Origin of the sequence: Chitinophaga sp. 30R24 (genome assembly GCF_049056765.1) — a bacterium.
Classification (GTDB): Bacteria; Bacteroidota; Bacteroidia; order Chitinophagales; family Chitinophagaceae; genus Chitinophaga.
Genome location: NZ_JBJGXX010000006.1, coordinates 1 through 57,671, shown reverse-complemented (window position 1 = coordinate 57,671; position 57,671 = coordinate 1). Strand labels below are relative to the sequence as shown.

The 57,671-nt window shown below is 40.9% G+C and carries 37 protein-coding genes and 1 CRISPR repeat array (1 of these 38 running past the window's edge); of the genes, 19 read left to right on the top strand and 18 right to left on the bottom strand.

Annotation, left to right across the window (positions count from 1 at the left end; genetic code table 11):
- The 3 genes from ACDQ55_RS14560 to ACDQ55_RS14550 form a co-directional block, all read left to right on the top strand.
- Positions 1-23, top strand: the 3' portion of a protein-coding gene (locus ACDQ55_RS14560) for a hypothetical protein (protein WP_420982134.1). Its footprint begins 166 nt before the window's first position; only the last 23 of its 189 coding nucleotides appear in the window; its start codon lies beyond the left edge, outside the window; its stop codon occupies positions 21-23.
- The gene (locus ACDQ55_RS14555; protein ID WP_420982256.1) at positions 20-775 is read left to right on the top strand and encodes an IS3 family transposase; all 756 of its coding nucleotides are present in this window, start codon (positions 20-22) and stop codon (positions 773-775) included. Before ACDQ55_RS14560 ends, ACDQ55_RS14555 begins: the two co-directional genes overlap by 4 nt.
- A gap of 344 nt (positions 776-1,119) precedes the next feature.
- Entirely contained in the window at positions 1,120-1,461 is a 342-nt protein-coding gene (locus tag ACDQ55_RS14550) for a helix-turn-helix domain-containing protein (protein WP_420982133.1), read from the top strand.
- 150 nt (positions 1,462-1,611) lie between these two features.
- Here ACDQ55_RS14550 and ACDQ55_RS14545 read toward each other — a convergent pair whose 3' ends face one another.
- The 12 genes from ACDQ55_RS14545 to ACDQ55_RS14490 form a co-directional block, all read right to left on the bottom strand.
- On the bottom strand, positions 1,612-1,980 hold the full coding sequence (locus ACDQ55_RS14545; RefSeq protein WP_420982132.1) for a hypothetical protein: 369 nt from the start codon (positions 1,978-1,980) through the stop codon (positions 1,612-1,614).
- A 2-nt stretch (positions 1,981-1,982) separates the two neighbouring features.
- Positions 1,983-4,754: a hypothetical protein gene (locus ACDQ55_RS14540; protein ID WP_420982131.1), complete on the bottom strand. Its 2,772-nt coding sequence runs from the start codon at positions 4,752-4,754 to the stop codon at positions 1,983-1,985.
- Between the two features lie 17 nt (positions 4,755-4,771).
- Positions 4,772-4,957 carry a hypothetical protein gene (locus tag ACDQ55_RS14535; protein WP_420982130.1) on the bottom strand — a complete coding sequence of 62 codons (186 nt, stop codon included), beginning with the start codon at positions 4,955-4,957 and terminating at the stop codon, positions 4,772-4,774.
- 395 nt (positions 4,958-5,352) lie between these two features.
- The gene (locus ACDQ55_RS14530; RefSeq protein WP_420982129.1) at positions 5,353-5,955 is read right to left on the bottom strand and encodes a hypothetical protein; all 603 of its coding nucleotides are present in this window, start codon (positions 5,953-5,955) and stop codon (positions 5,353-5,355) included.
- Positions 5,956-5,981: 26 nt separating this feature from the next.
- Positions 5,982-7,595 (bottom strand): M15 family metallopeptidase, encoded by a 1,614-nt coding sequence (locus ACDQ55_RS14525; RefSeq protein ID WP_420982128.1) that lies wholly within the window; start codon positions 7,593-7,595, stop codon positions 5,982-5,984.
- Positions 7,596-7,755: 160 nt separating this feature from the next.
- Complete coding sequence (locus ACDQ55_RS14520; RefSeq protein WP_420982127.1) at positions 7,756-8,016, bottom strand: hypothetical protein; 261 nt, start codon at positions 8,014-8,016, stop codon at positions 7,756-7,758.
- A gap of 15 nt (positions 8,017-8,031) precedes the next feature.
- On the bottom strand, positions 8,032-16,764 hold the full coding sequence (locus ACDQ55_RS14515) for a type II toxin-antitoxin system death-on-curing family toxin (protein WP_420982126.1): 8,733 nt from the start codon (positions 16,762-16,764) through the stop codon (positions 8,032-8,034).
- Positions 16,765-16,770: 6 nt separating this feature from the next.
- Positions 16,771-17,502 carry a hypothetical protein gene (locus tag ACDQ55_RS14510; RefSeq protein WP_420982125.1) on the bottom strand — a complete coding sequence of 244 codons (732 nt, stop codon included), beginning with the start codon at positions 17,500-17,502 and terminating at the stop codon, positions 16,771-16,773.
- Positions 17,503-17,504: 2 nt separating this feature from the next.
- Complete coding sequence (locus tag ACDQ55_RS14505) at positions 17,505-18,734, bottom strand: hypothetical protein (protein WP_420982124.1); 1,230 nt, start codon at positions 18,732-18,734, stop codon at positions 17,505-17,507.
- Between the two features lie 14 nt (positions 18,735-18,748).
- Positions 18,749-25,297 (bottom strand): DUF5977 domain-containing protein, encoded by a 6,549-nt coding sequence (locus ACDQ55_RS14500; RefSeq protein ID WP_420982123.1) that lies wholly within the window; start codon positions 25,295-25,297, stop codon positions 18,749-18,751.
- A gap of 40 nt (positions 25,298-25,337) precedes the next feature.
- Complete coding sequence (locus tag ACDQ55_RS14495; RefSeq protein ID WP_420982122.1) at positions 25,338-26,441, bottom strand: hypothetical protein; 1,104 nt, start codon at positions 26,439-26,441, stop codon at positions 25,338-25,340.
- 4 nt (positions 26,442-26,445) lie between these two features.
- Positions 26,446-28,599 (bottom strand): hypothetical protein, encoded by a 2,154-nt coding sequence (locus ACDQ55_RS14490; RefSeq protein ID WP_420982121.1) that lies wholly within the window; start codon positions 28,597-28,599, stop codon positions 26,446-26,448.
- A 672-nt stretch (positions 28,600-29,271) separates the two neighbouring features.
- On the opposite strand from ACDQ55_RS14490, the gene ACDQ55_RS14485 reads away from it, so the two are divergent.
- The 8 genes from ACDQ55_RS14485 to cas4 are packed head-to-tail and all read left to right on the top strand — an operon-like array spanning position 29,272 to position 38,077.
- Positions 29,272-31,209, top strand: a complete 1,938-nt coding sequence (locus tag ACDQ55_RS14485) for a TM1802 family CRISPR-associated protein (RefSeq protein WP_420982120.1) — start codon at positions 29,272-29,274, stop codon at positions 31,207-31,209.
- 1 nt (position 31,210) lies between these two features.
- Positions 31,211-32,191 (top strand): CRISPR-associated protein, encoded by a 981-nt coding sequence (locus ACDQ55_RS14480; protein WP_420982119.1) that lies wholly within the window; start codon positions 31,211-31,213, stop codon positions 32,189-32,191.
- Positions 32,192-32,197: 6 nt separating this feature from the next.
- Complete coding sequence (gene cas5, locus ACDQ55_RS14475; RefSeq protein ID WP_420982118.1) at positions 32,198-33,007, top strand: CRISPR-associated protein Cas5; 810 nt, start codon at positions 32,198-32,200, stop codon at positions 33,005-33,007.
- On the top strand, positions 33,000-35,426 hold the full coding sequence (gene cas3 / locus ACDQ55_RS14470; protein ID WP_420982117.1) for a CRISPR-associated helicase Cas3': 2,427 nt from the start codon (positions 33,000-33,002) through the stop codon (positions 35,424-35,426). The genes cas5 and cas3 overlap by 8 nt, the downstream gene beginning before the upstream one ends.
- 3 nt (positions 35,427-35,429) lie before the next feature.
- Positions 35,430-36,095 carry a CRISPR-associated endonuclease Cas6 gene (locus ACDQ55_RS14465; RefSeq protein WP_420982116.1) on the top strand — a complete coding sequence of 222 codons (666 nt, stop codon included), beginning with the start codon at positions 35,430-35,432 and terminating at the stop codon, positions 36,093-36,095.
- Between the two features lie 38 nt (positions 36,096-36,133).
- On the top strand, positions 36,134-37,150 hold the full coding sequence (cas1, locus tag ACDQ55_RS14460; protein WP_420982115.1) for a CRISPR-associated endonuclease Cas1: 1,017 nt from the start codon (positions 36,134-36,136) through the stop codon (positions 37,148-37,150).
- 36 nt (positions 37,151-37,186) lie between these two features.
- Positions 37,187-37,477, top strand: a complete 291-nt coding sequence (cas2, locus tag ACDQ55_RS14455; RefSeq protein ID WP_420982114.1) for a CRISPR-associated endonuclease Cas2 — start codon at positions 37,187-37,189, stop codon at positions 37,475-37,477.
- Between the two features lie 27 nt (positions 37,478-37,504).
- Positions 37,505-38,077, top strand: a complete 573-nt coding sequence (gene cas4 / locus ACDQ55_RS14450; RefSeq protein WP_420982113.1) for a CRISPR-associated protein Cas4 — start codon at positions 37,505-37,507, stop codon at positions 38,075-38,077.
- Between the two features lie 195 nt (positions 38,078-38,272).
- A CRISPR array of direct repeats spans positions 38,273-41,026; the repeat unit is 37 nt; unit sequence CTTCTGATATGATTTCCAAAATAAGATGGATTGAAAC.
- 104 nt (positions 41,027-41,130) lie between these two features.
- Here the strand turns inward: cas4 and ACDQ55_RS14445 are convergent.
- The 3 genes from ACDQ55_RS14445 to ACDQ55_RS14435 all read right to left on the bottom strand — a co-directional run bounded on the left by ACDQ55_RS14445 (position 41,131) and on the right by ACDQ55_RS14435 (position 43,706).
- Complete coding sequence (locus ACDQ55_RS14445) at positions 41,131-41,280, bottom strand: hypothetical protein (RefSeq protein ID WP_420982112.1); 150 nt, start codon at positions 41,278-41,280, stop codon at positions 41,131-41,133.
- A gap of 232 nt (positions 41,281-41,512) precedes the next feature.
- The gene (locus ACDQ55_RS14440) at positions 41,513-43,192 is read right to left on the bottom strand and encodes a M64 family metallopeptidase (RefSeq protein ID WP_420982111.1); all 1,680 of its coding nucleotides are present in this window, start codon (positions 43,190-43,192) and stop codon (positions 41,513-41,515) included.
- Complete coding sequence (locus ACDQ55_RS14435) at positions 43,179-43,706, bottom strand: hypothetical protein (protein ID WP_420982110.1); 528 nt, start codon at positions 43,704-43,706, stop codon at positions 43,179-43,181. The genes ACDQ55_RS14440 and ACDQ55_RS14435 overlap by 14 nt, the downstream gene beginning before the upstream one ends.
- 226 nt (positions 43,707-43,932) lie before the next feature.
- Here ACDQ55_RS14435 and ACDQ55_RS14430 point away from each other — a divergent pair, with 226 nt between their 5' ends.
- The gene (locus ACDQ55_RS14430; protein WP_420982255.1) at positions 43,933-44,127 is read left to right on the top strand and encodes a lantibiotic dehydratase C-terminal domain-containing protein; all 195 of its coding nucleotides are present in this window, start codon (positions 43,933-43,935) and stop codon (positions 44,125-44,127) included.
- Positions 44,128-44,877: 750 nt separating this feature from the next.
- Here the strand turns inward: ACDQ55_RS14430 and ACDQ55_RS14425 are convergent.
- A complete protein-coding gene (locus ACDQ55_RS14425) occupies positions 44,878-45,228 on the bottom strand; it encodes a LytR/AlgR family response regulator transcription factor (RefSeq protein ID WP_420982109.1) in 351 nt (116 codons plus the stop codon).
- A 960-nt stretch (positions 45,229-46,188) separates the two neighbouring features.
- On the opposite strand from ACDQ55_RS14425, the gene ACDQ55_RS14420 reads away from it, so the two are divergent.
- The 7 genes from ACDQ55_RS14420 to lepB all read left to right on the top strand — a co-directional run bounded on the left by ACDQ55_RS14420 (position 46,189) and on the right by lepB (position 55,895).
- A complete protein-coding gene (locus ACDQ55_RS14420; RefSeq protein ID WP_420982108.1) occupies positions 46,189-46,527 on the top strand; it encodes a hypothetical protein in 339 nt (112 codons plus the stop codon).
- A gap of 206 nt (positions 46,528-46,733) precedes the next feature.
- Positions 46,734-47,984: a 6-bladed beta-propeller gene (locus ACDQ55_RS14415; RefSeq protein ID WP_420982107.1), complete on the top strand. Its 1,251-nt coding sequence runs from the start codon at positions 46,734-46,736 to the stop codon at positions 47,982-47,984.
- 15 nt (positions 47,985-47,999) lie between these two features.
- Positions 48,000-48,659: a hypothetical protein gene (locus ACDQ55_RS14410; RefSeq protein WP_420982106.1), complete on the top strand. Its 660-nt coding sequence runs from the start codon at positions 48,000-48,002 to the stop codon at positions 48,657-48,659.
- 4 nt (positions 48,660-48,663) lie between these two features.
- Positions 48,664-50,526 (top strand): O-antigen ligase family protein, encoded by a 1,863-nt coding sequence (locus ACDQ55_RS14405; RefSeq protein ID WP_420982105.1) that lies wholly within the window; start codon positions 48,664-48,666, stop codon positions 50,524-50,526.
- Between the two features lie 28 nt (positions 50,527-50,554).
- Positions 50,555-51,832, top strand: a complete 1,278-nt coding sequence (locus ACDQ55_RS14400; RefSeq protein ID WP_420982104.1) for a 6-bladed beta-propeller — start codon at positions 50,555-50,557, stop codon at positions 51,830-51,832.
- A gap of 91 nt (positions 51,833-51,923) precedes the next feature.
- Positions 51,924-54,749 carry an outer membrane beta-barrel protein gene (locus ACDQ55_RS14395; RefSeq protein ID WP_420982103.1) on the top strand — a complete coding sequence of 942 codons (2,826 nt, stop codon included), beginning with the start codon at positions 51,924-51,926 and terminating at the stop codon, positions 54,747-54,749.
- 18 nt (positions 54,750-54,767) lie between these two features.
- Entirely contained in the window at positions 54,768-55,895 is a 1,128-nt protein-coding gene (lepB, locus tag ACDQ55_RS14390) for a signal peptidase I (RefSeq protein WP_420982102.1), read from the top strand.
- 125 nt (positions 55,896-56,020) lie between these two features.
- Here the strand turns inward: lepB and ACDQ55_RS14385 are convergent, their stop codons facing one another.
- Both ACDQ55_RS14385 and ACDQ55_RS14380 read right to left on the bottom strand, forming a co-directional pair.
- Positions 56,021-56,743, bottom strand: a complete 723-nt coding sequence (locus ACDQ55_RS14385; protein ID WP_420982101.1) for a GLPGLI family protein — start codon at positions 56,741-56,743, stop codon at positions 56,021-56,023.
- 18 nt (positions 56,744-56,761) lie between these two features.
- Positions 56,762-57,544: an outer membrane beta-barrel protein gene (locus ACDQ55_RS14380; RefSeq protein WP_420982100.1), complete on the bottom strand. Its 783-nt coding sequence runs from the start codon at positions 57,542-57,544 to the stop codon at positions 56,762-56,764.
- Between the last annotated feature and the right edge of the window lie 127 nt (positions 57,545-57,671).

Genomic DNA, 57,671 nt, shown 5'->3' with positions numbered 1-57,671 from the left:
AAAAGTACAATACCAAACCATAGCACTCATCAAGGGACAATATTCCCGCATAAGCCTGGCCCGGTTATGCGGCTGGTTTGGTATTACCCGTCAGGCCCATTACCAGGAAGGTTACAGACAAATAGAGGTTGGTATAGAAGAAAGCCTGGTATTAAAAGAAGTAAATGCCATACGCACACTACATCCAAAGCTTGGGGTACGCAAACTATATGGCAAAATAGAGGCTTTTTTGATAGCACATCAAATTAAGATGGGCAGAGATGCCATGTTCGATCTGTTGTCCAAAAACAATTTATTGGTCCGGCGTAGAAAAAGAAAAGTAGCTACAACCATGTCTCAGCATTGGTTTAGAAAATATTCTAACCTGATAATAAATATAGTGCCAACGCGGCCCAATCAAATATGGGTAAGTGATATGACCTATTGGAAAATTAACGGAGACAAACATCTCTACAAAAGTTTTGTTACAGATGCTTATTCCAAGATGATTGTAGGATACCATGTTGCTGATAATCTGGAAGCAGTAGGATGCTTGCAGGCATTGCAAATGGCAGTGAAATCTCTGAAACAAACTTTTGGCAATCGTTTACCACTTTGCCATCACAGTGATAGGGGTATACAATACTGCAGTAACCAATATGTAAAGCTATTACAAGATAATAATATTGATATCAGTATGACTGAATCCGGTGATCCCAGGGATAATGCTATTGCAGAAAGAGTGAATAGAATCCTTAAAAATAAATACCTGAGTGCATATGAAGCAGTTGTGTGAGCGAAGCCAGGACTTTATTACATGATGTAGTAGAGCTATATAATAATGACCGCCCACATATGAGTATCAGCAATATGTCTCCGGCTTTTGTTCATCATAATCAGATTCAGACAGCCAGATTATGGAAAAACTATTACTCTAAAAGCATCATTGTAAAACAAGAACAGGACTAAAACTAAAATGCAAACCAATTTTAGAATTTATTTTTAAAATCTGTAAACTTATTTTAGGACAAGACATTATTGATACATATATCCGCGACGCTAAAGCCCGCAGTGCATATGCGCATTGATAAGAACAAAAGCAGCCCAAATTGGCAGCTTTTGTTCTTATCAATGTGTCATATGAAGCAGGTTACTTTCGGCAAAAGGCTTACTGAAGTGAGAAAGGACAAAAAAATGTCCCAAGAGGAGATTGCTAAAAAAGTAGGGGTACATGGCGCCGTAATTGGCAGATATGAACGCGATGAAGTAAAACCTTCTATTGAGATGGCCGCCCAGATTGCAACAGCACTGGAAGTATCTCTTGATTACCTGGTAGGCAATACTGACCTTCTACTTGACCAAACAATCCTGGATAGGATTATGGATGTACAAAAATTAAATGACCAGGATAAAGCTGATGCTTTTAAACTCCTCGACATGTTTATTCGTGATGCTAAAGCAAGGCATACTTATCATGAATGATGTGGCCCGATCTGCGACCGGGCCACATCATTCATACAAAATATTTTTATATTCTCAAAAAAGGTATTAACAGTGTCCTTTACTGTTAATTTTCATAAAGACATGGAATGGTTGGACTGGCTATTAAAATCAGCCACCCACTTATTTAATTTAACTATCTATTTTAAACACTACTTCATCATTTTCAAGTAAAACAAGTGTTTCAACTTTACAAACCATAGTAATAAATCTTGCTAACCATAATGATAAATCATGCATTTGTCCATTCATAAACTCACCAATTCTTAACTCCGTCCTCAGTTCTAACTCATAAGCATATCGAGGCTCCTTATCACTACTATTAAGCCATATTTCAATTCCAAGCGTTTGACACATACCAGTAAAATCATAAGGAGGGTCTTCCCTATTTTCTATAGTAATATCAATATGTAACTTCTTATTTAATTTTTCTGCTAGAGAATGAATATCACCCTCATAATTTAAATATACTTTTGCTTCGGCTCCAAATATCTTTTGCATTGCTATTTCTCCTGCGGTTTAAATTTAATTGAAAACCCTTTCTTATCAGGCTTTAATCCTTCAAATCCTGGGGTCTGACCTAAAAGTTCTCTGAAATTAGTATTTGCTTTTAAAGTTTTTCCGTTTTGTTGATGCAATAGATCACTTTGAATCCAATAATCAATGTCAAATTGACTCAGATTGACGGGCTGACCATAAGTTGGTTTATTAGGGTTCCCCACTTTACCTGTTTTAAATGATCCTGTATAGCCAGCTTTTAGGTTTGGATCAATCTTTTTATACTCAGGTAACAAATGCTCCTCTGCTAACTTCTCAAACTTGGCTTGAAGAGCCGCATGCTCTGGTGATATGGGATGTTCCGGCATTACACCACCAGCCCCCTTTTTTCCACCTGGCTTTTCTCCAGAAGTAGTTAATACTATTCCCAGCTCTGCAGTTTCTAATAAAACCTGTGATACACTATTATTCTTTGAATTGAATCTATTTGCTACGTAATTATCAATGGAATTTACTCCTATCGCATCTAAAACAAAGAAAGAGAAATCTTTCATTGCAGCGCCGCTTGGATTTTGAAACCAATAATCTGCACTGGCAGTGTTAATGATTCCTTTGGTTTCACGCGGCATAATAGGCAACGTTCCGGTATCTCCCAATGGATCAGTTATCAAAATAGGGTTATTCGAAAACGCAGCGTATTGGCTTATATCCACTAATGGTTTTGGATCTAAATTCCATCTTCTTCCTATCCTCGGATCATACTCCCAGAACTCAGCAGTATAACTATTCCCTTCTCCTTTGATCTCATCGCTTTTCTCTTGCCCGTTAAACCCATACCTATACCCCCCAACTCCTCCGGAGGCACCATTCACATTCCCTCCACCAGCATAAGTATCATCGGCAATGTAAACACTGAAATTATCATCATCCCCGGAGGTAAAACCGGTAAGCAGCTCTATGCTGCGGGTAGCTACATAGTCTGATGGCTGGTTATCACTACGGTTATTCAGCGACAGATCGATCGGTAAGGTATAACCATTGATATCATCTGTGCCGGAAGACCAACCCCTACCAAGGGCATGACCACTGCGACCAGGCATCAACATACCGAAGGGGTAGTAATCCTGTACAGAGGTAAGGACGGGGTCGAAGTAACTGATGGTACTACCGTTCAGGGATATAGGACGCTTGCGGTCCGAAACACTAGCCAGTACGTTGCCCAGGTGATTACCTAATTCAAAGACCTTGTATCCCCGTTTAAAGATAGTATTTAATCCCGTACCGTTTGCTAAGGCTACCGTTTCTGGGGCTACGATATGTTCCACATTCACCTGGCGGTTTAAAAGACCTAAACGGCTGCTGCCATACAGGTGGGTTTCCGTCAGCGTGAGGTCTCCGTTGTTAACGGACGAATCCCCCTTCGTATAGATGCCCATTACGTTACCGGTTGCATCGCGGATATACCAGGTTTCGACGTTTTTTACCTTCTTGCTGATACGGTTACCTGCTACGTCATAGGTGTAGGTGATATCCGTACCATCGGCTTTGTGGATCTGCTGGATCTTTCCGTATACCGTCCAGCTTATGCTGCTCACGCCGGCCGCTTTGTCGGCAGTAAGATTGCCAATGGCATCATAGGTGTAATTATGTATTGCCTGATTATCGATATCTGTAGGATAATTACCCCCAGCTACTCCATCTTCGATGTAGTCCAGCTGGTTAGTACCTGCTTTATAGGCATAGCTCAGGCTGTCCATTGCCAAAGGCTTGCCGGCAAAGGTGTGGTTACCGTTACGGATGTAGGTTTTGATATTACCATTGGCATCATAGGTAACAGACTCCCCGAAGTCTGGCAGTACCGCTGGCTGCCAGCGGTTGGCCCCTGCATTAAAGCCGCTGGCGGCCCTCATGCTGCTCAGGCGGTTGAGTACATCATAACGGTAAGCATAGAGCAGCGGCTCGCCCAACGTAGGTAAGCTAACGCTCATAGCACCAATATTACCGTTAAATAACGGTGCAAATAGTCCAGGGGTAGTACTTACCTCACTGGCCATGGCGCCAGCAGTATGGCTTACCGGGCGGTAATCACGGTCACCGGAGTAATGCAGGGTATAGCCAAAGGCATCACGCGCCACCAGGCTGCCGGCGCCACCATCACCGCCGATATCGTATACCGGGGAAAGATTGGTACTGTTCACACCTTTCAGCCAACCCTGCAGCGTATAGGCGTAATCGATACCCTGTACCTGCTGCTGGCCTAAAATGCTCTTTGCCGGCAGGCCGTGTTGATAATACTGGTAAAACGCATCATTTTCCCAGTAGATGCTGTCTGTACTGGTGAGTACATTGGTGATGCGGTTTTCCGCATCACAGCTATAGCGGTGATAGAAAGCATCTGGCATACCAGGCTGATAAGCCACCTGGTTTACTTTGCCTGACACCAGGTCGTAGTGATAAACCAGTTTCTTAAACCGGTTCTGCGCATTGCCCATCGCACCCAGGCGGTAGTCTTGCAGGAGCGTATCCACGTTACCGTGAATATCATAGCTGTAATAAGTAGCGCTGGCATGATTGAGCGCAGCCAGGTCTGCTGCTGTATTATAAACGGCGCTCCACGATACCCGGTTACGCAGGTTCCGGGCTTCCAGCAGTGGTGCTACAGGCGTATAGGGTAGATCGTAAGTCGTTTTCGTAATCTGGGTACGACTGTCTGCAGCGGCGGTAAGCCACCCTTCCAACTGCGTATTATCCCGGCTGATGGCACTCGTTATTGGCATGGCGGATACCAGCTGGCCTACTTCGGTAATCCTTCCCAGGTAGTCGTAACGCGATCGGTGGGTACCAGTACATTATCTTTACGGGTAAAAAATTGCCGCTCGTCAAAATCTGCTGACGTTAAGCCGGCAGCTGGGCGGTAGAAGAAAATAACCTGCAACAGTGCATAGGTGCCTTTCGTGAGATCTTTAAACTCAAAAGGCAACTGCTCCCCATCGATCAGGTATTTTTATGCGTTTTGGGTAAGGTCAACTTTTTTCAGAACGGTTCAGAGAAAGGGCTGGAAATAGTAATTTAATTGAAGAAGTTAGAGATGTGAAATTCTTCTTGTTTAGATTTAGTTAAATTATATGCTTGAAGAAAAAGCAAGCCCCAACCTTTCAACTTGATCCAAATGAACTCGACTAAAGGCAAAACCTGCGACTATGTAGTGCTCCCAAGAAGTATCTAACTTTTTGGGAGCACTACATTTCTAATGGTCATGGTCCTAAATCAGTTTTTAACTATTTTTGATAAAAGGGTGAGAATTTAATTATTAATTTGACTCCCAGATTTTAAGTTTACACACTTTTTGTAATAGTCTCCTAGCATTTACTTAGCCTACCATTCACCACTGTTGTAAGAAATAACTTTTAAAGCAGAAAGCTCTACTCTATCACCACAAGAAATTTTCTTTGGTTTATCAACAATTCTGTGAATGATTTTATTAAATTCAATATAGTAATAAATATTTGACCTTATAACATTTTCATTTTCATCAAAGCAATTGAAACTATCTTGAATTAATAGTGGATTTTTAAACCGGTCATAATACCAATAAATATTATGCTCAGAATCACCCGTTTGAGAAATGAAACTCTTGTTGACAACATACATTCCATTTTTTAATTCATACTTATATAGCACATATTCAATATTGCTATTTGCTCTTTCTAAAATGTTATCTAAACTATCCTTACTTACCAAATAATTGCCATTTCCCTTATCAATATAAGCTTTGAAAGTATACTCGTCATTTTCAAGAAGTTTATCTGCAAGAATTCTTAGACTATCAAGATGTTTTATATCTTTTTCTTTAAAACCTCCTGAGGAAGAACAAGAGACAACTAAAGAGAGTGAAAGTATAAAACATACGAAGAAGTATAAACGTAATCTATTTTGGTTAAATACATTATTAGCAGAAATTGTAAATAAAATATCCATTATAATCCAATTTTAATAATTCAATTTTAATAATTATTCAGCCATTTTCCTATTTTATTAGCGCCACTTCCAATCGGAGAATTATCTTCTAACCAATTTCCAATTCTACCAATAATACTAGGAGCCTGAGATTTAATACTTAATGAAGTGGGATATAGCACTTGCTTTTGCGCTTCAACACTATTACGTTCTCCAACAGACCTATCTTTAGTTATACCAATTTTAGGCTGATAATCTACCTCTCTTTTGATTAAAGATTCATCAATATCCATTTGATTCTCTCCATCAATTTGTCTTTGGTTTTCGCTTATCATTTTAGTTTTATTAATGCTGTTTCTTAAATCAAAATGAATAGGATCATAATTGTTATTAAAATAACCACCCCAAGTCCAACCCTCACCAATTAAATGTTCAACTATATCATCATTCTTCCTAGGATCAACCGTAACATTTCCTTCAAAGGAATTACTTTTATAAACTGCAAAATCAAATGCCGCTCCCGCATTATGAATACTGCTCCCTGGCTTCGCAGGTTTAACTCCTTTTTTAACTCCAGATAAGTTGGCCTGTCTTCTCGTTGTTCTAAACGCACTATTTATTTGAATATGAATTCCATTATTTTCAGCATAATTTAATAATTCTTGTACCTTTCCTATAACGCTATGATCTATGTATACTGATGACCTCCCGTGAATATATTTACTATTACTAATGTTAAACTTAATAATAGAATCACCCAATACATCATTATAATAATTAGGATTATTTCTCAAAACAGTGTAGTCGCTGATAGAAATTTGAGGTTTGGGATCCAGATTCCATCTTCTCCCAATCCTCGGATCATACTCCCAGAACTGAGCTGTATAACTATTTCCCTCTCCCTTAATTTCATCTGATTTCTCTTGCCCGTTAAACCCATACCTATACCCCCCAACTCCTCCGGAGGCACCATTCACATTCCCTCCACCAGCATAAGTATCATCGGCAATGTAAACACTGAAATTATCATCATCCCCGGAGGTAAAACCGGTAAGCAGCTCTATGCTGCGGGTAGCTACATAGTCTGATGGCTGGTTATCACTACGGTTATTCAGCGACAGATCTATCGGCAAGGTATAACCATTGATATCATCTGTGCCGGAAGACCAACCCGTACCAAGGGCATGACCACTGCGACCAGGCATCAACATACCGAAGGGGTAGTAATCCTGTACGGAGGTAAGGACGGGGTCGAAGTAACTGATGGTACTACCGTTCAGGGATATAGGACGCTTGCGGTCCGAAACACTAGCCAGTACGTTGCCCAGGTGATTACCCAATTCAAAGACCTTGTATCCCCGTTTAAAGATAGTATTTAATCCCGTACCGTTTGCTAAGGCTACCGTTTCTGGGGCTACGATATGTTCAACATTCACCTGGCGGTTTAAAAGACCTAAACGGCTGCTGCCATACAGGTGGGTTTCCGTCAGCGTGAGGTCTCCGTTGTTAACGGACGAATCTCCCTTCGTATAGATGCCCATTACGTTACCGGTAGCATCGCGGATATACCAGGTTTCGACGTTTTTTACCTTCTTGCTGATACGAGATGCCCTGGATACGACTGTTGTCTTTTTACTCGGTGAGGCTAACGATACCAACATTCTTAAAGATCCAAAGATGATGAAGCGGCTTAATGAGATTAACGAACTGCCTGATAAAGATAAAGAGTGCGTTTACTCCCTCCTGGATGCTTTCATCGCTAAATCTAAATTACAAGCAATATTAAAATAATAATGCCCGGTCTGCGACCGGGCATTATCGTTAAACTCCTTCTCTAACTTCAATATATTTAAGCAGGACTTTAAACAAAGCTTCTTTTAATGTTGATTCATCAGCTCTAATCATCTCTGCCTTGATTGTAGAAAAAGTAATAAAAACTGTATATTGTTTATCTTTTCTATCTCCATCAAACTTAATAACTCCAACATCTCCATTCTCTTTAATTTTTTCAAAACAGTAAATAAAATCTTCAATAGAGATATTATTAAATAATCTACTTACAATACTTGTAATTGTCTGCATAATTAATCTATAATTTTACCTTGCAATAGCTCTTGCTATATCTTCTACCTCATGCATAGCACCAGTAGCAACTTCTGTCGCAACAGTCATTAATTCATTATAACTAAGTGTTTTAATTCCATTATGCTCTGCAAAATATTGCCAAGCCATAACAGCTGTTCTCTTATTCCCATCCTGGAACATATGTCCATGCGATATTGATCTAAAAATTGCAGCACCTTGTTCTGCAATAGTTGAATAATATTGCGCAGTAAAAATAGCTGATGAAGGACTACCATTCAGAAGCACTCCTCCGCCATTAGTTGTTTTATTAAAACCAACTATTTTATCAGCAAAAGAAGCCATATCAAATTCCTCTTTGACTATTGTTGCTTCTGCTGATACTGTTTTTAATAAAGGTCCTTTGCCGAAAATATAAGGGCTAACCTTTACTAAACCAGCTCCACTACTAAAAATTATACCCAAAGCACCATCCACAAAATTACCTGTAGCATCCGCTGTTGACTTCTTCAATCCCGCTGTCTGTAGACCCAAACTTATACCTTGCTGCGTATAGGTCGGAGCTTCCTGTCCGGTAATTAATTCTGTTAATCCGTGTGAGGTAACATCTGCACCATGCACAACTGCCAATCCTCCAAGAACTGCTCCTCCTACAGTCCAACTGGTAGCTATACCTCCTGCCGCACCAACACCCATTTCTATCACTCCCCCTACAGTTTTCAATCCTCCCATAATTCGGGTTCCTGTACTGGACGTATCTCCCAAAGGATCTCCAAAAGCAATAGGACTATTATTAAAAGCAGAGTAATGACTTATCCCAACAGTCGATTTCGGGTCTAAATTCCATCTTCTACCTATCCTCGGATCATACTCCCAGAACTGAGCTGTATAGGCATTTCCCTCTCCCTGTATTTCGTTGTCCTTCTCTTGCCCATTAAACCCATACCTATACCCCCCAACTCCTCCGGAGGCACCATTTACATTCCCTCCACCGGCATAAGTATCATCGGCAATGTAAACACTGAAATTATCATCGTCCCCGGAGGTAAAACCGGTAAGCAGCTCTATGCTGCGGGTAGCTACATAGTCTAATGGCTGGTTATCACTGCGGTTATTCAGCGACAGATCTATCGGCAAGGTATAACCATTGATATCATCTGTGCCGGAAGACCAACCCGTACCAAGGGCATGACCACTGCGACCAGGCATCAGCATACCGAAGGGGTAGTAATCCTGTACGGAGGTAAGGACGGGGTCGAAGTAACTGATGGTACTACCGTTCAGGGATATAGGACGCTTGCGGTCCGAAACGGTAGCCAGTACGTTGCCCAGGTGATTACCCAATTCAAAGACCTTGTATCCCCGTTTAAAGATAGTATTTAATCCCGTACCGTTTGCTAAGGCTACCGTTTCTGGGGCTACAATATGTTCCACATTCACCTGGCGGTTTAAAAGACCTAAACGGCTGCTGCCATACAGGTGGGTTTCCGTCAGCGTGAGGTCTCCGTTGTTAACGGACGAATCTCCCTTCGTATAGATGCCCATCACATTGCCGGTTGCATCGCGGATATACCAGGTTTCGACGTTTTTTACCTTCTTGCTGATACGGTTACCTGCTACGTCATAGGTGTAGGTGATATCCGTACCATCGGATTTGTGGATCTGCTGGATCTTTCCGTATACCGTCCAGCTTATGCTGCTCACGCCGGCTGCTTTGTCGGCAGTAAGATTGCCAATGGCATCATAGGTGTAATTATGTATTGCCTGATTATCGATATCTGTAGGATAATTACCCCCAGCTACTCCATCTTCGATGTAGTCCAGCTGGTTAGTACCTGCTTTATAGGCATAGCTCAGGCTGTCCATTGCCAAAGGCTTGCCGGCAAAGGTGTGGTTACCGTTACGGATGTAGGTCTTGATATTACCATTGGCATCATAGGTAACAGACTCCCCGAAGTCTGGCAGTACCGCTGGCTGCCAGCGGTTGGCCCCTACATTAAAGCCGCTGGCGGCCCTCATGCTGCTCAGGCGGTTGAGTACATCATAACGGTAAGCATAGAGCAGCGGCTCGCCCAACGTAGGTAAGCTAACGCTCATAGCACCAATATTACCGTTAAATAACGGTACAAATAGTCCAGGGGTAGTACTTACCCCACTGGCCATGGCGCCAGCAGTATGGCTTACCGGGCGGTAATCACGGTCACCGGAGTAATGCAGGGTATAGCCAAAGGCATCACGCGCCACCAGACTGCCGGCGCCACCATCACCGCCGATATCGTATACCGGGGAAAGATTGGTACTGTTCACACCTTTCAGCCAACCCTGCAGCGTATAGGCGTAATCGATACCCTGTACCTGCTGCTGGCCTAAAATGCTCTTTGCCAGCAGGCCGTGTTGATAATACTGGTAAAACGCATCATTTTCCCAGTAGATGCTGTCAGTACTGGTGAGTACATTGGTGATGCGGTTTTCCGCATCATAGCTATACCGGTGATAGAAAGCATCAGGCATACCAGGCTGATAAGCCACCTGGTTTACTTTGCCTGACACCAGGTCGTAGTGATAAACCAGTTTCTTAAACCGGTTCTGCGCATTGCCCATCGCACCCAGGCGGTAGTCTTGCAGGAGCGTATCCACGTTACCGTGAATATCATAGCTGTAATAAGTAGCGCTGGCATGATTGAGCGCAGCCAAGTCTGCTGCTGTATTATAAACGGCGCTCCACGATACCCGGTTACGTAGGTTCTGGGCTTCCAGCAGTGGTGCTACAGGCGTATAGGGTAGATCGTAAGTCGTTTTCGTAATCTGGGTACGACTGTCTGCGGCGGCGGTAAGCCAGCCTTCCAACTGCGTATTATCCCGGCTGATGGCACTCGTTATTGGCATGGCGGATACCAGCTGGCCTACTTCGGTAATCCTTCCCAGGTAGTCGTAACGCGTATAGCTGTAAGCGGAGCTTTTCCGTTGTTCAGCATTCTGGGATACAACTAGTCTACCCAACCGATCGTACCAGAATAAACTATTACCACCATCTGGAGACCCCTGCGATACCACCTGGTTAAGGGTATTATAACGGTATACCGTAGCCAGGCTATGGGCAGGCACTTTAACTGTACCGGCTGCACGCGCAGCTCTCACTCCATCCAGCCACGCCTGGCTCAGATCAAGCATTACCCCTTCCGGCGGTATCGTTTTTACCAGGTTACCTCCCTGATCGTAATAATAAAGGGTGTAATGGTATTCACTTAGGTTATGTTGTACCGTAAAGTTCTCCAGATCCATTGCTGCATAACAGCTGGCCAGGTAATCTTCGTTAAAAGTATCCTTCAGCGAATCCAGACGGGCTTTATAAATCGCCGTGGCCGTATTGATCAGGTTAAAGGAACTGTCTGTACAATTATTCGGTTCCTCAAAAGCTACTTCAGGGAAGGTAGCTCCTGTTTGACCACATAATAAAGGACCGGTATATAAAGATATCGTTCCCGTGCTTACCTGGCAACCGGAGCCCGTTCTACTGCCGGGTATCGCACTCACCGTAACACTCATCTGGATAGTGGTTGGAGTGATAACCGTACGGTCCAGTAGCGGATTTAAACTCAGCATGCTTACCGGCGTAGCCGTGATAGTGGCAGGAACATCCATACAACCCGCTACTCCCGTAGGAAATATACCTACCCCGGGATTACCACCCACATGGCCGATGGCCAGGATACTGCTGTCAGCAGCCATAAACAGGTTTCTGATCTCCGTATTAGCAGGTACTGATAAACTTCGGGCATTCAAAATAGTGCCCGATCCCGTTAACCGGTAGCTAACAATACTGCTACCATTAGCTGTATTGGCTGCTAGTAACAGGGAACCATCGTTCAGCATACCGGAACCCATCCAACTAATATTTGTGCCCCCAGACAACTCATAGGCACTACGGAAGGTCAGATCACGGTTGATATTCATCACAGCACCGGCGCCGGTACCATCTGAGGTACCATACTTTGCAATCAGCACCAAACTATAGCCACCGCCAGGTAATGGATAAAGTCCGCAGGTATTCAGGTTCCGGAGCGAATTATTGTTATACTGAAACGATGCACTGTCTATGGCGGCACCATCAGTAACACGGAACCGGAATAAATCGGCTACATAACTCGTATTGGCTATCCGCAGGGAAGAAACAACAATATTACCTCCGTCTTCCACCATGAACTGCGACATTTCTCCACTGGACTTCGACATTCTTCTCTGCCAGCTGGTATTACCAGAGGCGTCCAGCACGCCAACCATCCAGTCGCACGTATAACTACCCGCATCATAATCGCCGATAAAGGCAATATGGCCGTTACTTAATTCTTTTAGGTCTCTTAAGATTTCTCCTGTCGGGCTTCCAGAATAAAAAGCACGGTACCACATCAAATTACCTGTTCCATCCAGTCTCAGCACTGTGGGCAGATAAGTGGTGGTCATGCCTCCCGGATGGTTAGCCGTATAGGCCCCGAGTAATACACCGCCATCCTGTGTTTCCTCTACCGCCACAATGTTTGACAAACCGGGACCGTCACTGTAACTCTTGGCCCAAAGCAGCTGATAGCCAGCATCCAGCTTTACTAACAACGCCGCAGTACTGCCAGCTAAATTTCCTGCTAATAGGTATTCCCCAGACCGGGTCCGGCTTATCTTACGGATAGTAGCAGTGCTAGGCACTCCGTTCCACAGTAAGGAAAACTGGTTAACCTGATTGGAGGTACTGCCTACTATGGTATTTTCATAATGCAGTATCCGGCAGCTGTCAATAAACTGCAGGTAACTGCTATAGTCATACTTATACCCCAGGCGGTTATTTAAATACGTCGCAAATTCCTGGTTACGTAATACCTGCACTGCATCCTCAACAGGACCCGTGCTACTCATCAGGCTTACGTTATCTTCTCCGGATGGCCACGCAGGTACAATACCCGGGTAATCGACCATAAACCGGTTGTATAAACTGTCTACAATGATACAGGTAGCACAGGGGGCGGCACTGTAACATTGGAATACCGGTGGTAGCTGTACCGGCCTTTCCTGATAAGTGCAACCACTCGCCAGCGTGCAGGACTGCAAGATCAAGTTCAGATCTTCCTGCGCGATATTTACATGACGGCTCCTGAAAAGATACTGCGAGGTGCTTTCGTTCACTTTATGGGCAAGGTCGTACTCTCGCTTAAAGGCTGCTATCTTATCACATTCGCAGGCTTCTGGTATGTTGAAAGAGGGCTTGCCGGTTACCAGCGATTGCGCATAATAAGGCGAAGGAACTGTGACCAGCAAGGCCGTGGCAGCACTGCGATCCCCCTTGCCCGTTACATCCGGGTGGGTAGCATTAAAATCCCTGATCACCTGTTCAAAAGACCGGTCTGCATCAGGGCTGTTGTTTGGCACAGAACTGGACCCGTAAGGATGCGCAGCATCTGAGCCTGCCTTACATACAGCTATCAACCGGTCTTTCAATGCGGCAAACTCGGCGGAAGTATAGTTACACGGAGACAGTTGCTCCATCCACGTAGATACATACCGGTTACAGTTATCCGTATAAAAACGGTCCAGCTGGGCGGCGGCAGAATCCTTTACCCGCTGCTTGTCGGCTACGGTGAACTCTTGCAGATAATCCAGGCCAGCATGGGCTAACGCCGCTCCTGCCGTCATGAAATTGGGCTGTTTGCCCTGGGCAAACAAATCACGGGCACTTACCTTACCGGCGCCGGCAGGACAAGCAGCATGCTCCAGCAGACTGTCAATATAATGCTGTTTGATATTCTGGTAGTTTTCCCGGAAGCTGCGCCAGATCATATTCAGATCACCTGCGCACAGGGTACTTTCCTTAAATACGCTCTCATTCTGACTGTAATTCACCATACAGGATGCCGCATCTGTTGTACACATCACGGCTGCAGCGCTCATGGTGTATATGGATTTGCCATTCTGAAAAGTTATCAGCGTTGCTTCCAATCCGTTTTTTATAGCTGCTGATTCCGATGCCAGCGGGTCAGGATTGGCAGAAGCCCCATAGAAGGCAAAAACATTACCACTGCCATTGGTCGGGTTCAGGTAACCCTTGGCTTTGGCCTCAGCATAGGTGTCGGTAGCCTTGAACTGGATATCCCAGGCCAGGCTGGCTTTATGCTTTTCATATTCCAGCAGCTTGCAATATTCCGGATGTAGCGGCAGCAAAGCCTGCGCCCAGGAAGACTGGAACTTGTCGGCAAACTGCTGCGGCGTTAGCGCCTGCGGCCTTACCATTGCCTGGCGGGTTTCATCATACACCTGGGCTGCACTGCCGTCTGCGTTCTGGTATTGAAGGTCTGCACGCTGGTATACAGCCGGCAGCACATCATCATCTGCCGTGGGGCGCGAAAAGAAAATATTGTATGCTTCTGCTGCCTTCTCCCGTTCTGCATACTGGCCGCTGGGAGGAGTCATATCCAGCAGCATAGACATGCGGGTATTATCCGCCAAAGTCGTTTTCTCACAGAGCTGATCACAGCTGGAAACGATATCCGCATAGGCAGCATCAATCTCTTTACGGTAATGAACAGAATCGGTAACCGCTAACCCTATCTGGGTCATATAGTTTACAGCGAAGTGGCTACGGCTGCCCACAATGGCTATGCAAGACTGACAATCCGTGGCACAGGAAATGTCCTTGTAGGCTTGCCGTTGCTCCTCCAGTATCTGCTCAAGGCTTACACAAGTGTTGCCTTTCAGGAACAGCTGCTGACGGTAGCCTTCCATCGCCTCTTCATTTATAGCCAGCGTTTTCACTACTTCGTAACTGCCCTCTTTCAACGGAACAGAGAAGGTAAGCGTTACCGGCGATGGCGTACTGCAATCGGAGATAATACTACCTGCATTGTAGTTACTGAACGTTTGAGTTACCGGCTTGCCATCAGGCAGCAGCTGGTTCATCACATCATCCGTAATGCTGATCTCCAAGTCAAAACGGCCGATATAACAGATCTCCGTCCCGTTGCAGTCTTTCTTTTTTAATACCGGGGGCACCAGCGAGTAGGTAAACGTATAGACATCATCTGCCGGTACTACCAACGGTTTATGCACCACCAGGGCGTTGCCATTACGCTGGTTATTGGCACCGCCGCCCCAGACTTCCGTTAACGGGGTGACTATGTTAGAAGGGAGGCCTTTCAGCGCCCCCGAAACTGGTTCTCCCACCAGGGAGGTAGCCACTGTACGGCCATGCATATCCTGGTAGCTAACGCTGTACTGGCCGTTGGCATCTTTTACCATGTTGCGGAAGTAATGCGTTTCATTACCCCCTTCCGTACCAAAAAGACGGTCTATCTGCGCCTGGTTGGCAGCCCCATAGTAATACCGGGTTTCATGCCCGCTGTTGATGGCAAAGTCTTGCCCTACGCCACCTTGGCGGCTGATACGGCCGGTGTTATCAGGCGTGTACACCGTTTCTGTAAACGGATAGCCTTCCGATGCTGGTATATACCGGTTAAAGCCTGCTGACGCACGTGGGTTCGCTGCTGAATAATACCGGGCAGCCCCACTGCTGCTGTCCATAGGCGCCGCAGCAGCCGTTAGTATCGCGGCAGGACTGGTAAGGGTATCGTAATTACTTACATCATAGGCCCCATTCACTCCTTTGTTGAAGCTTTTCGTATAGGCTATAATGTTACTGAGGGTGGGCGTGGGCAATACTTGTATCACCGGCCTGCCCTGCTTATCGTACAGCGTTTCGGACACCACCGTGGTATCGGTAGTATTATCCTTGGTAACTGTTTGCCGGCCCATCATACTACCATCAAAATACTGCACCACTACTTTGCGCTTACCCTCTTCGGCATAACTGATACTAGATTGCCAGTTGAGGTTATTTTCATGCCCCCCGAAAGAAAAAGCGGCCACATTGCTCCAGCCCGCCTCTTTCCGGCTGCTGTTGCCCCGTGCCTGCACCGGGCGCACCCGCGCATATAAAGTACCGTTGTTATCATAGATTAAGGGAACGTTATACCCGTTCTGGGAAACACTTACCCGGCTGGCATTATTCCGGAATACCAGACTGGTATTTACCGGGTCGCCGTAAACTTTGTTGGCCAAGGCCGTGGCATCTATATAAGTCCATTCCAGGTCGTATTCGTCAGCCGCATTCACCGGCTCCCAGTTCACCGTTATCTGGTCGGGATTGGCAGCCGTAGGAGATAAAAACTGCAGCTGCCTCACCACATCATTTACCTTATCCAGTTTATATGCCGGTTTTACCTGCAGCTCATTTTCAAGGACCAGGGCGGCTGTCATAGCCGCATCGCCGGTGGTGATGCTCAGTAACCGGATGGTGACATCATGGGCGTTATTAAACACAAAACTGTTACGCGCCGTATAGGCATTAACGGTATCATAACTGATCGTCATGCTCCGCTCTAGGGAATCTTTACGCTGATCTGTAGCATCGTAGATAATTCTCACCTGTGCCGTAGCCGTAAAAGGGCCTTTCGGGTAAACAGCACTGTATTCGTTCAGTTTAAAGGTGATGATATTGCGGGTAGTATAGGCCGATTCCAGCTTACTTTTCAGGGTGGCATCAAAATATACCGTATCCTGAACATTGGCGCTCTTACCGGCTACCAGTTCTCCCTTAGCGCCATCCAGCATCTTTTTGATCGTAAAACCGGTCTGTGCATAGCAAGTCATCGACAGGAGCTGGATCAGCAGCCCCAGTAAAAAAATATTTACACGTATAGGATGTTTCATATATCGTTAGTTGCTCGGAGTACCAGTAATAACTTCGTAATTCTTATAAGCACCGGTGGGTACCAGTACGTTATCTTTACGGGTAAAAAATTGCCGCTCGTCAAAATCTGCTGCTGTTAAGCCGACAGCTGGGCGGTAGGAGAAAATAACCTGCAGCAGTGCATAGGTGCCTTTCGTGAGATCTTTAAACTCAAAAGGCAGCTGCTCCCCATCGATCAGGTATTGCGAACTGTAAAGCCGGGAGTGATCCTTGTTTAACTTGATCAACATATCCCGGTAAGCACTGTTTTCCCCAAACCGGAAGTGAAGCGTAACTGTATCCCCTTCCTCCCGGATGTCACTTTGCGCCATACCTGCCGACTGTAATGCCTGGATAAGCATCCCGGCCGGGTTGGGGGCAGAGGAATCACGCGGAGAAGCGCCAGTTAGGTAGATCAACTTATCCTCATGGAATACCACAATAGTATACCTGTCATTTTTTATGGTAAGCATATTACCGGTTTCCATCCTGAAATTATTCCCTAGCGTTTGCATGGAACATTTCATTGAATCCAGCAGCACATCCGGTTGATCGGCATCGGCAATGGTATAATGCATGTTCAGCGACTGGCTGCCGCTGGTAAAATGGTGGCCCGCCTCTTCCAGGATAGCCACTGCTTTCTGCAGCGAAGCGGTATGTTGCGCCTGTATACGGCCTGCTGCCAACAGGCATACAAACCAGATCAGTATCTTTCTCATCTTTATTCTTTTATCAATGCACTGCGGCTTTCTGTAATGGTTTTAACCCCTCTTTCTGTTTCCTTCTTAACACGGATCAAGGTGCCGTCATCATCGTATTCATAGAAAGCGGCATAATTGTTTTCATCCAGTTCCGCCATTAAGCGCAGGTTAACAGGATCATATACATATGATTTCATATTGGCATTATAGGGATGGATACGCAGATCATCGAAATACACGGGACTGTTACCTGTGGCGGAAAGAACCACTGAAAAAGTGGTGGCGCCGGCAGGAACATCCACCAAGACAGTTACCTGCTGCCAGCCTTCAATAATATTTCCCGAAGGCCGGGCCATCACGCTGGCAGTACCTGTATTCACGGTCAGCGTAGAACGGGAATAGCTGCTGCAATCACATTCCAGTTGCTCTCTTACCCATACGCTCACGATCATCCTTTTGCCGGCTTGCGGCGAAAAGGATGGCAGGATCACCTTCCCGTCGGCCCGGATGCTTTTCAATAAAACGGCTCCCGGAAAACAGCTCAGGCTACCGGTATTGATCGTAAAATCAAAACCGGCATCATCTCCCGATAGTACCTGCGCTCCCACACTTACTGTACTGTTCTTATCCACCAGCAGGGAATATTTTCCTGTGTGCGCCACATTACTATCCAGGTTTTGCTGATAAGGCCCAAAATCTATGTTGCGCTCTACTGCACAAACCGTATCCGTATTAGCCGCAAAATCGTAGTCCTCAAAACCCTCGAAAAGTGCCTCGCGGTAGCGTGCATTCTGGGTTACCGCCACCGGCAACGTATTGGCGTAACCGTATTGCCCGGCATTATATCTTCCCAGCGGATCCTTATTCTCTAGTTCAAAACCTTTGGTATTAAATAGGGTCGATTCGCTGTTCCAAACCCATACCGTGGTATCCGCCTGCGGTTGCAGGGTATTATCACTACCCCTCCGGTTCCAGAAAGGAATGAAGGAAGCGAAGGCCCCTTCATTACGGATATCGGTAGCACTTACAGTGGCATCCGATTCCTTCCGGGCGCTATAGTAAGTATAGCTGCGGTTAGGCCGCCAGTTGCCCGCAATACCCAGCGTATAGGGATTGATACCTGTATCTTTCACCGCGCTGATGCAGGTGCCGGAGGTATCCGGCCGCAGATACCATTCCGCCTTTACATCAAGGCGGCCATGTGTGAGCATACCTATCACAAGGCAGATGATTATTATTAGTCGCTGCATATAATTCGTTGTTATCATGGTACAATGATGTAATTAGGACTGGATTCAAGCTGATAACCATATACAATGTTATCCGGCTCAATATGCCAACCCCTATCCCAGATAGAAACAGTTACGCTTACAGGCACACGGCTATCAACAATAGCACTCGAACCCGTCATTGAATAGGATTTATGTACATAGTCGATGCTGCCGTCTCTGTTAATTATAGACTGTTGAATTCTTATCACCTGGTTCGTTACGGTAACAGGAATAGTACAAGCCTTATCAGCAAAACAGCTTACTTTCAGGCTTGTCGCTGTCACATCATGTCTTTCCGTAGGGCTTATCTCCTCTGTATATTGTTGCGGTTCAACCTGAGCCAATTTCACATAGAACGTACACCCTGCATTGGCATTTGCATAGGCCTGCCCTTCTGTACTCAACCTCGCCTGCGCCTTCTGGTTGGCAGCAGCTACGCTTGTATAAGAAGTATCTTGATTAGCCGGTACAGTATATGATATCGACAAACCGACTGTACCACTCGGGCAATCATTCTTCGTAAAAGTACCGGTCTGCGGCTCGTTATAATAATAGCAACGGCCGTATTGAGCGGCATATGCGGGTCCTTCCGTTTGCAACCTTACTTTGGCAAGGTTATTAGCCTCCTCTTTACTTACCAGGGATGAATCTGCGCCAGCCGGCAGGAAGTACCGCACAACATCTCCCGCTGCTCCGCCAGGGCAATTGCGCTGGAAATAACCGGATGTGGAATCGCTGTAATAAAAGCCACAACCTATCTGCGCCTTCGCCAGGGAAGGGCCGGCAGCTTCCATATAAGACCACGCTATCTCATTGGCCATTTGCTGACTTACAACGGAACTGAATTTACTGGCCGGCACCGTTACTTTTACGGATTGCTGGTTAGCACCGCAGGTAACCAGGAACGTAGAGTCTATAGCCACATTCCTGAAGGTATCAATAATCACCACAGGCACTTTCCGGTCGGGCACCATCCAGAATTCCTTAAACTCCGTGGCAGCGGCATTGACGATACGGGAACTGTTATTCAATACAAAGGCGTCGCCCTGCAAAGGATTGTCCAACATCGTTACGCTACCTGCCGGAACAGCAATGTTCCTTCTGCCGGAGCGGATAATCTTCATGGAAATATGCCTGCCGCTTAAAGGCGTGCCATCCTGGTTGATAAAGTAAATATCCGGTGTACCGCCTTTCAGCATGTTAGCATCCACTGCCCATACCTTGAAAGCAAGCGGCCAATGGGCAACAGTAGTATCGCATATTTCTCCCCAAACCTTACGTCTTGCATAAGCCAGTATCTCATCACCGGAGAAGAAATAATCGGTTACTTTACCACTCAGTCCCCCAACAATACGTCCCTGCTGGATATCAATATCCTCCAGGGTTACACCGATGTTCTTATAAGCGCCAGACATACCCTCGTAGATCCAACCGGCAGGATAGGTATAATTATATACCCGGTCGTTGTACTCGTTCTGTACGGAAGTCAGTACGGGGTCGCCGGTTTCCGTATCATACAGCAACTGGTGCGTGGATACTTTACTGCCCTTATCAATGGCCACCATGCTATCCAGTATCCCGTGCCGGTAAATCACTTTGGTAGCAGCAACCGACCGGAATACTGTTTCCTCTCTCTGAGGCAACGGAATCAGGGAGGGTATCACCACTGGCCAAACGGCTATCGTGAATGCGTCTGTATTGGCGCTCGCATTTAATCCGTTGGTCAGCGACCTTTCCTGTCGCATATCCAGCATCAGTTCCAGGTCTTTACCGATTTCACTATGCTGTACCTGCCCCTGCGGGGAAATGGTCAGTACCTGGTTATTCAGGTGCAACCGGGCAGCATTGGGATTATCCACGTGATAAAAATTCTCCGTATAAGTGATCCAGTGATTCGGATCCGTTTCAGAACAGGTAGCTTCCGAGCGGATCTTCCCATTCATATCATTCAATTCTATCTTGAATCCCTGGGATACTGCCAGGTAATGCTTATTATATATCCGCAACAAACTACCTAAAGGCGTTTTATAGCGTTTCCGGGTATCGTTATTGATCGGGGTGCATTCAGCGATCGTTGGGAAATCCCGGGTAGTGAAAAACCTGGTTTCATCCACGCCGTTGGCAGAGCGGTTGTTTTTGGTATGAATACTTCTTACGCGCACTTTACTATAGCCTACTGATGGCGCCGGGAAAAAGCCTTCACCCAGGGGCTCTTCGGTGTATCCCATTGTAGTAGGGGCCAGTGCGCTCACTCGCTCCTCATATTCGATCGGTACACGCCAGGGATTTTCTTCGCCACCCAGCATCGGTTCCCACGAAGCTACCCCACTGCTGATCTCTACCTGTTCACCATTTAGCAATTGAGTGCTGGTATACGTATATTCCTTACCGTAAGTGGCGCCCCGCTGGCCGGTCATCTTACTCCAGTTATCATAAGTGACGATGCGTTTTACCCGCAAACCACCGCCATACTTTTTAAGCGTAGGGCTGCAAATCCTCACCAGCGACCGGGACAGATCAATCTGTTGCGCTACCCCTTTCAGTCGTCCTATATTTTCAAAACTACTGAGGGTATTAATAATATTATCTGCCTGGGTTAATAACATCTGCACCGCTTCTTTGGCATCTATCCGGTCGCCCACATCCGATCCCGGATAGGCTTTTGAAGGCAGGTTCAGGCGGAGAAACTGCATAGACGCTTTTACCAGCGGGCTCATAGTGCCCCCAGGGGTACCCAGGGATGAAATACCTTTCAGTTTCACCCATATAGTATTGCCATCATTGTAAAAGCCATACCTGCCAGCGGTATCGATATCTGCATAACAGGATACTATTTCACTACCTCTGCCATAGTTATCCGAAGGCATTTTTACAAAGAGGCGGAAGTATAATTTTTCTATGTTATCCAGGTAACGGGCACGGACCTCCTCTTTCGTAGTAACCGCAACGGGTACATGAATAGATACATACATATTATCCAGGCCTGTTTCATAAAGGCGGTTAGAAATATCCGACAGGCTGGTAGGCTCATGCTTGCTCAGGCCGGCCACTTTGCACATCTGCATAGCCCTTTTATCCTGCACATAAGCATAATCATCGCTTTCATAATCTATCTTGAGCTTTCCACCGGAAGGCATTACGAGGGAATCCAGGGTCCAGGCAGCTGCATTGGCGGCCGCCCTGACGCTGTCCTGTATGGCATAAGGATAATCTGAGTTATTGATCAGGCTTCCTGCTACGGAACCGGGATTCTGCAGCGGGTCCTTGTAATTACCCCAACGATCGTTCCTGCTGGGATTATAGGCAGGGTTCAGTTTATTATAGTTAAAATGATAAGCATTCTTCATCCCTTTATCATTGCCGTTGTAGGAAAACCACACTTCCTTTAAGGTTAGTTTACCACTTCCATCCTGGTTAATACCGGGACATAGCTCATAGGAATAGTTGAAGTGTACCGTTTTTACCGGCCTTGCTTTTGCACCGTTCTTTATAAAGTCTGCTTTCACATACAAGTCTATCTGCTTCAGCAACCTCGCACCACCGTCGGACTTGTTACCCACGCTGTCTATCTGCATCAGATCTTTTCGGCTGCCCAGGGTAAAAATAGCGACCATGCTTTTAGACTCAACAGAATTGAGATACCATATTTCTTTGGTACCGCTAACATAACTGCCCTTATCATCCCGGTTATCGGTTTTCAGTCCTTCATTAAAGGTAGCCTGATTGTTATAGGGCGCTCTCCATTTATAAGGGTTACCCAGGCCGGCAGTTTTCGTATAGTTAAACCGGATAGCATTGCCCGCATCATCATCAGAGATACCATCACCCGTCATATCTACATAATCGGGAGTTAAGATACCGGTCAGCAGAAAGGAATGGGCATAGGGCGGCATCCGTTCTGCGGTGAAATACCGGTCGCGTCCCTGCATATTATCAGGTGTATCATCTGAGCCAGACCGGTAAGGAACCAGTCCTTCATCCGGCTTGCCGGTATTGCCGGCTACTGAGAAAGTGGTTTCTTTCTGGGAAAGGTTATATACCGGTATACCATATACGTAGCGGCGGCCATCGTTGTTGAGCACATCAATTTCAGAAATATGATTTTCCTTTCTGAATTCATTGAGCCGTTTCTCCCGTGTCATCCACGGATGAGCGGCATCGCCGACTGGGAAGGAAGTGGCATCCTTCTGCGTGAAGAATTTGGTGCGGGGTACAATCTGAAAATCCATACCGGGAGCTAGCGCATCCGACTTCCAGTAAAATTCAAACCTGGCTAATTTCTTGGCCTGGTTGTACTGCAGTTCAATGTCATAGAGTTTTCCCCCTTCCAGGTCCAGTGTCGCATAATGTGCTATATCATGTTGTTCATTCAACGAGTCTATAAATACTTCCATTTTCGATTTACCGTCCGACATCCACAGTTTAACCCCGTCATCAGAAATCGTTTTAAAAGTATACCGGCCGCTGACCGGTATTTTCAGCCTGCTGATATACCTTGCACTAAAATAATTTCCTGCCTTGGCCTGCGGGTTTACCTTGTAATCAAAACTGCTCAGGGTGGGGAAATTAATTTCCGATTCCTTTACTGACCGGCTATAGTTGCTAAGCCACTCATCACTGTAGTAAAGTCCCCATAAACCATCTCCGGGGCCGTAAAATTCATCTACAAATTCATCCTTGCTTTTCTTTACAGAAAAAGTATTCTCTGTGTAGTTTTCAATATACCTGGATAATCCTACTTCCGCAGCCTCTTTCGCTGTCAGGTAAGAAATTACCTGGGTTCTCTTTTCCCTGTCGGGCTTCACAACGTTGTGGGTATTCAGTGAAATATCCTGTTGCGGAAGCCCCTTCTGGTATGGTGTTAGCCGGTTAGTAGTCTGAATCTGGGCAGTATTTCCCAATTGCGACAAGCGGGGCGTCACCAGCTGGTCACCGCCCAGTGCCTCATAAAAGGAAAGGGAGTTGATTGTTTTCTCTCCCGGGCTCCTGAAATATGCGGATTCAAAACGCTTGTCTGTTTTCCGGAAAGCTGCAATATCTTTTAATGGGTTGCTCTCATCCCATAAACCCGCCGAAGTGATCACCCTTGTAAAATCCATATCCACGCCCACATGCCCGATAAAGCCGCCGCCAATATCTGCACTGATACTCCGGGAACCATCCCGGGTAGTCATGGTATTATCGTATACATAGCCAATATCATTGCGATAAGCCCGGAAGTTGCCGCCAATGCCCTCACCGGATAGATTAAAAATGTCGTAGGTATAGGAAGGTACCCCGATGTTGGGCACCGCCGGTTTGTCGCGGTACGGAATATCCTTCTCCCGGTTAAAATCCAGCAGTGCGTTGCGGTTATTATTGGCATGCTCATAGTTGAGATATCCATAGGCGGGCAGGCTTAAAAACTTGTCTCCCTTTTCAATTCCCTGTTTTGTATAATAACCGCTGATAAAATAAGCAGGATGTATTACCGTATAAACCGTACCCACTTTCAGGGTAACAGTAGTAGCCGTATTCGTATAGGGCATATTGATAGTGGGCGTATACGCCGGGGAGGCGAAAGAGAAAAATGCGCTCGCACTTCTGCCCGTCTTAAATTGCTGTTCCTTGGTTACAGTTTCACCTGCCGAATTTTTAGTACTCTTTTCTGTTGCCTTTGTAGCACTAACGCCGCCGGATAACTGCAAACCGGATAATCCCGACCTGGAATTATAAGATGATCCGATACTAACATGGCCCGAAACAGCCGCATTGGCATTCACTTCCTCTGCTTTGCTTTTATACCCGATGGTACTGGAAATAGTTAACCCTGTCTGGGAATTATTGGCGATAGACATCCCGAAAGTAGCCTGGCCTCCTGCTGATTTTCCTGCACTGATAGATGCGTTGGCAGCAGTCTCAAATCCCCATCCTTTATAGGTATTTTTAAAAACACCCAGGTGGCCGCCAAGACTAAGCGGCATCGGCAGCCCTATGATCTCCATATCCGACCCCAGGTTAACTCCTACCGTTTCGTTATCCCGTATGGATAATTCTTTACTAACAATATCTCCGTCAAAATCGTCTGGGAGCCCTCTCAGGTTCCGGGTAATACTTCCCGGGTTAATATTCCATCCCAAGCCTACCCAACTGGCCTCCTGATCCATGGATATACCACTATTATACCCCAGGGTAACCGGGTAACCACCTACATCCAGCAGGGGAATGGAATAATGAAAATCCCCGGAGAAAAGATCCACCATATTATCTGTTCCCGCCGGGTGAAAGGTCTGCGTCTCCGGTTGCGTAGGACCGCCCAGATCTGCTTTTTTAGCTGGTGGCGTATAGGCTTTACTGTTACCTTTTGTTACAGGGGCGGCGATTACAGGCCGAACAGCTGCCGGCACCGTATAGCTTTCCCGTGTGTTTACCGCAACAGGGATATTGCGGGTATTGCTTACAGCTGCTCTTACCGGTACCGGGATCAGCATATCCAGGTACATCACTCCCAACAGGGAAGCTGCAATCCATTTTTTTCCTCTCGCTGCAATAGCCAGTATCATTTCATTCTATTTTAGGTAAGGGATAAGTGCCCGTCTTTTTTTAAAGGGATGGGGTATATATAAATTTCATTTCCCAGTTTTCGGATCTTTTATTCATCAGCCGGAATAGGTAAGTTTTCCCGGAAGATAACCTGCTACCGTTTTGCAGCGGTAATACCATCATATTGGCGCCTGGTTGCAGGCTTACCTGTCCTTGTCGGACAACCCGGTTATTTTCTTCCAGGGCAATGATTTCATAGGTAGCCGTTGCATCGCCCGCATCATTTACATAAGTACACTTCACAGATTTTCCACTGTTGATGGCCGGGCCACTTTCCCGTCTCAGCTCTACAAAGGCAGTCAGGTCGTCTACAAGCACATTGGCAGGCTTTTTTACCCGGAATGTCCATACATCTGTTTGTGCTGCATATTGCCGGCCATTATTGGCCGTAATCATCCAGGCATAGGTAATACCGCTGTCCAGCGCTGGCGCTCCTGCCGGATAAGGCAGGAAAGGCTGGCGAAGACCGGAAAACCGGTATACCGCCATATTAGATTGAACCGCTTCTACAGCAGACTGGCCTTCTTCCAGTGCTACCAAGACCATATCGTAATTCAGATCAGCAAATAGGTTCAGGGGAGCTGGCGGGATCCAGGTAAACTGCGGCAATGAAGATTCCAGCATGGCAGTATTCGCCGGGCTATTCAGCTGGGGCGGCGCCACCGGTTCCACTACAAAATTCAAGCATTGCTCGCTCTGGGTATGGTCCGATTTATCGCCGGTTACAATGAGGCTGTAACATACACTATACCTGCCGGGAGGCAGCAAGGCATTCTCTCTCCTGTCTGCCACCGGAGATAAATACTCATACGTAACGGGGCTTACATCTTTTAGTTGCAGCTGCCGGGCACCGCTGCTCAGGGCAATACTGCGGGTAATGCCGTTCAGCACCGGCTGTCCAGTAGTGGCATCCATCAATCGCATAGCAATTACGGCGTTCAGCGGCGTGTTGGCGGTACTGGTCAGCACCAGGTTCCATAACTGCGACTGCTGTAACAGACCTGCCGGTGGTACCTGTACAGACATTACCACTTGCGCATTCATTTTCATCGTCAGCAGCCACGTTAAACAAACGGTAACTGCCAGGGTTTTGATTCGGGTCATAATTTTAAAATATCCTGGTATAGGTTAATCTTCCTGTATTGTTCGACACCAGCTGCCTGCTGCTGCCGGGCATATAACTTTTATCCCCCCGTAAAGCCATCTCTCCAAAATAAGGTACCTGGATACGGGCATTGATACCATATCCCCATTGCCGGTTGTCATATACCGTCTGCAGGTTATATTTCAATGTACCGCCTACATCCAGCCAGGAACGCAGCTTCCAGGTGCCTTCACCAGACAGGGTGTATAATGCATAGTCAGTAGTCACAGCTGCTGCAGCCTGTGCAGTGAGTGTTAATTGTGGCAGGAAAAGCGTATGGCTGCCCAGCCAGTTCCGGCTATTATAATATACAAATGCACTATCGGTTTGCCGGTTATAGAAACGGCTGTAGCTGGCCATACTGCTCATCAGTATTTCATGATATTTGTACGTATGTGTAACCGTTGCCGTGAGCATACTAAACACCTGCTCTGTAAAATGGGATTCATCCAGTTTCACCAACTGTGAAGAAGGCTGGTAACCCAGCGACGCCACCGGCCACCGGGGAATACGCATGGTTAGCTGTAAGCTCTTAAACACCGTATTGCTTTGGTAATTGGAGGGCATATAAAAAGTGGCATAATCATTCTTGCGGATCGCAGCAGCCAGCAGTAAACGCTGATGAAAAAACGGCTGCTCTGCCTGCACATTCCAGGCAATCTGGCGGGAGCCGGTCGTATAAAGACTGAAAGACTGGAAATCGCTGTTCATCCACTTGTACATCCCGTTTATCCGCGTATTCCAGTTGGGCAGTAATGTGCTGAAAGCAGCTGTATAAGCCTCATTACTATGCGTAGAAAAATCCATCATGCTGCTGGCATTACTACCGCCATGAAACTGCCGTGTATTCCAGGGCAGAGAAGACTTGGCCACTTCCGCCGTCAGGAAAGTATTCGGCAGCAGTTTCCATTGTCCCTCCAGGGCTACGCCCATCAGGTGATTGTCGGCCAGGTGCCCCGTATCGGTAAGAGCGCCTCCGTACAGCTGCTTTTTGCCGGTATAATAGGTAACAAAAACATGATTGCCTTCCCGCATCCCCCAGCCGGCCCGTACCAGGCTAAGATACTGTGGGGATCGCTGCTCCCGCACAATGAAGTTGCGGAACTGGTAATCCACCACACCCGTAGCAACCGCCAGGTACCAGGAAGGATTGTATTCCAGTTGTACCCCCGTAATACTGATATTTTTTGCCGTGAGTTCCGAGTAATCGGCCATCGTACGCCCGATACCGAAACTACGTATAGCCAGTAACGTTTTAAATCCTTTGGGCACAATACTATCCGGCAGGTTCATACTTTCCAGTTCATCAGCCAGCTCCCGGCTGTTACGGCTATGCTGCAGCACATCCAGCAGGTGCGCTTTCTGCCGGCCCATTTTCTGATCCAGCTGCCGGTATTTTTTATCTGTTGCGCTCAGCCGCTCCTGCAGGGAATCCAGCAATAATTTTCTTCCATTCATTTCCGCCATTAAGCGCTGGTAAAGGCTGTCGCCGTGTTGCCCGGCCGTTATTCTGCCTGCCAGCGAATCCAGCTGGAAGCGCATGGCCTGCTCCCGCGCTTCTATCAGCCGTTGTTTATAATCGGGCATGTTAATATCCAGTCGCAACGCCATCAGCTTTGCACGCAGACTGTCTTCATACTGCTTCAATGAATCCAGTTCCAACTGTTGCTTGAGCTTCCCCATACCCCAGTTTTTGGCGTTCATCAGCAGTTGGTTCCTAAAGTCCCGGTTATTATAATATAACCTTGCACCCGTTAGGTTCCTAAATAACGAAGAGTTACCTTGTTGTGTGCTGAAAGATAACCGTAACGGATATCTGTTCTTTACAGTAATACTGAGGTTGGTTTGGAGCGTATGCTGATGTATATCCCTTTCCGTATAAGGAGTATCAATATTGGACTGGTAATAAAAATCGTACAGCACATTCCCATGTACTGCCAGCAGGGGCACGTGAACCGGCTCCTGTTTTACAGGCAAAGGCTTTCTGCTTACCAGCCGCACGGCGGTAATGTTAGCCGAATCAGGTCTGCTGAACAAGGGAACAGAAATACTTACCAGGCCTTTACATCCACTATGTATATAATAATACCCGGTATCGGCCACATACCGATTCCCCATAAACATCCGTTGGGCAGCAACAGTTATGCATATCAGCTGGCTAACAATCAATAGGTACAAGACTCTCACACGACATCATTACATTAAATATACTTACCTGGGAGAATGGGTTACGCTATTGCTACAAGATACTAGAACACAAACAGGCACTCATTTCAAGGTATAGGTACGTTCTTTTTAAATACTTCAAAGTCATAAATACGACTTGGCAAAAATAAACATAATTGTGAAATGCCAAAATACTTTTATGATCATTTTGAGAATGAAGTAAACATGATTTGATTAAAACGGAGGGGGAATTTTCATGATTATATAGTCGTGAAAAGGATACAGAAAAAGTTATCCATGCATACGGAGTACTATCTTCTACCTAGGTTATTGTTCAATTGAAAGATTATATGCAAGCGGATGGGAAAATAAATTTCTCAAATAATTACAAATATTATCTCTATTGAAGCGCTGCTATCAAAATGCAAAATTAACTTTCATTTTGTAGCATAATGCACCATCATTTTTTTCGGAGAGACGTTAATAATGCCCCTAACCCCTGGTGGCCCAGTTAATGAAAGCTTTATAAAAAAAGCTGAATAACATAAAGATAACAAATACTATATACCTGCGAAAACTATAATATTTATATTGCAACCGCAATTAAACCTTATATTCCACTATATGCTATTAACCCTTACCCGATTAGGTGAACAACTTAGCAGAAACCTTGATGAATGGTCGGATATCATTGATATACCTAAAATTAATGCTCAAAAAGAGAACCTTATAACCGGCATCATTTTTAATCTGGATGAACAGACCATCAGCCTGCATGAAGTGAGCAACTATAGCGAAGACTCCCCTTATGCCTATAGAAATGTAGCCATAAAAGGGGGTAATAATAAAGCAACTTATGTTTGTTGTGATACCGGAAAAATCATTCAAATTGAAAAAACATTTTTCGGCAAAATAGATAACAAGGGGAATCTTCCTGCTAAAGGAGAGTTCCAAGAATACATTGACAATAAATTCCCGGAACTTCGTAGCACCTTATTATATCAGGTACTTGCGGCAACTTTTTCTTTGCGAGAAAGGTTCCTGGAAGAGCAATGGAATAAACCTGAAACTATTTACGATAACGCTTTTGACGGAAATTATAAAAGCAATGGCTCAAAAAGCAGTATCGTGCTCACTTATGCTGCCGTGCTTTCCCCCAAACTGGGCATTCAAGAAATTACACGTGTTTCAGCACTGGAAGGCTACGAAAAATTTATACGATTGGATCGATTGACCCAACCTGTTTCAAAGGAACAAAAGATCAGCTATGCTTCCGGCAGCAGTAAAGAAAATGTGACCAGCGTAGCCTTTCCTAATCGGTATAGCATCAATTACATGTTTGTGGAAACTACATTAAATTATGCTGCCGGTTTTAATAAGAATAATTTTCATAAAAACTATCAGGTCAATTCTGAAGAACAATTATATCTGGAGAGAGCTTCGGAGTATCTGTTGAAAACACAACAAATAAGCATTGCAGGCATCTCCCACTGTATTATTCCTCAGTTCTTGTCGAAAAAAACAGTAAACTATCACACCATTTTAGAAGAAACTTATAAGAAATCGGAATTATTATTTCAGGGTAAAGTATTTGCTGGTTCAATTACTTCCATTGAAGATGAAATGCAGGAAGGAGATATCTACTGGCTTAATTTTCTGGCGTTTGAATCAGATGGCAATTCTTTCAAAACTATCAACCTGATAAAAGATGTATCAAAAACACACTTTGAAAAGGTGTTAAAAGTTTTTGAAGATACTGATTTGCTATTCAAAACCCTGGAGGACGCAGTAGCATGGCAAGATGTAATGACTGAATACTGGAATCAAGAAAAAAAATCGGGGCCATTCAATTTATACAATATCTATCAGCTCATTCCGCTACGGAAAGATAAAGAAAAGAAAAATAATGCTTTATCCATTTTCAAATCTATACTAGAAACGCGAAAAATCAATACCGATATCCTGTTTAAGCACTTCACTGAACTTATTCTCTGTCATCGATTTGGGCGGTATGAAGCATACAAAAATGTAAAAAAATTTAGTGATGATGCTTTTGACTTTGCTATAAGAGATGCTGTTTTTAAATACCTGGCATTTTTTAAGGTTTTAACCCAACTAAAACTATCAAACTATATGGAAGATAACAATCTAACTGAAACAGAAGAAATAATCGGCATTGAAGAAACCACCTCTATTTCGGATTACCAGCAAAGAATAGAAAAATTCTTTGAAAAAATGAATTATAAAGATTACCAGAAAGCATTATTCTATTTAGGCAGAATGCTCAACTCAGTAGCTTATATCCAGAAAGACAAAAAGAAAACCGTGCTCGATAAATTAAACTTTAACGGTATGGAAAAAAATGATATACAGCGACTCAGGAATTCATTAGTAGAGAAAGCAGAACAATACAAAGAGGTAGGAAAAATTATTTTCACAGATGCCCGCTTTCATGAATTCTTCCATTATAATGATTGGAATATTAATCCCCAGGAAGCCTTGTTTTTCATATTAAACGGCTACTCTTTTGGTATCAACGTAAAAAACAATAAAAATTTATAAAATGTCTATCGTACAAAATAACTCAGATTTCCTATTCCTATTCGATGCTACCTTATGCAATCCGAATGGTGACCCCGACCAAGAGAACAAACCGAGAATGGATTATGATACCAAAACAAACCTTGTAACCGATACACGATTGAAACGTTCTATCCGCGACTATCTCAAAAGTGAAGGAGTTGAAATTTTTGTAGACATGGAAGGAGAAAACAAAGTAAGTCCTGGTACAAAGTTGCAGTATGTGATTGACAGAGTCCTTAACAATGAAGCGGATATTGATTTGCTATTTCAGGAAAAGCCTTCACTAAAAACTACGTTCCAGGAAATTGTATCTAGCAAAAAAGATAAAGACAGCATATTTAAAACACTTCAGGATAAGAAAAATCTGGAACTCAATACTTACATGCTGGCGCAGCTGGTAAAGAACAAATTTGTTGATATTAGAATGTTTGGAAGTGCATTTGCTGTCGCAGGCTTTACGAAAGCCTATACCGGTGCTATACAAATCAATTGGGGATATTCCTTACACGAAGTAGATCTGGTAGATAGCAATTCAATTGTGACGACGATGAACGATGACAGTAGCACCTTCGGAAAAGACTATCGTGTACATTACAGCTTACTCGCCTTTAATGGTACCATTAATAAACATGCCGCTCAAACAACAGGGCTCACTGAACAGGACAGGGATACCTTCAGGATATCTGTATGGAATGCTGTTTCAGCCAACCCTACCCGTTCCAAACTCAATCAATATGCTAAACTACTGCTTGAAATTGTTTATAATGATGGATTCTCTAATGGTTATTTCGGCGACCTGAGAAAATACCTGACTGTTAAGCCTAAAAAAGAAAATGTGCGGGGACTGGAAGATCTTGAAATAGATTTTTCAAAACTGAAACAGCTCCTCAGCGACAATACCGGCAAAGACAAAGCCATCAAAGAAACATTTTTAAAAAATCACCCCGCCATCAATTATTAGAAAGGCATGGAAGTTTTACAGATTGATCTCAAGGGAAAGATGGCTCACTTCAGGAAGTATTATGCCAATAACACTTCCTTGTCTTTCAGTATTCCTCCCAGAACTACCATTAGTGGTATGTTAGCTGCTATACTAGGTTTACCTAAAGATGAATATTATTCGAAATTCTCTTCTGACAAAATCCGGATAGGTATTTCCTTACGTTCGCCCGTGAAGAAAACGTTCCACCGGTTAAATTTTCTTCGTGTGACCAGTCTCGGAAACCTGGGCGCCGACATAGAGAAGAGTAAACCATTCAGATCTGACTTTAGAGGAACTGGCGGAAACATACAAACTCCATTTGAAATTATAACCGGATATAATTTACAATGTGATGAAATATGTTACAGGATTTTTGTATCTGCTTTCGATACAACAGATCCTATATTCGATCTGCTAAAAGAGTATACGTTGCAGCGGCGCACACATTATAATCTATCATTTGGGATAGCCGGTTTTGCCGCTTATATAGACGATGTACACCTGTTCACGAAAGAGAAAATAGCGCATAAAAAAATCAACAATCAGGAGGTAATACTTCATTCCGCTGTTATTTCCGATAAGATTACTGCCCTGCATTTTGAAAAAGATGATGATAGTAACTTTGTAGAAGAAGAACTGATGCCGGCAGATTTCATTGCCGATAATAACCGGGAAATATCCAAAATGAATCGTGTACTATTTACCCATCATGCGCTGCCACTAAAGGTTAGTTATAGTGGTGATTACTATATACTGGACGATTCACAATCAATTACTTTCTTAGAAAATGAATAACGCAATCATCTTTTATTCTCATTCAAAAGAAAGTACTTCCGGGCAAACCGGGTCTAAACGTTTAACTGTACATAATCAGGGAGTCACTGGAAAAGCGATAAAGAATCTCTACGCTGGTTTAGGGTTCAGCTTTAGTATCCAAACGTTGGAAAATTTGCTGGATGACCTATGCCAATATCATGACCTAGGGAAATACACTATCTTTTTCCAGGACTACCTGCTTAAAAGAGGAAAACCAAACCAAGAGCTAAAAAAGCACTCCCGCATTGGAGCTTATGCAGTACATGAAAAATATAAAGAAAAAAGCCCTATCCTCGCGGCATTTAGCTATTTTATCATTGTTTCTCATCATTCCAATCTGACGGAGATTATTGACTGTCTTAAAAAAGAAAAGGATAAAGAAAGTATATTTAATACGCAAAGAGATAGTCTGCTACCTCACCTTGAGCAGATTAAAGATGAACTATCCTCTCCTGCATTACATCAACTGTTATCATTCCCTGATTTCAAAAAATGCCGGAATGAGATACGTAACCTGCGGGAATCTGGCAAGGCATCTATTGAACACTATTTTCTGATTAACTATCTCTTCTCCTTATTAATAGAAGCCGATAAGCTGGATGCCTCCGATACACCGGTTTATCAGAGGCAAGCCATTACAAGCGATCTCGTTGATCAGCGATTACATAGCAGCACTAATGTATTACGCAATCAGGTTCGCAAAACAGTCATTGCCAAGCTGAATAAGCCGGATATCCTGCAACATAAGATCTTTACGCTCACCGCTCCTACCGGAGTAGGTAAAACACTTGTTGCATTGGATTTCGCACTTAAGCTCCGGGAGAAAATTCACCTGGAAGAAAAGTTTCTGCCACAGATCATTTATGGACTTCCCTTCATTAACATCATTGAACAGGCTTTAGAAGAGTACGAACACACCATGCCGGATACAAATATACTGGCACATTATCAGTACGCAGATGTTTTTAATAAAAAAGAAAATGATGGGGAAAGCATTGCATCTGATTACCATCAACAACTGATGCAGCTGGATACCTGGCAGAGTGACGTGGTGATTACTTCCTTCGTCCAATTTTTTCAGACATTAATCGGCAACCGGAATAAACTACTGAAAAAATTTCACCATATGGCTGGGGCCATTGTAATATTGGATGAAGTACAAACCCTGTCACTGGATAAGATTCCGATTATTGGTGTTTGTCTCTATCATCTATGTAAGTATCTGGGTACCCGTATCCTACTGATGACAGCAACCAAACCACAGATATTTGAACTGGCCTACCAGGAGATTTTATTGAGAGAAAATAATCTGGACAAATCGGATAAAGCCTTTTTTAATAATGGTCAGCCAGCTTACCTAGAATTATTGGACGATCATAAAAACATCTATGAAAGCTATCGCCGTACAGCTATTAAGCCCTTACTGGACAGAGGAATTGTTGATGAAGCGGACTTTATCAGCAACTACTTCCATCAACATTGGAACAATAATCAATCGTGCATTATAGTAGTTAACACTGTAAACAGAAGTATTGAATTATATGAAGCCGTTAAACAGTATTTATCTGAAAAAAAATACGATAATCCAATCCATTACTTATCCACCAACATTGTTCCCTGTCGCCGGTTTGAGGTAATCAAACAAATTAAAGAGGAACTACGTGCTAACCTCCACCCGATTCTCATATCTACTCAGATAGTAGAAGCTGGTGTTGATCTTGATTTTGATATGGGTTTCCGTGACATAGCTCCTATTGATTCCATTATACAGGTAGCAGGACGTATTAACCGGCAGGCCAATCCCCTAAATCCTGAAAGAACATACTTACCTTTGTATATTATAGACTTCGGAGATTGTCATCTAGTTTATGGAAAAATTACTTATGACCAATCTCGCAAAGCGCTGAATGGGAAAATACAAATATATGAATCTGAATATTTGGAGCTTGTTCATAACTATTTCAATCAGATAGCAGACAAAGGTGGCTTTGATTATTCCAGAAAATTATATCAATCATTGAAAAACCTCGAATATGATAACAAAGACCATAGTATATCAACATTCAAAATTATTGAAGAGCAACATAATGCCCGCTCAGTTTTCGTTGAAGTAGATGAATGTGGAACTATTGCCAAAGAAGCTTTCTTGGATATGCTGAATTGTTCTGACAAAGAAGCGGCTAAACAAAAGAAGATCATATTTGAGCGTTCGCATAAGCGTGTTTTTAATCAAAGGATTATTACAGTGCCTTCCTGGTACACGGATGAACTACGTCCAATTCACCCTTTGGCAGAAGATATACTCGTTATAGACCAACAGCTGTTAAATATTGCGTATGATACTGAAACAGGATTCAATCGTAAAAATAGAAAAGAAATACATACTATACTCTTCTAACTCATGCCCATTCAACTACATCAAACAGTTATCCGTTTTCCGGAAATAAACTTGTCTCCCCGTGATGCACATAAACTGCGGGGATTTTTTGGCAATTTATTCAAAGAGCAGTCGCCACTGCTTCATAACCATCTGGAATCAGGAGAACTATTATATCGCTACCCAATGGTACAATACAAAGTATTAGAGCATATCCCAATATTGATTGGTCTTAACGAAGGGGCTGATCTACTGACTCAACTATTTCTTCAGATGCGGTATTTAGAAATTGATGGTTGTAGTTATCCTATCTTGCAAAAGAACATCGAAAGCAAGCAACTAACAATTGGCCTGTCAGACGACCTCCATGCCTACCGCTTTCAAACACTGTGGATGGCCTTAAATCAAAAGAACTACGCCGATTATCGCCGTGAAGACGAAGTTCAGAGAGCAAAGCATTTAAAGTCGTTGTTGATCGGTAATATCCTCAGCTTCTGCAAAGGAATCAACTATCAGGTAGAAGGTACTATTATGGCCAACCTCAAAGTTACTAATGAGAAAGAAACTAAGTTTAAAAATAAAACCATGATGGCTTTTGAAGCCGATTTTGTAACAAATATGTTACTTCCTGATAGTATTGGACTGGGAAAGCAGACATCCAGAGGATTCGGGACGGTGGTACGGGCCTAATACAGTTTATCCGGTCAGTTGTTTAAAGTAATTGAAAAATGCAAATCTACCTCAATACTTTTGGGACATATCTGCATGTAAAAGACGATATGTTTGAGATAAAAATTCCGTCTAAGGATACATCACCCACCAAACAATATCTTGCAGTACATAAGATCAGCTCAATCATAATATCTGTTTCTGCAGCCCTTAGTACAGATGCAATCAGGCTGGCACTAACAAATAACATTGATATTATTTTCACGCAATCAGATGGCCATCCATTAGGTAGAATCTGGCATAGTAAACTTGGCAGTACCACACGTATCAGAAAGCGGCAGCTGGAGGCAAGTCTTGGAGAAGAGGGAGTTAAGTATACTAAATTATGGATTGAGCAAAAAATGAATAACCAGCTGGAGTTTATCCATGACCTCAAAAAACATCGTCCACAAATAGCTGAATATTTGCAAGAGAAAGCTAACAGCATAGGGCAGCTTTGCCAGTCGCTCCAGGCTCTTCAGGCAAGCAGGATTGACAGTATAGCTGATACTATACGAGGACTGGAAGGTACAGCAGGAAGATTATACTTTGAGACCATCAGTTACGTACTACCAGCGCAATACCAATTTTCAGGCAGGAGCATGCGTCCCGCAAAAGATGCCTATAATGCGTTCTTAAATTACGGTATGGGTATTCTCTACTCCCGGGTAGAAAAATGCCTTATGATTGCAGGACTAGATCCTTACGTTGGATTCCTTCACCGGGATGATTATAATCAGAAGAGTATGGTGTTCGATTTTATTGAACCTTACAGAACATTTGTTGAAACCACAGTTTTCAGGTTATGTTCTGCCAAGAAGATTAATAAGTCTCATACAGATGATATTACTAATGGAGTTACACTTAATAAAGCAGGAAAGGAATTACTGGTTACGACACTCAACAATTATATGGAAGGTGACCCCATCCGATATAAAGGAAGGAACCAAACGAGATCCAATGCAATGCAACAGGATGCACACAGTTTTGCAAACGAATTAATAAAACGGGAAGGAACTGGAGAAGAAAATAAATAATAAATCAAGATTATCTCATTTACAATCAGCAATTATATGATAGCATGGGTACTCTATGATATTCAAGATGATAAAGTGCGGACTAAAGTTGCCAAACTTTGTAAACAAACGGGATTATATCGCGTTCAATTTTCTGTATTCCTAGGAACGATCGATAAAAATCAAAAAGATACCCTTGAGCTACAGATAGAAAACCTAATAGATGAGAATAAAGATGCCGTATACATTTTCCCTATGTCCAAGCATGAACTTCAGGAAACCATTCTATTAGGTAAAGCCTTCGATAAAAGGCTAATAACCGACGAAGTGAAAGCATTATTCTTATGAAGTCTTCTAAAATTATAGCATGAGGATATGACATTAACACCATCACATATTATAGAATATTTATATTGTCCACGATTTACTTATTTTGAATATGTATTAACAATACCTCAATATGAAGAGCGCAACTATAAAGTAATGCGGGGACGGGAAATCCATGACAGAAAACTAGAAGAAAACAAGTCCTATCTAAGGCAGAAAATCGGCGTAATAAAAAGATATAATGATCAATACCTTACCAATGAGTTGCTTCGTGGTAAAATAGATGAAGTGCTAATGCTAAAAGATGGCACTATGGCTCCTCTTGACTATAAATTTGCTATATTTGAAGAACGCATTTATGATACTTATAAAACACAAATATTTTGTTATGCATGGCTGATAGAGCAAAATTTTGATACTATCGTAAAAAAAGGATTTCTGGTTTATACACGAAGTAAAAACAAGCTGATTGAAATCGAGGTGACAAAAGCAGATAAACAATCAGTTGAAATATGTGCTCAGGAGATTAACAAGATTATTAGCACTAACTTCTTCCCCAAGGCAACAAAATATAAGCAAAGATGCGTAAGTTGTACTTATCGTAATATTTGCATAAAATAATCGCATTCCGGCTTGCTATTTATTTTTCAAGTATAAAAATTATGCTTTAAATAACTGATAATAAATCATTTACGATTCCGAAAAAGATTAAAAAATGTATGTTTTAGCTCTTTGAAATATGGATGGAAACAAAAAGTAGCGGGTTGAGAAATAAGGATAAATGTATGATTTTCAGTCACTTAATGACATAGACGACTTCTGATATGATTTCCAAAATAAGATGGATTGAAACGATACGACTACTTCGATCGGGTACGCTATCGCAAAGCTTCTGATATGATTTCCAAAATAAGATGGATTGAAACACGATAGCCTGGAGGTGAGCGTTAGTCTAGCCAACACTTCTGATATGATTTCCAAAATAAGATGGATTGAAACCGGGACGCCCAGAGGGAAAAGAAGTAGGCCGGGTAATCTTCTGATATGATTTCCAAAATAAGATGGATTGAAACGTTCAGTGGCCAATACTTTCGCTTCACGCCGTCGATCTTCTGATATGATTTCCAAAATAAGATGGATTGAAACAATCCGATCCGGTACGTACCGAGGGCGCCACAGGCTCTTCTGATATGATTTCCAAAATAAGATGGATTGAAACTGGAAAATGATCTTAGACCAGCTTGGCAGAAGCGTATCTTCTGATATGATTTCCAAAATAAGATGGATTGAAACTTGCCCGTGGCGGCGATGATCCGGCCAGTCTCAAATCTTCTGATATGATTTCCAAAATAAGATGGATTGAAACCTAATGGGCCTTCTCGAGGAAGAATTACCGAAACTGCTTCTGATATGATTTCCAAAATAAGATGGATTGAAACCTTCCAGTAGCTTTCTATTGTCGTATATTGAGCCACTCTTCTGATATGATTTCCAAAATAAGATGGATTGAAACTAACCAACCATCTGATCTTATAACCATTACTAAAACCTTCTGATATGATTTCCAAAATAAGATGGATTGAAACTGATCTTAAGTCGAATGAATAATCTTTCGCTCTAAACCTTCTGATATGATTTCCAAAATAAGATGGATTGAAACATTTTTTCGATTTTTTGTGCGCCTATTGGCTATGCTCTTCTGATATGATTTCCAAAATAAGATGGATTGAAACAAACATGATCACCTTAGTGATCCAAATAAAAAATTCCTTCTGATATGATTTCCAAAATAAGATGGATTGAAACCTTATTAGTTAAACTGATTAAGTAATGAAATGTCCACTTCTGATATGATTTCCAAAATAAGATGGATTGAAACAGGATTCTTCGAAATAATGTGATTGGGACCGGTATCATCTTCTGATATGATTTCCAAAATAAGATGGATTGAAACTCACCAGTTGCCACTTATGCTTGCAGGAATGCAAAATCTTCTGATATGATTTCCAAAATAAGATGGATTGAAACGTGACGTATCTTTGATTCATCAAACAAACAAAAACTACTTCTGATATGATTTCCAAAATAAGATGGATTGAAACTGGCCCTGATTATTTTGTGAAAGGATCAACTGTCGTCTTCTGATATGATTTCCAAAATAAGATGGATTGAAACCGCTAGACATTACAGGGCTGACTGCGGGAAAGACTATCTTCTGATATGATTTCCAAAATAAGATGGATTGAAACATCAATTACCCTTTCCATCAGTTTGGAATAAGGATTCTTCTGATATGATTTCCAAAATAAGATGGATTGAAACAATTAAACGCTGAGTTAGACGTAGAGTAAGATCAAGACTTCTGATATGATTTCCAAAATAAGATGGATTGAAACTAAAGCGGCTGTTATTGCTGTAACCACTGTGGAGCGTCTTCTGATATGATTTCCAAAATAAGATGGATTGAAACTGACGCTCGCCCCATCAAAGGGAGATGCGCTTTATCTTCTGATATGATTTCCAAAATAAGATGGATTGAAACCAGTGTTTCTGTTGACGGGAAAACAACTGTAGTTTGCTTCTGATATGATTTCCAAAATAAGATGGATTGAAACAAAACTAAAGAAATATTTTGCAGTCACAACATTGTGCTTCTGATATGATTTCCAAAATAAGATGGATTGAAACATGCTGCCAGATAACAAGTAGGCTCGGTAGAAACTTCTTCTGATATGATTTCCAAAATAAGATGGATTGAAACTACAAAACGCTACAAGATAGCAATGTAGACAACGCGACTTCTGATATGATTTCCAAAATAAGATGGATTGAAACACAGGGGTTCCTGCGGATGCCGTTGGCGAATACCTTCTTCTGATATGATTTCCAAAATAAGATGGATTGAAACACTAATAAGTAAGACATGGCAAGTATAAATATTAACACTTCTGATATGATTTCCAAAATAAGATGGATTGAAACATTATCAGCCGGAATCTATAGATCATTACGTCGCCTCTTCTGATATGATTTCCAAAATAAGATGGATTGAAACTATTGATCATTATTTCCGCCAAAAAGAGATTTGTAGACTTCTGATATGATTTCCAAAATAAGATGGATTGAAACTACCACTCCAAAGTGCTCACGGTATTTCCTAATCCAGCTTCTGATATGATTTCCAAAATAAGATGGATTGAAACTCGCCAGCATCAACGCATCCTGATTGGCGTTTTTACCTTCTGATATGATTTCCAAAATAAGATGGATTGAAACTGACCTTAAGTCGAATGAATAATCTTTCGCTCTAAACTTCTGATATGATTTCCAAAATAAGATGGATTGAAACTCAGATCGCCTTATATGAAATCTTCCTGCGTAATACTCTTCTGATATGATTTCCAAAATAAGATGGATTGAAACCTTCTCTATCAAAGCAGCAGATGATGGAGGGGCTTGCTTCTGATATGATTTCCAAAATAAGATGGATTGAAACTAACAAAGAATACATGGCCGGGCTTCACCTGGATGATCTTCTGATATGATTTCCAAAATAAGATGGATTGAAACAAGGATTTTCTGAAAATCTAATATCAGCAGCGGATGTCTGACTATTACATATTATTAGATTTCTTACTGTCATATTTTTTCTACAATTCACATTTCGTTATAAATTATCCCGCTTTCAGTCCCTTCACGGTATTTATCCTTACCGCCTTTATTACCTGGAAGCTGATGGTAGCCAGTGCAATAAATATGGAACCCAGGCCGGCTATGGCAAATACTACCCAATTGATGGCAACAATCATTTCTGTTATCTCCAAATTTCCTGGCTGAAACCTAGGGGAACAAACGATGGTCATTTTCTTCACGGCTATCGCGGTAATATTATATACAGTATAATGATTGAAAGTACAAAAATGACTGTTGCTGAAAAACTACTTTTCATTAAAAAATATACGCTACCAACTAACATCTATTTTTTCTTTTGAAAACTAAAACTCCTTTAAAGCAGGGCTTCTACCCTTACTTTAAAGGAGTTTCTATTTATATTCCTTATTGTGCCAGTAACTCGGCACTATATACCTGATTATTGATCATTATCTGTGCGAAGTAGATCCCTGCCGGTTGCCCGGTCAGATTGAAATCATAATTTGTTGATTTGGAAACCTTGCCAAGGTTACGTTTCAATACAACCATACCGGCGGAATTCACTACTGTAAGTTCACCACGGGCATCACTCGCAATATCACCTTCATAAGTAAACTTATATCTGCGACCAATGGCATCCTGGTATACTTTATAATTAAATTTGGTAAGCGGGTTACGCATCAGGATGGTAGCATTTGATTGAATCCGACCACTTGCATCAGCAGCAGAAATACGATAAAATGCTTCCGTTCCATTCAGCTGCCTGTCTGTTGTAGTATGGCTTGTAGCAGGTAATGTTGCCACCTGATAGAAGTTTTTACCATCGTCACTTTTCTCCAGAATATAATGATCTGCAGTTACCCCCGATGAATCTTCCCGCCATTGTAGCTGATTGGCATTCTGGGATACAGTTCCGGAGAGTTTTATTACAGCTGTCGATTTAGTGATAGTCCAGGTGACAGTTCTGGTGTAACCAGCGGCCGGAAGGTATGATTTGGAAAGTCCGGTAGAATCAGTAGCGATGGCCTTTACTGTATTGGTACCCGTTGCAAAGGAATTGTAAGGTACTGTAGCCGTGGTACCTGTGGCAAAAGGTACGGAGCTGCTGTTAAGATACCATTTCACACTAATGGAATTGTTAGTGGTTTGGAGATTCGTAACTGTAAACGTCTGATTTCCGGTCCCACTCAGCGTAAACGAAGTGCTGGTGGGCGTATAGGCATCAATCATATTTACCTTCGAATGTATTTTGCTGATGAAAGCCTCTGAACATACAGAACAAAAGGCATATCCCAGGTATTGCATCCTGCAGCTCTGATGAGGCCTGTACCAGGCGGACTCAGGTGAAGTGGTACCATAGGCATAGATACCAATACTGTTGATGCCTAACCAGCTTTTCCACTTGATGGTGGAAGAACTGCTGGTTTGCGTCATGTTTGGTTTTTCCGCTGCATAGCCTGTACCTGCCCAGTATTCATCAGCGAGCCCGGCAAAAGAGTGACCAATTTCATGGATAGCGATTTCGGTAGCAGAAGTATGCAATGTAGAAGTAGCATAGGTACCTCCTGCACCACCGTAATAAGTGGTATTGCATAACACAATGCCTTGCGTGTACTCAGGTAGATTTGCGGCCAGTACATTCGTGATGGGTGTCTGGCTGGATTGATAAACCAGGCGATGAGTACCGCTATAATCAAAAGTGGAGGAGAAATAAGTGGTAGGATTGGTGACAGGCTGACCACCTGAAGTAGATTCATCAGATGCTGTACCAGGATGTTTGGTACCGGATTGGGTACTGGGTACCTGTACCGCATATACGTTGATAAAAGAAGTGTATTGCGCCAGCGGTGTTACAGCCAGGAGCGCATTTTTCACGGTGGTGGCGTTGGTCGCAAAGGTAGGTAGCTCTGCCGAAGTATAGCCATCGCTAACAAATACAAAGTTGACACGGTTGCTTTTAGCCCCAGTATTTTGCAGCGTAGATACGGTATAGGTCTGGGCAGCGGCTTTCAACTGCATCAATGCAAGTCCGCCAAATAAAAGAAGTTTGCAGCTTTTGGCCGCATAGGTTTTAAAATTTTGCACGATAGATGGTTTTTAGGTGAGCGTTATTGTTATTAAAAGCCTGAATGGTAAGGAACTGCATATCATCCTGATATTGAAAGCGGATCGTAAGTTCACCTTCAGGAGCAGTGATCACGGTTCTTGCTAATGCAGCATCATTGGTGGGATCACCGGGGTATTCCACTTCCCTGTTTAATGGGTCCTGTTCTTTTATATACTGTGTGTTATTACTGCCTTTTATCTCGCAGATAAAATAATTTTTTTCCGGTATGGGCCGTTCGGAAAGAGCATCAGGCCCCAGGCGTCCCTCTGAAAACTGTTTATTTACCAGCATAAACCGGTATACCTGTTGCGCCGAATCATAACTGACCCTGTAGGTCAGAAAGATGATTTTTCCGGCTGCGCCGCTGTCATTCAGCAGCTGCAGCTTGTCTACCTGAAAATTATTTCTGGATAATACATTACCGGACGTTTTACAATGCACTGCACAGATCCATGCAGTTACTGACAGTAACAGGGTTATCTTCTTCATCATGTGAAACAATATTGAGGGTTTGATTTTGGTTATCTTGAAGATAATTAAACTATCTAGATATTTTTAACAATATTTATTCAAGGGCAAACAGATATTTTCACGCTGCTGTCTATACGCAGTAAGAGGTCTTATCCGGGTTTTAGCTTACAATTTTTTCGGGTTAAAAAATGAATATTTTTCCACTCTGTTCCAGTTGATAACTGCATTAAATTAAGTTGAAACCGGGATATTCGCTCCTCCAGTTATCAACTGGAACAGAGAGGCAGTTCTATTTGCCAGTTACATTCATATGTTCGTGAATCAGATGTTTATGAATCATCAACGCTATAAGGAGATGACTATTTATTATTTTATGGATAGATTTTACGCTTCTGAAATAGCCAGAAATAAAAAAATATCGACACCAGATCTGAAATGGTAATTTCAGATCCCGTATCAGATACACAGAAGATATAAACTATACTTACATATTATCAGGAACAAAAATAGCCAGACATTACTGAAAATAGCCACCAAGAAAAAACATTTTTAGTAACACTGCTAAAAACAGCTATTTTTCGACATTATATCTAAAAAACAGGAAATAAGTATATCCCATATTTGTATGCAACCAGGAATGAATAAATATTTATGCGGAGCCGGTTTTTTCTTCCTCTCCTTTTTGTTGGGATTTAATAGTGATGATATTGATTTAGTTATTCTAAAAATAAAAGAGCGTCTCAAATACTTTTGAGATGCCCTCTTTGTCAATCGAATAAGTTCAAAAACTTAATTTCTACAAAAAAATGAATAAAAACGAAATAAGAGAAAGAATACTAACCATATCGAAAAAGCAAGGGCTAATGCGATATGGATTGGCAAAACGGGCAGGCCTAACACAAAGTACGCTCGTTGGCTTCGAGCGACCTGATTGGGGAATGCAGATTATTACCCTAGAAAAAATACTGGACGCATTAGGATTAGAGCTAACGATAAAAAAGAAAAAGAAATGATCGTAGAACACCTTCTGATAAGATTTCCAAAATAAGATGGATTGAAATACTACACTACCCTACTTTTTGAGATTAAAAGAATAAATTCATGATTCTGTAAGAAATTCCCTTGGTTTCAAATTTATTAATAAATGCGAGCCTAGTGCTTTGTTTGGGTCATAAGGTTAACGCACTTAAAATTAATTAACGGTTATAAACAAATTATTATCAAACATCAGTGTGAAAAGTTCCTTAAGGGTGGTAGTAAATGGAATAGATTGATCATTCGATAAAATCAGTTCTTTAGTTTTCTTATTAATAGAACTTATAAAATTTATATTAACCAAATACGACTGGCTCACACGAATAAAACCTGGCAGACACAATTGCTCCTTAGCAATTTTAGATAATGATTTTACTACAATGAGTTTTCTGCTATTTAACAAATGAATGAAAGTATAGGAGTTATCTGATTTGCAAAAAATAATTTCTTCCGAGTCTACTAGATGAATGCTGTTTTGTTGCGAAATAATGATCTTTTTGCTCAACATAATAATTGTAGAATTGAGATAATGGAATGATGTCTTACCATACAGCTTGCAAATGCCCTGAATATAGGGTTAACCAAACTACCAGTAAAGTACTAACATAGAATCATAAAAAATTAAAAACTATTGCATCAAATCGTTCGGTAGTCATTTAGCACTTATAGAACCGATATTCATTGGAAGTACAGTTGGCTCATTTTATAGCAATTCAACTTTAGAACTAAGTTCGAAAAAAGGGTTTCGGTCAGACGCTTATTATAAAATCATATTTGATACTATACTTGGAAAAAGAGGATGCTTCTTATCCGGCAAGTCGGCCCAACAGGTCAATTTCATTAATAATACTGTCACGAACGAAAATTTAAAATAATTATACAATTGATTTCACTGATTGTCTTGCATTCGTCCAATGTTACCGATTTAGCTATTAACTCAAATACATTAAAATGATCATTATTATAGCAATACCCATTAATTTATACTTGTCCCTATAAAGCTCATGGCCTTATTAAAGGCATTATGGATATTGTTGGATAAGATAATAAATAATTATTATTTATTATTCCTTCTGAGTTGAAATATTTATCAAATTATTTACAATTCTTTACCACAAAGCAATCACAGCTCCTAACTTAAAATGAATATCCCTCTATTTTTTATCTTGTAGCTAATCCTACATTAGAATAGTTGTATAACTCCAAATTAATTGTGTAACAATCCATCTCCTTTAATATGCCGTTAATCATAACACCAGCATATAGTGATCACATGATAACCTTTAGTATAACAACAGCAGTCCAAATTCAGTTAGATATCCAGCAGATTCTGTCTCATAGGTACTAAATTCAAAAAAGTGTATTTGCACATTTGTATAGTATCATTAAACTAATAACTTAGGAATAGCTTATCACTCAAACAGAATGACATGACATTCACTTCAGAAGATTTTAAAACCCAGATAAAATGAAAAAAAACAAAGTATTATTTACCAGATTAATTGTATGCGGCTTGGCTGCTGGTTTATTTTTGTTTAATACAAAAGTACTCGTTCAAAAAAATTTTAAGGCAAGTGACCTCAAATTATCCAATCTCCTCACAAACGTTTCTGCTGATGAAGAAACCTCCAATGGTAGTGACCCGAAAGAATGTGCTACTGAAGCTTGTTCCGTAACCAGAACTTACGGAATAGAGCCGTACACATATCAAATAACGTATACAGGACATTATAGCCATTGCAGAAATGCAACTTCGGGTACATGTAGTTCAAGCCAATGCGACAAGAGCTGTGATGCAGGGAAATAACTGACAAAGAAGGAAGGCAATGTGTAAGCACTGTCCTTCCTTCTTTGCTGTTTCAAATTATTTAAAATATGAGTTCCAATGTTCAGCGATTCAAGCATTGAAGGAGTGATAAATCCCATTAAACAGGGAGTAAATTTAACTGGAAATGTTTTTATATTGAAATTAAGCATCTTGTTATTAAACCTATCATCCTTGATATAGATTACATGAAATTACTTTTATTACCTACATCTTTGATTGTTATTTTTTTTTCCTCCTGCAATTATGTTACCCTATTAAAAGAAGGTAAAGAACAGACTACAGTCATATCTATCCCTAACCAATTGGAAGAACTATCGCTTTGCAAATATTCAGAAATTTTTGATAGTATTCGGATAGTAAAATTGGAGACCAACAATAAATCAATGATCGGCAGGATCGATAAAATGATTGCTTTCGATCATAAGTTTTTCATCCTTGATCAGGTAGAGCGTAAAGCTGTGATCGAGTTTGACGAAAACGGGAAATTTTTAAGAATTATAGGGTCCAAAGGAAGCGGAAAAGGACAATATAATGAACCTAATGATATCTCAATAAACAATAATAAATTGATTGTATGGGTAAATGATTTTAGGAAATTCCTTGTCTATGATATGAACGGAAACTTCCTTAAAGAAGTAAGGGTAAAATCTTATGCGAAATCCGGAGTAATATTAGACCACGAACAATTTGCCTTATTTATGGATATTGGCGGAGATAAGGTAACCAATGAAAAATTCGATCTAAAAATATTTGATAAAAATGGAGAGCTAACACATATAGGTTTCGAAAAGAAAGACAGGAACTTTAGCAAAGGAATTTTCTTCTTTAGCCAGAACGATGGGCAAACAATAGTTTCTCCAGGATACTCAAACACCATTTATTCGTTAACAAGCGACCTTCTTACAAAAAAATATAAAATTGATTTTGGAAGCAGGGAGATCCCTTACGACACAATAAGAAACTTTACATCTATAAGTAAGTTTTTGTCCTGGGCCAAAAAGAGTAATTGGGCTTACCTTTCCAAGTATTTTGAAACTCCAGATTTTTTGATATTTAATTTCAATTATAAAGGATCAACTTACACTTGTTTTTACTCTAAAAAAAGTAAAGTTTTGAAATATGGCAATGTATGGTTCAACAATATAAATGGTATATTTCCTGGGATTTTAATTTCAGTGCAAGGGAACAACGCGATTTCATATTATGATCCTTCTACCATTGACACTTATAAAAAGTCTCATCAATCTCACACTACAAATTTTCAGGCGGATACTTTAGCTACTGGCGCCAATAAGTATTTCAAGGAGTTATTAGGAAAAAGTATTGGCTTTCAGGCATCAGATTTTCTTTATACAAAGGAACAGATTGATCTTTTACACTCAATTCAACCTTCGGATAATCCAGTATTATTGATACAAAAATTGAAAGAGTTATAGTCAAAAAATCTCCATATGAATAAAATTCTGATGTATAGCAGTCTGTTTGTATTAGTTGCTTTAAATATCACATTATTGGTAATGAAACAGAAAGAACCCAAACAAAAAGTGCAAGATGATGATGTTACATTTCATCTAAAAGCAAGCAAATCTTATCATAAGCAAACTGTTGTCAATTCTCTACTAAACAATAATACACACCTTCCTGATTCAATATTGCTAACCGACATTAATGACCAAAAGGTTTTTTTGAAATCTCTGGTGAATGGGGGTACAAAAATAGTAGTACGCAATAATGAAGAGGGTTGCAGTTTATGTATTGAGCATGAATTGGACATAATAAAAAAATATGCTGATAGTCTTGGTAATGAAAATGTAATTGTTATCACTACTCACAGTAATGTTCGCAAATTAAAAGTTTTTGTGCAAACAAATCATATTCCTTTTAATGTATATTATTGTCAAAGTCTTAATATACCTTATGAATGGGCAACTCAAAAACCTTTTGTTTTCACACTAACGCCTCAACTCATTGTAAATAATTTTTTCATCCCTGAAGTTTCAGAAACTGAAATCTCTGAGGCATATTATAATACAATTTATCAGTTGATTTTTAAGAGTTATAAAACATCTCGTTTATTAACAGATTATAATAGCAATAAAAGTTTAAACTGAAGCGATGATTAAAGAGGGAGCTTATTTTGTGAAGATTAGAAAAGTGGCTAAATATTGCATGCTACTTTGTCTTTTCTTGTTATACTTTATATTGCCGATTGAAAATATTTCGCAGAATATACAATCGATAGAAGCACGACAATTCCTCCTCTTTGGTTATCTAACACTTATTCTGGCCTTTTTATTCCTGCTATTTGCCGTTTCCAATGAGAACAGTTTCAAAATAACACAGATAGATCTACTATTAATAAGTTTAGTGCTGATTATTATCATCAACCGTAATTTTATTCAGCCAGATCATGTTTTTTCTCTACACTATTATGAACTATTCGGCTTAACAATTATTTATGTAACGTTACGGAATATTAACCGGATCTCTTATATGATATTGCTATTTGCAATAATCCTGTGTGCTTCTGTTGAAGCGTTTACTGGTTATTTGCAAATAGCCGGTTATAAGATCTCCAATAATGAGAATTTCCAGCTTACAGGCAATTTTCCAAACCCTGGAGCACTAGCAGGATTTCTGGTTAGTACAATAGCAGTATTTTTTGCAGGTTACAACGGCATTTTAAAAGATGAGTTACGGCGCTACTATCCCAGAGCAAAATTTATTATTTCAACCCTGCCAATTATATTATTAGCCGCTTCCGTTTTTATCCTTATCATAATTGCATGCACAGCTTCCAGAGCTGCCTGGTTTTCAGTAATTATATTTATGTTGCTCGTACATTTTTCTAAGATGCTAAACAAGGTGCTTGGTTTACCGAAATTTTACCGATTAGCACTTCTTTCAATTTTATCAATTGCGCTTTGTTTTGTTATCGGAAAAGTTTATCTTATGAAAAAAAATTCGGCTGATGGCCGGATACTTGTTTGGAAATCAACCTTACATATGATCTGTGACCGACCATTTACAGGGGTTGGCCTGGATCGGTTCAAATCTTTTTATATGCTTTATCAGTCGGATGAATTGAAACATCAAAGATCCGAAAGTTATGCTGATTTTGCAGGTGAAACAATCTATGCATTCAATGATCCATTACAACTGTTTGCAGAAAACGGAGTGTTGGCGGGAATAATTGTTGTGATGCTTTTTATCATTTTAATGCGTACAAATATAAAGAGAGACTGTGGATATGGAGTTCTTTGCAAGTACAGCTTGATAAGTATAGGCTTTTTTTCACTATTTTCTTATCCCAGTGCTATATTGCTAGTTAAAATGAATGTTTTGTTTTCTATAGCTTACCTTGTCCAGTATCATAAACCTGTTTTTACCTTTAAGATTCATCTATCTCTTTACAAAAGAGTGTTTCAAATAGGGCTTATCTGTAGTTGTTTGTTAATGATTATTATCCTTTGGAAAAAGAATGATAGATTACGGAAGGATTATTATATTTGGAATGAAGCCCTGGAATGTTACCGTGATGGAGATTATGGAAATGCAGTAGCGTTTTACAAGAAAGTATATCCAACTTTTAACAAAGAAGGCGACTTTCTTATGCAATATGGAAAAACGTTAGAAATATACAGAGAGCATATACTGGCACTAACTATACTGAATCGTGCTGTTGCCTGTCATAATACCTATTTTCTGCAATGCGCTATTGGAGATGCATATAAATCCCTAAAGCAGTATCCAGAGGCTGAAGCAGCATATAAAAAGGCTTCTTTAATGATTCCTGCGAAGTTTTATGCGGAGTACCTACTTGCTAATCTATATGTTGAAACAAACCAAAATGAAAAAGCAAGACTTATTGCACAGCATCTTTTAAAGAAAAAAATCAAAGTTAATTCCGAGGCTGTTAATGATATTTTAAGGCAAATGAGAGAAATAGAATTAAAACTTAAAATACCAGATAAATAGCTCATCTAAAATCATTAATAGTTTTATTATGGAAATAAGGTATAGCATAAATTGTTGGATTTGTAGTTTTGCCCTATTGGGAATATTCACATGGAATAAGGGATTTGGACAACTAAAAGAAATCCAGAACAACAATGAAGGAGTATTAACATTGCGTATTGATCCAACAAATGCCTCTGGTGGAAATGCCTCTGATATCTTTGAAGATATTAAATATATCCCATTAGAAACAACCAGTGAAAGCCAATTTAGTAACATTTCTCAATTTGATATTTTTAATGGCCGTTATATCATTTTAGATCATGCGACAAACTGTATACTGATCTTTAAGGAAGACGGAAAATTTCTCTCTAAAATCAAAGGGAAAAGAAATACCATAATCCATAAGTTTGTCATCAATAAATGGCTTGGGGAGATCGGGTATATTGATAATACTTTTCAAATCCTTACTATTTGCGATATTGACGGAAAATTCATTAGACAGCAAGACATTAGTGATATCAAAATACTTGGCATATTTAATTCGAATTTCGCATATTTAGGACCAGATGTTGTAGTAAGCTATGACCCCTACCGTGACATCAAAAAAGGATCGAAATATTTTCAGCCTTATTCCAGGGCATTGATCCGCTATGCAAAGAGCAATGCATCAGTACTTGCAACCGGATTCCATTACGGTGAAGAAGAGGCTAAAATTGATGTAGTGAGTCCTCCCACCAGTCCACTAACGAATTATGGGATTGATACCGCTTATTTTTTTGTAAAACCATATTCGTTTAATATCTATACTATTACTCCCAATACCATCAACTATAGCTATCACTTAGCCTTTCCTGCCAATATAGCACTACCATCTGATTTTTTAACAAACAAGTTATATACAGGTAAAAGAGAAGAGTTTATAAAAACGCACCCCAATCAGATTTTTAGCTTAAATAACTGTTATAAAATAAATGACAATCTGCTATTTAAAGCAGCAACTTACTACTCCAACAATGAAGATAATCTCATTCTCAATTTAAAATCTGGAAACCTTATTGCATATAAACATATTTTGCCTGATGCAAAATCCTTTTATCTACCTCTCTTTGATAATACCAATTCAAACTTCGATAATTACGGCTTAGATTTTTGCGACGGTAAATATTCTTATACAAGCCTTACCTCATTCGCAATGCTAAAAGCACATAATGAAAATAAATCTTTAAATGCTAAATATGATTCTACTCTTTTAAACTATTTCGCTAAATCAAATAAAGACGCTAACCCTGTCATTCTTCGACTTCAATTAAAGAATGAGCTGTAATCTCTCACTAAAGCAGAACCTCATAATTTAAATGAATATTACTCTATTATTGTATCGCAGCTTCTATTATTCCAAAAGCCTGGCGACAGCCATGGTATTAACCCTTCTGGTGGCTACAACATCCGCCCAAACCAACGACACTATAAAAACTACCAACGACGAAGGAAAAGCCAACGGTCTATTAATGGATAAATTACATAACTATGTCCTTCAATCTGCAACTGTATCTATATATAAAGCTGAAGACATGAAGTTACTCATTTTTCAACTAACTAATAACTGGGGTCGGTTTAAATTTGAGAAGCTGCCCGTTGGCGTTGCATTGCGACTCGTTGCAAGTAATATTGGTTATAAATCTGTTGAAAAAGAATTTATTATTAAAAACCAAGCAGTACCTTTTGCTTTTGATACAATAATAATGGAACGGCAAACAACAATGCTTAAAGAGGTAACAATTACCGAAACGCCGCCACCATTGCAAATGAAAGGAGATACTTTAGAATTTAATGCAGCTGCGTTCAAACTGGATACTAATGCCGTTGTTGGGGATCTGCTTCGAAAGCTTCCGGGTGTTACTGTTTGGAACGACGGAATGATTACTGTAAATGGTAAAAAAATAAGTAAGCTACTGGTTGAAGGAAAAGAGTTCTTTGGAGGAGATCCAAATATTGTTATTAGTAATATTTCAAAAGAGGCAGTAAAAAAGGTTCAGGTGTATGAAGATAAAAATGACCCTAATAAAGTTAATAAAAATACTTTCATGAACATTGCGCTCGATAAAAATAAAAAAAATGGCTATTTCGGTAAATTAGGATATGGTATGGGCACTAATAATCGAAAAGATGGTAGCGGAATGATTAACTATTTTTCTCCGAAAAGTCAGTATACCATAGGTGGAGTATATAATAATGTCAATAAGACAGCAAATGATTTGAGTATATTAGTGAGCCAAACCTCTTATAAAGGCAATGATCTAAGTACCAGTTATACCTCCGATTTCAGAAAAGCCGGGCAAACAAAATTCGCCGCATTCGGAGCCAGTGGAGAGTACGATTTCGAGGATCATGCCAATAATCCCATGGACAGCAACATTGTAAGAGGGAATTACTATCAGAGGAATGCTGTTGCCGACATAAAACAAAAAACGGAAAGCATATCCACCCTCGCAGATAACAGCACTTTACATCAGAATTCTGACTATACAAATCATAACAATATAAATGATCGGGGGGTCAATGCGCGTTATGCAAGAAAAACAGGTAATCAGAATCTCAACACGAATTTCTCGGTTAACCGTGTAAACGAAGAGAACGTGTCTGCCCAACAAAACTCCTCATTTAATTCTGTCAATTCTAATGAAAGTGAAGGATACGATCTGCAAAACAAAGAACAAGAGAAAATAATGATAAGCGGAGGTTTTAATTGGAGCACAAGAAGATATTCTACCAATAATGGACTTAAACATCGGTCGTTGGACATGGACTTATGGTATGCTTTCAGACATTTAAACAATAATTCTAATATTAAACGTTCAAATATATTTACGTCAACAGATACCTCTGAAAGCAAGAATCTGGATCGATTATATCAGCTAAGAGAGACAAACAATTGGCAAAACGTTAACTTACGGATTTACGGTATTAATAGCCTATGGAAAAGAGAACCTTTCATATTGATAGATATTATTAATCAACTCTCTTTTCAGAACGATAAAAACAATAATATAGTTAGCAATAAGCTGCAGGATAAATACCAAATCTATAATCCCCTTACAAATATAAATAAGGAACAGACCTGGAACTACCAACCAGGTATTAATTTCGGAAAATTAATCATTAACAAGTGGGATGGAAGGTATAGCAGACAATGGAATTTTAATTTCTTGTCACAGCTTCAAATATTTAATTTAACTAATGCTTCCGGGAAAGATTTTCAGAACATAACCCGTTCATATTCTTATTTCATTCCATCTGCTTTTATCAAACATATTAATGAGCAATCTGGCGAGTTTGTTAAAACTTACATTTTTAGTTACAACACTTCCGTTAGATATCAAACTATACAACAGTTAGTACCCCTTGTTGATGATATCAATACTTATAATATTGATAGGGGAAATCTGGGGCTTAATCCATCTTATACGCATAACTTTTTACTTAGTTATACATATCGTAATAGTAAGGAGATGAATGACTTTATTAATGAAGTAAGCTTAAATGCCAAGCTGATAAAAGGAGTAATAACAGATAAAGAGTATATAGACGCTCTTGGTAGGAGCATTCACTATTTTGTCAATGGGGATTATAGCAAAACCTATTCAATATCAGATCATCTACAAAAAGCTTTTAAGTCTAAAGAAAATCAATTGCAATGGTCTGGAGATGTAAATTTAAAATATTCAGAAAGTCCTTCTGTTGTCAATGATATTAGTTACTTGTATAAAAATCGTGGTATTTCTGCTTCTACCGATATAACCTATTCTTATAAGGATATTTTTTATACTAGTATCGGTGAACAGTATAATTATAGCCAGATCAAACAAATGAATCTGAATAACTATAATATTAGTAATCTGCAAATATTCTTTAATTCTACATTCGCTATTTCTCAAAATATCAAACTGCATACTAATATTGATTTTAATTCAGCTAAAACTAATTACACTGATAAAGAATTTTTTACAATCTGCAATGCTGATATCGCCTATAGATTCTTAAAAGGAGCAAACGCTGAACTTAAATTCTCGGCGCTGGATTTATTACATCAGAATAGAGATTTGATCAATTATTTTTCTGATAATCGTTTGTTTAGTCAGAGCGTTAATACCTTACAACAGTATTTCATGTTGAGTGCCGCCTATTTTCCCAGAAAATTTGGCTTAAAAAAGAATAAGACTAATACAAGTTTAAAACCATAATATTACTCAGGTAACTCAATGAACAATAAGAAAAGAACATTTACAGATCAACTTTTAAAAAGAAGGTATCTTATTCTTCTTGCCATATGCTGCCTGACCATTATCTATATCGGACTGTGGTGGCTTATTATTTTTCCCTTCCTTATAATTTGCTATAATTTATGGTTGAAAACACTAGAGAAATATCTATATTACAAATGGAAAAGTATTGTAGTGATTACAGGCATATTTATTTTAGTCATCTCAATACGACTCTTTTTAATTGAAATTTATACGGTCCCCAGCCGCTCAATGGAAGACGAGATTTTTATTGGAGATAATATTGTTGTAAGTAAATTAAATTATGGCCCTAAACTTCCACAATCGCCAGGCGACATTCCATGGCTGGATATGTTCTTCCCAGAAAAGAAAGATAGTAAGATAAGAGGTTATAGACGCCTGTCTGGATTTACAAAAATTGTAAAGGGAGATATAATCATTTTCAATAAAACAAATGAAGAGCACCTTCTGATAAAAAGATGCGTGGCAACTCCTGGTGATATTTTGCAGATCATTAACGGCGATACTTATATTAATGGTACTAAATTCAACGATTATCTGACTAGCAAACGGCATTATTCTGCCACCATCAGTAACGTATCTGTTTTCAAGTATTATGCTGAATATCTGAACTTTACTTACTCTTTAAAAGATGATTCTGCCAGTAGTAACAGTAGTATATACCTGAACCTAAGTGAAAAAGCCATCCTGGAGAAATCTGGTTGCTTGAATACAATAACCTATGTAAAATCTCTTGATGCTGGTTATCCTAATCATAAAGATTTTCAATGGACTATCGATAGTTTAGGACCTTTGACTGTGCCTGCCAGAGGTTGGTCTGTGCATCTCGACAGAAGGAACTTCGAGCTTTATAAACCAATTATTGAATATGAGAATAAAGCAATAAAATTTAATTTTGATAGTTTAAGGAATACAACTTATACTTTTTCACAGAACTATTTCTTTGCAGAGGGAGATAATCACAGTAATTCCTCAGACTCAAGGTATTGGGGATTTATTCCTGAATCTAGTATAATTGGTAAAGCTGTTGCCAAACTTTGTGCAAGAGATAAACAAGGTAATTTCCAGTTTTTTAAATGGCTTTGAATTTACAAGCTCATTGCCCCATTTTCTCTATTTTAAACTGTCTCATTTTTGGGTAGAACGTCAGAACGTCACTGCAGGGACGCGCCCCACGTTTGTAGCAGTAGCAGTGGAAAATCAGCCTTAACTTATAGCAGATATAAATACAAATACTCCTGCAGTTGAGGATCCGCCGTTCCAATACTCTTTTGAATGATCTCTTTTAGTTCCTGGGTTGTTTTTTTAATTCCTTTGTCAGGAGCGGCTATTTTTTCATCCGGCTCGGCTGTTGCATTTACTTTGATGGCAAACCACGACACATGCTTATGTGGCAGTACTAATCCCAGGATCATTCCAGGCAAGCCCATAAAAGATTCCGGTCCCAAGCTGCTTACTATATCATCCGTATAAAACGCGATTGCATAAATAGAATCCATGATGATGGCGTTGGCTCTCTTACATTCAAAGCCGGCAATGATTCTTTTTTCTTCTGTCAATTTCCAGCGGGCTTCTGAGAATGGTTTTTTCAGTAAAAAAAATTGTCCGAGTACATTTTTCCGGATGGTGCTCATCTCTGTCTGTACATCCTGAAAAACGATATTATCCTCACCAGGTAATCCTACACTATTATCCGTAGCGTTGGATATAACAGGCTTATAAACAGATTTACGGGGATTGAAACTCAGCTCAAAATACAGGCTACGAAAGTTAGCATTGTTGTGGTTTGTTTCCTGCAAAATTTGTTTTCTTTTCAAATACATCAGATTTTCCCGCCGTTCAAACACAATCGTACCTTCACGTAGTAATTCTCGACTTTGCCCAAGAGTACCCTGCGAAATCAAAGCGAATAAAAAAATGAGACAATAGCGCATAGTTTAATATTTAGTTTCTCATGGTTGAGCTGCCGGGAATTTACTGAAGTTCCAAGTGATGGAAAGTTGAAAATAGCGTCTTACATTATCGTACTTGGCTTCCGAAATATAGTTGGTGGTGAGTGACCTGAAAATTGTTTTCCCTTGGTTCAAAATATCTACTGCTGCAGCTTTCAGCACCAATGATTCATTCTTCAATAGTCTTTTACTAATCCAGGCATCCCATAATATTGCGTTGGTATTACCGATAAAATCATCGGTATTTTGCCTGAGTATTGCTGAACAGGTAGAATGGAATTCACTTTTCAATGGCAAAAATACCATTCCCTGTAATTTCAAATCGATGGCCCAATAATCTGCTGGCACGCTTTTTTGTATACTTAACCGGTTACTATTATAAGAAGTATTTGCCGTCAACATGATATTCATTTTATTGGGCACATTTTCTGACAGGAAAAGTCCCAGGGTATAATTGCCACTTTTGATGTGATTCTCCTCATTGTTTACGATGTTAGTGGTATTGCGAAGGTTCCAGGCTCCGCTTATACTCATGGTCACTGTTTTGGCCAATGGGTAGCTGTAGTTGACGTTACCGTATAACAAGGAAGAATAATCGTTATTGATAAACTGAAATGTTTTCCGGCCCACACTATCTACCTTGTCGGCAGTGCTAATATCATTGGAAATAATTGTATATCCTACATCAATCCATGTGGTTTTCCGGGCCATAAAATCGGAATTGATGTATAGGAATTTAATATTATTAGAAAAGGAAGGTGTCAACAAAGGATTACCTATCATGATATGTCTTGTCCTGAAATAGGTTTACACAAAAAATGTAAAAAATGAAGAAAATCGTCAAACTTAAGAACGGTTACTATCTGGAAAGTGACAAGCATCTTATTATTCAGGCCTATTTGAGTTCAAA

Bases quoted from the DNA above. Each gene is read 5' to 3' on its own strand.
- ACDQ55_RS14500 (WP_420982123.1), bottom strand. From the start codon at position 25,297: ATGATACTGGCTATTGCAGCGAGAGGAAAAAAATGGATTGCAGCTTCC.
- ACDQ55_RS14465 (WP_420982116.1), top strand. From the start codon at position 35,430: ATGCCCATTCAACTACATCAAACAGTTATCCGTTTTCCGGAAATAAAC.
- cas4 (WP_420982113.1), top strand. From the start codon at position 37,505: ATGACATTAACACCATCACATATTATAGAATATTTATATTGTCCACGA.
- ACDQ55_RS14405 (WP_420982105.1), top strand. From the start codon at position 48,664: ATGATTAAAGAGGGAGCTTATTTTGTGAAGATTAGAAAAGTGGCTAAA.
- ACDQ55_RS14400 (WP_420982104.1), top strand. From the start codon at position 50,555: ATGGAAATAAGGTATAGCATAAATTGTTGGATTTGTAGTTTTGCCCTA.
- ACDQ55_RS14395 (WP_420982103.1), top strand. From the start codon at position 51,924: ATGGTATTAACCCTTCTGGTGGCTACAACATCCGCCCAAACCAACGAC.
- ACDQ55_RS14505 (WP_420982124.1), bottom strand. From the start codon at position 18,734: ATGCAGCGACTAATAATAATCATCTGCCTTGTGATAGGTATGCTCACA.
- ACDQ55_RS14480 (WP_420982119.1), top strand. From the start codon at position 31,211: ATGTCTATCGTACAAAATAACTCAGATTTCCTATTCCTATTCGATGCT.
- ACDQ55_RS14520 (WP_420982127.1), bottom strand. From the start codon at position 8,016: ATGCAGACAATTACAAGTATTGTAAGTAGATTATTTAATAATATCTCT.
- ACDQ55_RS14435 (WP_420982110.1), bottom strand. From the start codon at position 43,706: ATGATGAAGAAGATAACCCTGTTACTGTCAGTAACTGCATGGATCTGT.
- cas5 (WP_420982118.1), top strand. From the start codon at position 32,198: ATGGAAGTTTTACAGATTGATCTCAAGGGAAAGATGGCTCACTTCAGG.
- ACDQ55_RS14490 (WP_420982121.1), bottom strand. From the start codon at position 28,599: ATGGGGAATCGGTATGTGGCCGATACCGGGTATTATTATATACATAGT.
- ACDQ55_RS14530 (WP_420982129.1), bottom strand. From the start codon at position 5,955: ATGGATATTTTATTTACAATTTCTGCTAATAATGTATTTAACCAAAAT.
- cas2 (WP_420982114.1), top strand. From the start codon at position 37,187: ATGATAGCATGGGTACTCTATGATATTCAAGATGATAAAGTGCGGACT.
- ACDQ55_RS14385 (WP_420982101.1), bottom strand. From the start codon at position 56,743: ATGCGCTATTGTCTCATTTTTTTATTCGCTTTGATTTCGCAGGGTACT.
- ACDQ55_RS14545 (WP_420982132.1), bottom strand. From the start codon at position 1,980: ATGCAAAAGATATTTGGAGCCGAAGCAAAAGTATATTTAAATTATGAG.
- ACDQ55_RS14425 (WP_420982109.1), bottom strand. From the start codon at position 45,228: ATGTTGAGCAAAAAGATCATTATTTCGCAACAAAACAGCATTCATCTA.
- ACDQ55_RS14510 (WP_420982125.1), bottom strand. From the start codon at position 17,502: ATGAGAAAGATACTGATCTGGTTTGTATGCCTGTTGGCAGCAGGCCGT.
- ACDQ55_RS14495 (WP_420982122.1), bottom strand. From the start codon at position 26,441: ATGACCCGAATCAAAACCCTGGCAGTTACCGTTTGTTTAACGTGGCTG.
- ACDQ55_RS14540 (WP_420982131.1), bottom strand. From the start codon at position 4,754: ATGCCAATAACGAGTGCCATCAGCCGGGATAATACGCAGTTGGAAGGG.
- cas3 (WP_420982117.1), top strand. From the start codon at position 33,000: ATGAATAACGCAATCATCTTTTATTCTCATTCAAAAGAAAGTACTTCC.
- lepB (WP_420982102.1), top strand. From the start codon at position 54,768: ATGAACAATAAGAAAAGAACATTTACAGATCAACTTTTAAAAAGAAGG.
- ACDQ55_RS14415 (WP_420982107.1), top strand. From the start codon at position 46,734: ATGAAATTACTTTTATTACCTACATCTTTGATTGTTATTTTTTTTTCC.
- ACDQ55_RS14485 (WP_420982120.1), top strand. From the start codon at position 29,272: ATGCTATTAACCCTTACCCGATTAGGTGAACAACTTAGCAGAAACCTT.
- ACDQ55_RS14410 (WP_420982106.1), top strand. From the start codon at position 48,000: ATGAATAAAATTCTGATGTATAGCAGTCTGTTTGTATTAGTTGCTTTA.
- ACDQ55_RS14550 (WP_420982133.1), top strand. From the start codon at position 1,120: ATGAAGCAGGTTACTTTCGGCAAAAGGCTTACTGAAGTGAGAAAGGAC.
- ACDQ55_RS14420 (WP_420982108.1), top strand. From the start codon at position 46,189: ATGAAAAAAAACAAAGTATTATTTACCAGATTAATTGTATGCGGCTTG.
- ACDQ55_RS14380 (WP_420982100.1), bottom strand. From the start codon at position 57,544: ATGATAGGTAATCCTTTGTTGACACCTTCCTTTTCTAATAATATTAAA.
- cas1 (WP_420982115.1), top strand. From the start codon at position 36,134: ATGCAAATCTACCTCAATACTTTTGGGACATATCTGCATGTAAAAGAC.
- ACDQ55_RS14515 (WP_420982126.1), bottom strand. From the start codon at position 16,764: ATGAAACATCCTATACGTGTAAATATTTTTTTACTGGGGCTGCTGATC.
- ACDQ55_RS14525 (WP_420982128.1), bottom strand. From the start codon at position 7,595: ATGTTGGTATCGTTAGCCTCACCGAGTAAAAAGACAACAGTCGTATCC.